Here is a 56,982-nt window from a genome sequence, read left to right on the forward strand (position 1 = left end):
AAGTGAGTCGGGCTCCACTGCCCGTGGGTGCACCGCGGCGCTGCGCTAAGGGTCCTGGTAACCCCCCAGCGCTGGAGGCTGATCCTCCGCTATCGCGAGCAGGCTCGCTCCCACAGTGTGCCCGGGCGGGTGGTTTAGCGGTGGGTCGACGGCATGGCCGTGGAGTCAACACGGACCGTACGCGCCTGGCGGGTCGCGTGCTCCCATTCCTTGGCATCGTGACTGCAAAAAATCTCGACATGCCCGTTCTGGCCCGTCGCCAGTTCCCGCAGGCGATCCTGATTGCGCAGCCGTGCCGGGCGATAGGTGTCCATCATGTACTGATAGAACTTCAGCCCCGGCGGGCAACGCCGCTCGGGCTGATGGACTTCATCGTGGAAGAAATACGCATCGCCGGCATGGAGCATCCAGCCATCCGGTGTCCTCAGGGCGATCCCGGCGTGGCCGGCGGTGTGGCCTTGGAGCGGGACCAGGAAAATGTCCTCTTCTTCCGCCCCGATCAACGCGCGCACTGAATCAAAACCGAACCACGTGTCACCGTCCGGGGCATAGCCCTCCCAGTTGTCGACGCCCTGCCACTGGCGCGCCGGGAATCGCCGTCGACTGATCCAGGTGTCGGCGCTGCGCGCCATCGCCATCTCGTCGCGCATCACATGAACCCGAGCCTGGGGAAAGTCCTGGAGCCCACCGGCGTGATCAAAATCGAGGTGCGTCAGCAGGATATGCCGCACATCGCCGGTGTCGAAGCCCAATCGGCGCACTTGCTCCAACGCGGTGAGGCGATGCTCGAACTTGATGTTGTTGAACGCCCGGAAGAATCGGCTAAGCCGTTCGGGCGTCTGGACATCTCGCTGGCCAAAACCGGTGTCCACCAGGACCAGGCCATTGTTGTCGGTTTCGATCAGCAGGCAATGCCACACCAGGCACGCCGTCAGCCCCCGACTGTAGCCATCGAACAACTTCCCGCCCACGGGGCACATGCAACCGCAGTTCAGGTGGTGGATACGCATGGGGGCCTCCTGTCAGGAATGGCGTGCCGCTCTCGGTTTTTTCTTGGGCTCTTTAAAATCGACAGGGAGGGGACAGGCGCAATTCCGCAAAGGCGACAGGCGGTGGGTATACCCGGGCGAACACCCACACTGTGGGAGCGAGCCTGCTCGCGAAAGCGGTGTGTCAGTCAACAATCATGTTGGATGTTCCTTTGCTTTCGCGAGCAGGCTCGCTCCCACAGGGGGTCAGTGCGTAGTCCAGAGAATCAATCCAGAATCAAGTGCGGCAAAAACCGGCTGGAATCCTTGGTGATCAGGCTGTTGTCTTCCCGCACGCCAATGCCGGCGGCCTGGTCGCCGATGACCCACGAGCCGATCAGGGTGTAGCTGTCGTCGAATTTCGGCAGTGGCGCGAATTCCTGGAGGATGAACGGCGCGTCGGTGTAGGGGCCGTCTTCCTTGACGATCAAGCCGTCAGCGGTCTGCAGCTCGATGTTGGCGCCTTCCCGGGAAAAGAACGGCTTGCGCACCCAGCCTTTCGGCACCGCTTTGCGGGTGTCGGTGTCCAGGTGGGCGGCGAGCAGGTTCGGGTGGCCTTTGTGGAATTCCCACAGCAGCGGCAGGATGCCTTTGTTGGAGATGATCGACTTCCAGGCCGGCTCGAAAAACTGCGTATCGCATTGAGCGATCGCTTCACCAAAGGGCTCGTGGAAGATGAATTCCCACGCATGCAACTTGAACAGGTGCGGAATCCAGCGCTCTTCCAGGTCGACGAAACGTCCGTCGCTGTAGAGGCCGATGTCTTCGATATCAATGTGCCGCGATTCAATGCCGACTTTTTCCGCGATCAGGCGCAAGTAATCCGTGGTGCCTTTGTCTTCCACCGAGCCTTTCATCGAGGCGAAATAGAACGGCTCCTTGAGCTGCAACTGGGCGAAGGCCTGGTGCAGCTTGGTGTCGATGCTGTTGAACTGGTCGGCATGGGCCGGCAACATGCCGCGCTCGATGCATTGCTCCAGCCACCCCCACTGGAACGCCGCCGCCTCGTAGAGGCTGGTCGGCGTGTCGTAGTTGAGTTCCAACAACTTGGCCGGGCCCGTGCCGTTGTAGGAGAAATCCATGCGCCCGTACAGGTGCGGATGGCCTTCCAGCCATGACGTGCGCACCAGGTCGAAGAACGGCGCGGGAATGCTCAGGCGTTCCAGCAATTCTTCGCTCTGGACCACCCGGGCCACCAGGTCCATGCACATGTCATGGAGCTCGGTGGTCGGGTCTTCCAGGTCGTCCTCGATCTGCTTGAGGGTGAACTGGTAGTACGCGCTTTCGTCCCAATAGGGTTCGTCGTCGATGGTGTGGAACAGAAAGCCGAGTTGCTCGGCGGTCTGTTTCCAGTCGGGACGTTCTGCGCAATGGATCTTCTTCATGGCCCTCGTTCCTTAGCCGCCGGAGCTGCTCGAGCCGCCCCACCCGCTGCGGGCGCTGGACTTGCTGCCGAAGCCACCGCGCGAGGTGGACGACGCGACGGCCATCGCCTTGCTGGTCTTGACGGAGTCGGTGTAGCTGCCATACCGCGCCTGGTTGGACTTGGTAAAGGTCGAGCCGCTGGAAACCCGCTGGCTCAGCGTCGAGGACCCGAAGTTGCCGCGGTCATCGCGGTAGCGGTAGACCGGCTCGGAGTAATAACTGCTGCGGTTGCCGCTCAACATGTTGCCGATCAGCAGGCCGGTCAACAGGTTGCCAAAGCCTGAACCACCGACGTTCGCTTCCGAAGCCGGCAACTGGGCCCGGGCGGCATCGACCTCGGACTGCGTGACTTCGCCATCGGCGTTCAGCTCGAAACCACCCAGCTTGGGCAGGAACTTGCCGGCCGAGTCCTGCTGGCACCAATCGGGCACGAAGTCGGCATCGCAATCGGCCTTGCTATCGTAGACCGGCGCGATGCGACGATGCTCACCCATGGCGGTCATGTAGGCGGTGGAGCAAATGTCCACCGGCAGCTTTTCATCGACACATTCCTGGACGGACTGGAAGTTGTACTTCTTCTGCAACTTGTAGGTTTTTTCCGCGGGCCCGCAACCGGATATCGCCAGGGCGACCGACGCGGCCAGCGAGAGCTGGACGTACTTGCTTCGTTTCATCGGGATCTCCGTGGCGCAATCAGTTCGTGGAAGGCGTCATGCACGCGGCGTTCAACATGCCGACGCTGATGGCCACGGCGGCGATGTAGATACCCGCGGCGATTTCACCGTTCTTGATGCGCGCGGAAGCGCCCTTGAGCACCAGGCTGGTGACCAGAAACGCCAGCAACTGGACGACCGCGGCGATCACTGCCCAGACGACGAAGTCCAGCATGCTGATCGAGTAGGCGATCACGTTGCTGGCCGGAATGGCGAAACCGATCACGGCGCCGCCCAAGGCAATGGCCGCGGCCACGTTGCCCGAACGGATCAGTTCGAATTCCTTGTGCGGCGTGACGCGGGTGTAGATGAACTGGAACAGCGCGAACAGCACGGCGGCGCCGAGGATGTACATGACAAAGCCAAGCACGGCGGCTTTGTTCAGGGAAATGGAGAGCGCTTCAAGCATGGATTTCTTCCTTATTCAAAGAGTGTTCAGGTCAGTGGTGTACAGCGAAATACCCAGCGAAGTGCTCAGGCTGACAGTGCCTTCGGCGTCCTCTTCGACGGAAAACAACAGGAACTCCCGGCGATCCGTCAGGCCGGTGTCGCGGGCATACAGCATCGAACGGTGCTCGACGCTGTAGGACTCTTCGGGATTGCTTACGCGTTCGCTCAATCCCACCAGTTCGGTCTGGCCCGCCTCGGTGCCCCATTCGCGGGTGTACTCGACGCCGTCGTGGGTGTAGGTCGGCAGGCCGATCAGGCTTTCCGGGCCGGCCAGGCGACGCAATTCCGCTTCGCTGTTGATCGTGACGTAGCTGAGGTAGTTGAACAGGATCACCGACTCGACCTGCCCGGCGACGTCGCCGCTGGTGTGCACTTGCAACCAGTAGTCCTCGTCGTTCATGTAGCAGCGCGACAACCAGTTCGACTGCCCGAGGTCGACGATGCCCAGGCTCCAGATCTGTTGGTTGCCTGGGATGACTACGGCGGTGTTGCCGTCGAGCAGCAATTTGAGCGTGGCATCGAACATGACCTGCTTGCCGGAGGCCAGGCCCAGCGGCCCAACGACAGGCGCGCTATTGCTGGCTGCTGTGTTCGAATTCGGGGCCTCGAGCCCCATCAACTGTTTAAACCACCCCATGGGAAATTTCCTTGAGACGCGCCGAGGCGATATAGAAGAGTTCGCCGCCCACCACACGGGTGGCGCCGGGCGGGTTGATCGACGGCTGGCGGGCACCTTGGGCGCGGTAACCGATCAGCGTAGCGTTGTGCTGCTCTTTCATCCGGATATAAAGGTCGCCAAACGTCGCTTCAAACGCTTCGGGCAGCTTCATCAGGTATTGCGTGGCGCCTTCGCCTACGCAGAGCAATTCATTGATGACCACCGACGAGCCCGGGTCCTGGGAGGCACGCACCAGCATTTCGATGGCCATGCTGGAGGTGCATTCCAGGCTCGGCGCATAGGCGCTGGCGAGGGCGGCCACTTCGCTGTCGTTGAAATGGGCGACCACATGCCCGACAGGCCCCAGTCGATTGACCGCCAGCACGGTGGCCAGGGTCAGGTCGTCGGAATGGGTGCGCACCAGCACGCGTTCGGCACCTGGCACGCCGGCACGCTGCAACAGCGCGACGGAGGACAGGCTGTCGCCTCTGATGTAGGTGGCCTTGCCGGGCATGGGGTTTTCTTCGAGATCGCAATCGCAGATGACGATCAGGTTGTCATTGGACGTTTCGTCCTGCAGCAGCAGTTCGATGACCCGCTCGCTGGTGGCGCCCTCCCAACCGATGAGCACCGTGTGGCCGACCTTGCCGGTGAAATCGCCTTTGCCCTTCATGCCTTTTCTCCATACATCGATGACGCTGCGGGTGGTTTTGCCGATGACCGTCGTCAACAGGGCAATGCCCCCGAGCATGATCCAGGTCGCCACGAAACTCCGTCCGGCGGAGGTCTGTGGCAACAGATCGCCATAACCGACGGTGAGCGTGGTGGTGAGATAGAAGTAGATAAACGTGGCGGCGGCGATGAGGTGTTGCTCGCCCAACAGCACCAGGCCGATCCAGGCCGTGGACAGGTGCACGCCCAGCGCAATGGCCAGCCCCGCCCAACCGAAGCGATGGAAGAAGGACGATGCGTACGTGCGCAACAAAAGGAAAATCGACATTGCGTCCCTGACTCCGTGGGGCTTGGTTCCTGGCGGGATCATCGCTCCGGCGCCTGGGCGCGCGAGCGTAGTGGCCGGACAGCATTAAACCTGTTGCGCGGCTTGGATAGAAGTACCTGCAGCACAATTAAATCCGTGGTCTGCCGCACACCCTTGTGGCGAGGGAGCTTGCTCCCGCTGGACTGCGAAGCAGGCCCCGTTTTTGGAGCCGCTTCGCGCCTCAGCGGGAGCAAGCTCCCTCGCCACGGGTTCACCCAGGACAGCGTGTAACGATTACTCAGCCGATTTTTTCTTCAGGCGTTCCAGGATCGCATTGGCGCTGCCTTCGTTTGGCGTGATGCCGGCATCGCGCAGCTTGCGCTCCAGGTCGGAGCCGGGGGAAGCCTCGGCCAGTGCGTCCTGGGCTTGCAGTTCAGCGGCACGTTGCTGTTGCTTGGCTTGCAGGCGGTTGAGCGTACCGACGGCGGTTTCCAGCTTGCCATTGGCGCCGCCACTGGCGATCGAGGCGCTGACCTGGGCCTTCTGCACGCTTTCACGGGCCTTGGCCATGTCCACTTGCTGGCGCAGGCTCTTGATGCGGGCTTCGGCCTTGGTGATGTCCTTGCGCATGTTGTCCGCGTAACCGCCGAATTCGGTCGCGTGCTTTTGCTCGGCGTCCAGTTCGTTGGTCAGGGTCGAAATGGCTTCGGCCACTTCCAGCGCCAGGTCTTCGCGGTTGGCCTGGATCGCGGCCAGGGCCTTGGCTTCCAGGTCCTTGATCTTGGCGTTGTATTCGCCGACGCGATCGGTCGCCAGCTTGTGCTTGGCCATGATGGTGACCAGCTCACGCTTGGCATTGGCCAGCGCGCTGTCGGCATCGCGGATTTCCTGGTCGAGGATGCGCAGGGCCTGTTGGTCGACGATCGATTCGCCGACTTCGTTGGCACCGCCACGCAGTGCGGTGAACAACTTGCTCCAGATGGACTGAGTCATTGGATGATTCCTATTCGGCGAATTAGATGAAGAAGCGTTCGAAGGCTTCGCTGGCGCGCTGGACATTGTCGACGAGGGTTTTGACCTCGGTGACGACGTTGGTCAGGCTGGAGTCGGCGCTCAACGCACCGAACATGTTGTAGACCACCTGTCCGTTGGGCATGGTCTCGATGCCGATGGACGACAGCGGGAACATTTCCCGACTGCGCAACACCGCGTCGTTGAAGGCCGCCACATCGCTGATCGACTCGACGTCCACCAGCACGGTATCGACGATGATCTGGTCGCCGACCACGGCGATGTAGATCGGCAAGCCACCGAAGTCATTCATTTCCAGCTTGATGCTGGATTCGGAGCCTTGGACGAGGGAGAGGGTGATGTCGTTCGCGACCACTTCGTCCAGGGCCTGAAGGGCGCTGTAGAGGCGATCGATGTTCCAGTTATTACCTGCGCTCATGTAATCCTCCGACATGAATGAGCCAGCCAGAATCGGTTGGCGTAGCTGTTTCTCCATTTGCTTGAGCAGGCTTCTGTTTTCGGGAAGCACCCAAGTCTCGTGTTTCACATACCCGGCGGCACTCAGGCCCGCGCGCATCTGCTTCATGTAGAAGCTCGACGGTTTTTTCGCCGAGGGTTTGGCGCGCTCTCCCGTGCGGCTCGATGAATCGGTCACAGGCCCGTCAGGCGGATCTGATGGAGAGCTGGTTGGCATGGTACTGACCCCACTGTGAAAAACTCACGCGTGAGAAACACTACAGGCACTTTCCAAACCCCACAATAGCTCACGCGTGAGATTTTTCTGAATCACAAACACCGACGAACCCTGTGGGTTGACCGCTTTTGTGGCGAGGGAGCTTGCTCCCGCTGGGCTGCGCAGCAGCCCCCAAGCGGCCAATACGATCAGCCTGACACTCCGCGGTGTTTGTTTTTGGGGCTGCTGCGCAGCCCAGCGGGAGCAAGCTCCCTCGCCACGGGGGTCATCACATGCAGTCTTAGGGATAGCTGAAGCTTTTGACCAACGTCAGCTCCCCCACCGCCCGCATCGGCACGACGAAGGTTTCCATTTTCTCGTTCGGCGTGCCCTCTTCGGTGATCACGGTGACCTGGGCGGTGGTCAAGGCCTGTTGCGCCTGCGCCACGGACTCGCCCTCTTCACCGTCCTCCTCACTGCGATAACCGCCGCCGTAGTAATTCACATACACCAGGTACTGGCCCTTGATCGGCGCGGGCATGGCGAAGATTTCCGGGCCGTAGCCGGTGGTGACGTCGACGTCGAGGGCCGCGCCGTTGGCGACGGCGCGGTCGCCGTACCAGATGTGCGCGCCATCGGGGGTGACCAGGTGCAGGTCCAGGTCGGTGCCGTCGCTGTCCCACGTCAGCAGCACCCGCAGCTTGGCCGGGGTGGCGCCGCCGCTGGTGTTGAGAAACTGCGTGCGGTGACGCTGCTGGCCATCGGCGCTGCGCACTTCAACGCTGTTGCTGCCGTTGGGGAACGAGAACGGCCGGTCGAAGCGACCTTCTTCATCCAGTTTCAGCGGCAGGCTGACGCCGTTGACAATCAACTGGCCCGGCGCGTTGCTGTCCTTGGGTGCACCTTTGATCTGCCCGGAAATGCGCGCGGTGTCGGCTTGGCCCGGAGGCGTGTTGACCGACGAGGCCGGGTAGTTGACGGTCTGGCTGAAGCTTTCGCCTTCACCGTCCGGCGCACCGCTGCGCCAGCCGCCAATGGGGGTGTCGAGCTTGATGGAGTCGGCGGCCATGGCCGGTGGCAACGCGGTCAGGGCGCAGAGCAACAGCAAGACCTGTGGATAACGGAGTGTCATGGTCTATTCCAGCAAGAGGTGACGGGCGAGCCCTTCGATATAGGTTTCGTCCTGGCCGTTGGGGTGAGCTTCGAAGGCCAGGTGCAAATATTCATGTGTCAGGTCGAGACGATCTTGCAGCGACAGCACGCCGCGCACGTAGATGCGCTGGCGTTCGCGGTCGACATACGGCCGGCCGAAGGCGACGCGGCAGACGGCGAAAGCGCTGATTTCGTTGTAGCCGACTTCACTTTCCAGCCGCTCACGCCAGCCCCGGCGCTGCTTCAGCAGCCAGTCCTGGGCGGCGGGCAGCGCCTCGCAGGACGCCACCGGGTTGTCCCAACGGCTGAGGCTGGCGCGCGGATAGGCGTGCAGCAGGATGGCGTCGTAGCGTTGGCCAGCGTTGGCCTGCTCCACGGCTTGCGCCCAGGACAGTTTGTCCGGGCCCGGCTGGTCGGAGTGGTAGGTGACGTCGGTGCCGGCCAGGACCAGGTCGCTGGTCCAGGCGGCAATGGCCCGGGTTCCAGGCGCCGCCGGACGTGGTGCGACACGCTGGCGATGGCTGCTGTCGTCGATGCTCAGGCAATCACCGTTGCGTTGGGCGTTTTGCAGCAGATACGTACGGATCGCCACCGCCAGGGCCTTGGCGGCTTCGGCGGGTTCTGCCTTGGCTTCGCGCTGCAAGACCCGGGCGACGTACTCCTCGCGGTCCAGGCGCGCCACCAGCTTGCCGGGCAGCAGGAACAGCTCGCCATCGCTGTGGATGTCCAATTGGTTGCCGTTGGTGAATTCGACGCGGTAGTCACCGCGCAGCTGACCCGGTGTGGCCGGCCGCTCGCCGGCCATCACCCGTTGCAACGGATAACGGGCAAACAGATCGACTTCCACGCAGCGCCCGGTGTCCGCCGGCCAGCGGGACGGCAACGCCGCCGCCAGACCTTCGCCGTAGACCTTGAGGACCTGCTGGCTGGTGCCACGACCCCCGGCCCACACCGGGGTGCCATCGGCCAGCCAACCGGCAAAACCGCCCTGTCGCGAGGAAGGCCCCTGGTCACCCAACCAGCTCCAGGTCTTGACCCGCAGGCGACTGCCCAACTCACCGACCAGCCGCCCGTCGGCCGCGCTGAGTGCCACGTCCAACAGCACCCGACGGGCCTGGTCCTGGGCCGGCAGCATGGCCAGGGCCTTGAGCAATTGCGCGACCGGTACTTGCGTCTGGGGTTGCAGCGTTGGCAGGTCCAACAACCAGGCCGGCGCCTGGCGCGCCTGCCAGTAATCCCGCCAGCCAGGCGCTGAAAGGCCAAGCCGCTGTGGTTCGAAATACAAGCCACAGGATTTCACCAGCGCCTGGTCACGACCGATGCTCTGCCCGGGATTGCAGCAATAGACTTCTTCCTTCGACTCGCCGCGGCACTCATACACCGGTTCGCGAGCGTTGGTGTCCACCAGCCAGGCGTAGACAAACAGCTTCCACAGGCTGCCCAACGGGGCCTGCAACGTGTCGGGCAATGGCTGGCGATCCAGCACCTGGGTTTGATTCACCCGCAGCAATTGACCGTCGAAGGCCAGGCGCAACGGCTCGTCCTGCGCTGTCGCCAGCGCAGGAATCAAGCACAACCACCACCAACCCCAAGGCCTGCGCATGTCAGTTGACCGTCACCTGACCGAGCGCCGGTTTCTGTTCGCGAGCCTGATTTTGTGGTGCATAGACTTGGGTGAAGCGCACCGGCGGCAAGGTGAACTGGCCTTTCTGGGAGAAGCGCACCAAGTGCCGCAGGCGCAGCTCGCCACTGAGGGCGTCCAGCGGTATCGCATAGGCCATCTGGCCCGGCTCGAAGCGCGCCTTTTCCAGGGACGTCGGCTCGCTGTCGGCCTTGCCCATCAACTGGATGCCCCAGGTGGTGCGCTCCACATCGGCGCCCGGCGGCAACGGCACTTCGAGCATGCCGTAGCGCAGTGGCGTCGGTGCCTTGCTGTTGATGATCACTTCATCCAGATAGAGGCTGTCGCTGGACAACGGTTTGTTGCCCACGGCTTCGAGCTTGAAGGTGAAGGCCTCGTCGCCCGGCACCAGGCGCGACAGGCGCCGGGTGATCGACACGGCCATCGGCGCCACCGGCGCTTGCTGGCTCTGGAAGCTCAATGCCGCTTGCAGTGGACGCTCCTCGGCACCGGTCAGGGTCAGCATCGTTGGAAGCTGCGCGCCCTGCCATTGCCAGTAGGTTTCACCGGTCGCGCCTTGCTTGGCAACCCAGCCTTCGCCCGGCGCCAGGGCCACGGCCGGCGCGGCCTGTTCGATGCTGCGTTGCAACCAGGTCAGGGCCAGCGCCCGTTCCAGGGTGGACTGCTGCGGCAGCACGCGTTCCAGCAGTGCCGTGGCGCGGGCTTGATCGAAGCTCTGCAGCGACAGCAGCAAAGCCTCGACGAAAGGCTGCGAGCTCAGCTCCAGTTGCTGTTGCGCGGCGTCGGCCTGACGGCTGAAGGCTGCGGGCAACGGCACCTTCGCCTGCTTGGCGAGGGACGCGGTCAGCACTCGGGCGCTGGCCAGGCCAAGGGCCGAGTCCGGCGCGTACATGACCAGGCTGTCTTCGCCGCTGTCCAGCACGCTCTCGGTGCTGTCTTCGCTGGCCTTCGCCAGGTCGTCCATCAAGCCACTGAGCAAGGTATTCACCGGCAGTTGCATCTGCTTGGCGAACGACAGGATCAACGCACGTTGCAGCAGCGGTGTATCAGCGGCCTCCTTGGCGTAGACCTCCAGCACCCGCTGCCAGTGTTCCGGCGGCAGGCTCAGGTCCAGGGCCTGGCTGGCGTGCCAGTCGGCGTAATAGGCATAGGCAGTGAGGAAGGCATCTGGCTCACCGTCCTGGCCCCACCAGGTGAAGCTCGCCGACGGCCCGGCCATCTGCACCAGGCGCAAGCGGCTGTTTTGCATGATCAAGCGCAAGCGGTCGCGGATCTGCGGATTCGACGCCAGGGTCGGATAGGCGATGCTCAACGGCAACAGGCGGCTGGCGGTCTGCTCGACGCCACCGTAGGGGTAGCTCAGCAGGTCATCCAGGGCCGAACGGAACAACGCTTGCGGGCTGTCATCCAGGCGCAGGCGAATATCTGTGGCGTCGGTCGGCAGGGTCAGCGGTGTGTCGCCACTGGCCACATCAAGGCGCTGGCTCTGGGTCACTTGCCAGCCGTTGCCGCTGGCGTTCAGGTGCATGGCCAGGGCGTCCTGGGTTTCGCCGTTCAGTTGCAACTGCACGGTCAAGTCGCCGCTGCTCAATTCCAGGGCCGGCAGGGCCACGTAGTTGATGCCGTTTTTCAGCTCCGCCCCCACGCGCTGTTCAGCACCGGCGTAACGGATCAGCAGCTCGGCCTTCAGGGGTTTTTCCGATTGGCTGAAGGCGAACAGGCCCAGTTGCGGCTTGTCGCCCGTGCGGAAGCGGGTCGGGCCGCTCCACTTCAGGTACAGCGGTTTTTCCGACGCAATGAACTGCTTCTTCTGGCCGACTTGGCCGTCGTCAGCGATCGCCTTGGCCGTGATGCGCCAGCGGGTCAGCGAGTCCGGCATCTTGAAGGTGAAGCGGGCCTTGCCGTTGGCGTCGGTGACCAGCTCCGGCTGCCAGGCAGCGGTGTCGACGTCTTCACGCCGTGGCCGCTCCAGCACCTTGACCCCACGCTCGCTACGGTTGGCCTTGCCCGGCGCGCCGGGGCTGCCTGGCAGCGCCACGTCATAGCTAATAAACGACAGGCTGGCACTGGTGCGCACGTTGTTGCGACGCGGGTGATAGAAGAACTGGTCGATGGTCGGCGCCACTTCCGGTTGCAGGGCGTAGACCATCTCATCGACCACGCTGACCGTCAGGTGCGCCGGGATCGCCTTGCCGGCGAACTGGGTGCTCAGGTCCACGGTCACCGTGTCGCCCGGACGATAGGTGGCTTTGTCGGTGACGACAGCCACATCGATCTGCGGCGTGATCACCTTGATGCCGGCGTTCTGGAAGCTGTACTGGCCGCCCTTGGTGTACAGCACCGAGAAGGTCAGGTTAGGCGCAAAGCTATCCTTCACGGCAATGCGCGCGCGGTATTGGGTGTCGCTGAGCTTTTCCATCTTCAGCCAGTCGCCGCCCTTGGAGAGCAGCGCCGTGGCCTCGACCTTGTCCCGCTCAAGCGACAGCAGCGCATCGCTGACCGGCTCCGGGAAGGTGATCAGCGCCAGCGCTTCGTCACCGGTCTTGTATTCAGGCTTGTCGAAGACAATCTCGACCGTGCCCGGCACGGCCTTGATGCCTTCACCGGTCACCGCATGGGCGGCGGCACCGATGACCCGGCCGTGGTCGTCCTTGAGCGTCAGGTTGTAGGTGCCGGGGCGCTCGAAGGTCAGGCTGAAGCCCTTGTCCTTGGCCGCCAGCTTGCCTTCGCCGGTGCTCTGGTCTTCCAGGCGCACCCAGGCGTAGCTGCCGGGTGTCACAGCCTTGGCCTGTTGGTTGCCGCCTTCGTTGGCGTAGCTGAACGACACCTTCTGGCCCGCGGCGCTGAACCGCTGGGGAGCGCTCAGGCGGAAATTCGCCGCGCCACGGTCGATGAGGATTTCCTTGGTGGTCTTGACCCGATACGCCGCGCCATCGCTGGCGAATACGGTGAGCGGGTAGCGGCTCGGCTTGTCGGCAGCCGGCAGGGCGAGGGTCGCGTTGCCCTTGGCATCGGTGGTCACTTCACTGCTGGTCAGTTCCACCGGGAATTGCCCCAGGTATTGCAGCTCGTTGTCGACCATCGACAATTGCTGGGCCCGCAGGCTCAGGCTCACCGTGGCATTCACCACCGGCTTGCCGTCCGGGTACAGCAGCACGAGGTTGCCCTTGACCGGCTCGCCAGTGCGGTAATCCTGCTTGGCCAGGTTCAGGGCGATCTCAAAGTGCGGCTTGATGTATTCGGCCACGCGAAAGGCGCTGCTGTAGAGCTGGTCCTTGTAACTGAAGCGCAGCTCATAACCACCGGCCACGGCGTTTTCCGGCAGTTGGAAACGGCCTTGGGTACCGGCCTTGGAGTCGAGCTTCAGGGCCAGGGTTTGCAGCGCGGTGCGGGTGGCATCGAGGACGCTGACATTGACGTCGGCGGCGGTCGGTTGCACCGAGTCACGGGCGTTCTTGAACTCGCGACCAACGATTTTCAGCGACACCCAATCCCCCGGCCGGTACAGCGGCCGGTCGGTGAAGGCATAGAGCTTGGTGTCGTAGATTTCGCTGTCGTAGTAGAAGTTTTCCGAAACGAATACGCCGCCCTCCTCGTCTTCACCAATGACGAACGAACGCTCCGGGCTGACGTGCTTGAGGCGCAGCAGGCCGTCTTCATCGGTGGCACCGCTGCTCATCACGCCCAGGCCGTCGGTCCACAGCACGTTGACCTTGGGCACCGAACGCCCTTCATGCTTGCGTGCGGCCCAGACCAGCAATTCATCGCCGGCAATCTTGCTCACGGCCACGGTATTGGAGACGAAGACCATGGTGGTCGCGCGGTATTTGCCGATCAGCGCTTCCACCAGGTACAGGCCTGGCTTCAACTGGCCCAGCGGCACATAGACGTTGCCCGGGGCGACGCTGACGAACTCACTGGACGAACCCGCCAGGTTGACCCCGGCTGGCGGCTGGATTGGCTTGGCCTGCCACAGCGGATAACGGAACTGGCTGACCACCGGCAAGCCCGGGATCAAGGCGAATTGCGCCGGTGCCTCGTACGGGGTCGGCGCGACCAGGGCGTCGCCGATCCTAAGTTCCGGCACTTCTTCGGTGACGTGCTGGCGCGATTCGTAGGAGAACGCCCGTTGCATCACTCGACGGGACTTGCGGTACCAGTTGTCCCACAGGTACGCGAGGGTGTTCGACAGGCCTTCGCCCTTGAACTGGCCGTCGCTGACCACGCGGTGCAGGTTTTTCTGGCGCTTGAGGAACTCCAGCGGTTTCTCGATGCGATAGACGCGGATATCGGCGCCGCCGTAGGGCTCCATGCGGTACCGACGGTAGTCGCGGCCCGGCGCTTCGAGGCGAACCATCGCCTGTTCGTCGCTGGCAAAACTGCTGTCGGCCAGCAGGAAAAAGCTTTCGCCGGACACCGGCGTGTAGCCGCTGGGCTCCACCGTGTCTTCGGCATTAACCATGGGTGCCAGCAACAGGGCGAACAGCAGGGGCAGTTTTGAACACAAGCGCAGCATGCGGGCACCGGTCATTGGGAGAGAAAGTTGAGTCGATAGACGCCGATGAAGTTGGGGTTGGCTGCGTCGGGTATCCATCGGGTGTCCTTCCAGTTCATGAGTTGTTGCAGGCTTGCGGAGCGCATGCCGTTGTCGGTAGGGGTTGTGGTGCCGGTGTGATAGGCGATGTAGCGGCCCATCCAGATCATCAAGTGCTGGTCATCGCCCTGATCGAAGAACATCAGGTCGCCGGGGCGGGCCTGGGCGACATCGCGGCCCACCAGGCGACTGTTGAACTGGATCAGCTTGATGGCGTTGACGTAGGGCCCGACCTTGCCGCCGCCCTGCTGCCACTGCTGGGCGAGGCGCCGTTGCGCATCGCTGAGGGGCAGTTCCGGGGGCAGGTAGCGATTGGACAGGCCATTGCTGCGCAGCCATTTTTCATCGTGGACCTTGAGTGCTTCGTTGGCGGCGAAACGCACCAGCCCGGCGCAATCCTGCTGGTACCAGCGCGGGCTCGGGCCTTTGGTCAGCTGTTCCTGGGCAATGCGCACGAACCAGGCGCGAAAAACCTGGGACTGCTGCACGTCCAACGCCGGCGCCTCGACGGCACGCGCCGGCCCGCCGAGCAGCAGTGCCAGCAGCAGCGTCAACGCAGGGTTGCGGATCAGTGCGGTCACAGCGCTTTCCATTCCAGCGGCAGCCACTGCCAATGGCCGTCCGGCTCGCTGCCCGCGGGCAAGGTCAGGGCGTATTTGCCGTAGCCGCCGAGGGTGCGCAGTTTCGGGATCAGATAGGTTTGCGCGGCGTTATAAAACACCGGCTCCATGTCCTGGGGCAGGCTGTCGAGGGTTTCGCGCTGCATCAGTTGCGCCATGGAATCCGGGCCGAAGTAGACCGGCATCAGCAGGTCTTGGGGCACCACCTCGGCCATGGGCGGGAAGCGCTTGTCGAGGGTGCCGAGGGCCTTGTCCACCAATTTGTCATCAAGGGAGAACAGCAAAGTCGAACCGTGGCGCGCCAGGCTGACCCGCAGGAACGCCTTGCCGGTAATCGCTTCGGGTTGCTCGGCTTCCTTGGCCGAATACGGCCCGAAGTTGGAGCTGACTTGGCGCTGCCATTGGTGCGTCGAACCTGCTTGCTTTTCCACTACCGGGAACGCGTGTTCGGCGACGTTGTTTTCATAGGCGCCGACCATCGAACCGAACAGGTTGCCCAGGTCGGCGTCGAGCTTGCCGTCGTCGTCATTCAGGCTTGCCACCAACAGCGGCGTGTACAGCCGCGAATCGGCGTACCAGCACAGGCCGGCGGCACCGGTCACATGATCGACCATGGCCTGGGCGGCTTTTTCCTCGGCACCCAGTTTCACCAGTAATGGTTTCTGCTGCTCGGCGGCCAGGGGCAAGGCCACGCAGGCGCTGGCACCCATGGGCATGGCTTGCCAGAGTGGCTTGAAATCGAAGTCCGGCTGGTTTTCCAGTTCGTCCATGGCCAGGAAGCTGTGCCAGCCCTTGTCGTCCATGTCGAAGCGCAAGCCGGCGAAGTTCGGGATGAACCGCTGGTAGCCCATGGCGAGCACGCTGGCGTTGACCGAGATGCGTTGCTTGACCTCTGGTGCCTTGGCCGGCAGGCCGAAGGCTTCGGGGAAGAGTTTGTCGCCGTTGAGCAAGGCGGCCAGGGCGGTCGTCGAAACGCTGCCCGGCTCCGCCGCCGACCCGCTGGCTGGGTCGTACAGCTTGGTCGGGTTGGACAGCACGACCAGTTTGTCGCCGTGGGAGGCGAAGGCCAGGGATTTGCTGGCGTTGTAGCTGAGCTGGTAAAGCGCGACGTCGTCACCGCCGACCTTGAGGTCGCTGAGCTTGCTCAATTGAGTGTCATCCAAGGCGACCTTCGCCAACGGCTCCAGCACCTTGGCCAGGCCGCCGCGATCCATCACCAACAGGAAATCCTTGAGGCGACCGTCCACACCGCGCCACAACGCGACGTCGGCCGGCTGGTCGAAAAGCGCTTCGATCAGGCTGTCCTGCAGCTTGAGGTCATGCTCGTAGATGATCCGGCGCAGGCTGCCGATCAGCCCGAGGCGATCGGCGTGGGCTTCGTAATAGAAGACGAAGTCCTCGGTGAGCGTGGCCTTGAGGAACGGCACCGCCAACAGGTCCTTGGGCAACTGGCTCAGGGAATGGGTCTCGAGCAAGCCGTCGGGACGACTCAGGCCGAGTTTTTCCAATGCCAACGCCATGGGCGGCGCCTTGGGCTTGTTGATGAACCAGCCCAGCCCGGCGGCCACACCGGCGACCAGGCACAGCCCGATCAGTATCGCCGGCCAGCGGCGCACAGGTTTGGCGACAGGTGTCGGCGTGGTCGGGGAAGCAGTGTTGTCGCTCATATTCACAAGGGCCTGTTCATCCGTGGAGCGGATTTAGTAGTTGAAAGTCTTGACCAGCAACAGATCGCCAATGGCGCGCAGGGGCACGACAAAGGTCTCGCGTTTTTCATCGACGGTGTTTTCGTTGAGCACCAGGTTGATCTGCGAGGTGATCACCTCGTTCTGGTTGCTGGTCTCATCGAAGTTGTAGCCGCCGCTGCCGTAGTTGCCCCAATAGTTCACGTAGACCAGGTAGGTGCCGTGCATCGGCGCGGTCATGGTGAACATTTCCGGGCCGGGCCCGTCGACGCCATCCGGGTCGAGGCCGCCGCCGTTGGTCAGCGCCGGGCGACCGAAGAAGGCATGTTGGCCGTCGGGTGTGACGATATGCAGGTCGAGCTCGGCCTTGGGGTCGTCCCAGCCCAGCACCACGCGGATCTGCGCCGGGGTGCGCAGGTTGTTGGCTTCATAGAATTGCACGCGTTTGAGGGACTGACCTTCGGAACTGCGCACCTCGACGCTGTTGGAGCCGGCGCCGAACGCATACGGCCGGGCGAACCGTCCTTCTTCGTCGGTATAGAGATTCAGTGGATTGCCGTTGACCGCCAGGCTGTGGGGCTGGCGCGCCGTGCCCATCGCCTTGATCTGGCCTTCGATCATCGTGCGGTTGCGCTGGATGCCGCGATCGATGGGTGGCGTGGGATACGCGACTTGCGGGTTTTCCGTACGATCGAGCAAGCCGCTGTAGCGCCAGCCGCCGACCGGCTCCGACATTTCAGCCGAAGGCGCGGCCCACGCCAACGGCGCACCGAGCAACACGATCAATAAAGAAAGAAAACGCACGTATGCCTCCTGCCATGCACGACGCAACCCGGCGCCCTTCCAGGGCGCTGCTTGTGATTATTCGGGTTTCGTCTGAAGGCCCCGTTACAAGGCAATGCTGTTCACTTAAGGCAATCGATAAACCCGTGGCGAGGGAGCTTGCTCCCGCTGGGCCGCGAAGCGGCCCCAAAACCTGCCAATTGCGGCGTATCAGACACACCGCACCCGCCGGTTTACGACTGCTTCGCAGCCGAGCGGGAGCAAGCTCCCTCGCCACAGGGTCATCATTTTTCTTAAGTGAACGGCATTGCCGTTACAAGGGGCTGTAGATGGCGCGAAGAGTAGCCATTTGACGGATTTTTCACAATCGGGGAACACGCGATTCTGTGTGGGAAATCACGTACTGAGAGGGGCGTGAGCCGAATAGGGGATTTATTCGGCTCACGAAATGAGCCGAATACGGAACCCGACGTCACTTCTGACGAAATCCCGTGGCGAGGGAGCTTGCTCCCGCTGGGCTGCGCAGCAGCCCCAAACCCGCCGGGTTGATCCAGTTTGCGACCGCTGCGCGCTCGAGCGAGAGCAAGCTCCCTCGCCACAAAAGCACTGGATCACAGCCCGCGTTACCCCGCCCTGATTTGCCCGAACACCCCATGTCTGCTAGTGTCGCGCCGGTTTAACAGTCAACCGGAATAGCCGCCATGGCCCGCAAAAAAGCTGCATTGGATTTCGAACAATCTCTGGCCGACCTGCAAACGCTGGTCGAACGCCTGGAGAACGGCGAATTGTCGCTGGAAGACTCGCTGACCGCCTTCGAGCAGGGTATCGGCTTGACTCGCGACTGCCAGGCGGCGCTGGCCCAGGCCGAGCAGAAGGTGCAATTGCTGCTCGAACGCGACGGTGAACTGACCGAAGAGCCTTTCGACGCGGAACAACCTGAATGATCGGCGCGTATCAGGCCAGCAGCCAGGCCCGGGTCAATGCTGCACTGGATACCTTGTTCAGCGCCCCGAGCCCGGAACTGGCGCGCCTGTACGAAGCCATGCGCTACAGCGTGATGAACGGCGGCAAACGTGTACGGCCGCTGCTGGCCTATGCCGCGTGCGAAGCCTTGGGCGGCCAGGCCGAACAGGCCAACGGCGCCGCCTGTGCGGTGGAGTTGATTCACGCCTATTCGCTGGTGCACGACGATCTGCCGGCCATGGACGATGACGACCTGCGCCGCGGCCAGCCGACCACCCACAAGCAATTCGACGAAGCCTGCGCGATCCTGGCCGGCGACGGCTTGCAGAGCCTGGCCTTCAGCGCACTGCTGGACCCGGCCCTGAGCGATTGTCCGGCGCAGGTTCGCCTGGACATGGTCAGCGCCCTGGCGTTGGCCGCAGGCCCTGCCGGAATGGTCGGCGGCCAGGCCATCGACCTGGGCGCGGTGGGCCTGAAGCTGGGCCAGAGCGCGCTGGAATACATGCACCGGCACAAGACCGGCGCCTTGATCGAAGCCAGCGTCAAGCTCGGCGCCCTGGCCAGCGGTCGGGCCACCCCCGCACAACTGCAAGCCTTGCAGACCTACGCCCGGGCCATCGGCCTGGCGTTCCAGGTGCAGGACGACATCCTCGACGTCGAAAGCGATACCCAGACCCTGGGCAAACGCCAAGGCGCCGACATCGCGCGCGACAAACCGACCTACCCGGCCCTGCTTGGCCTCGATGCGGCCAAGGCCTATGCCCTGGAGTTGCGCGACCAGGCCCTGGCCGCGCTGCGACCCTTTGACGCGGCGGCCGAGCCGTTGCGCGACTTGGCGCGTTATATCGTCGAACGACGCAGCTGATACAAGGTCAACCCTAAAGATTGCGTATCGGCCAAGTTCCGGCCTACGCGTGGGCAGCTTGCGATGCATAAGGTAAACTGCCGCCTCTTTCTATACCTATAACGATTCGCCTGATGCCCACGACGTTTCAAGAGATCCCCCGCAAGCGCCCGACCACGCCCCTGCTGGACCGCGCCAACACGCCGGACGGCCTGCGTCGCCTGGGTGAAGCCGAGCTGGAAACCCTGGCCGATGAGTTGCGCCTGGAATTGCTCTACACGGTCGGCCAGACCGGTGGGCACTTCGGTGCAGGCCTGGGCGTCATCGAGCTGACGATCGCGCTGCATTATGTGTTCGACACCCCGGACGACCGGTTGGTGTGGGACGTCGGACACCAGGCCTACCCGCACAAGATCCTCACCGATCGTCGCGAGCGCATGGGCACGCTGCGCCAGAAGGATGGCATCGCCGCCTTCCCGCGTCGCTCCGAGAGCGAATACGACACCTTTGGCGTCGGCCACTCCAGTACGTCCATCAGCGCCGCCCTGGGCATGGCGATTGCCGCCCGCCTGCAAAACAGCGAGCGCAAGGCGATTGCCGTGATCGGCGACGGCGCACTGACCGCGGGCATGGCTTTCGAGGCGCTGAACCACGCGCCGGAAGTCGACGCCAACATGCTGGTGATCCTCAACGACAACGACATGTCGATCTCGCGCAATGTCGGTGGGTTGTCCAACTACCTGGCGAAGATCCTTTCCAGCCGTACCTACGCAAGCATGCGCGAAGGCAGCAAGAAGGTCTTGTCGCGCCTGCCCGGCGCCTGGGAAATCGCCCGCCGCACCGAAGAATACGCCAAGGGCATGCTGGTCCCCGGCACGCTGTTCGAAGAACTGGGCTGGAACTACATCGGCCCCATTGACGGCCATGACCTGCCCACGCTGATCGCCACCCTGCGCAACATGCGTGACCTCAAGGGCCCGCAGTTCCTGCACGTGGTCACCAAGAAAGGCAAAGGCTTCGCCCCGGCGGAAGTCGATCCGATCGGCTACCACGCCATCACCAAGCTCGAACCCGTGGACGCCCCGGCGGCCGCGCCGAAAAAAGCCGGCGGACCGAAATACTCCGGCGTCTTTGGCCAATGGCTGTGCGACATGGCCGCTGCCGACCCGCGCCTGGTGGGCATCACCCCGGCGATGAAGGAAGGCACGGACCTGGTGGCCTTCAGCGAACGCTACCCGCAGCGCTATTTCGACGTGGCGATTGCCGAGCAGCACGCCGTGACCCTCGCCGCCGGCATGGCCTGCGAAGGCGCCAAGCCGGTGGTGGCGATCTACTCGACGTTCCTGCAGCGGGCCTACGACCAATTGATCCATGACGTGGCGGTGCAGAACCGCGACGTGTTGTGCGCCATCGACCGCGCCGGCCTGGTGGGCGAAGACGGCCCGACTCATGCTGGCAGCTTCGACCTGTCGTTCCTGCGCTGCATCCCCGGCATGCTGGTGATGACCCCGAGCGATGAAAACGAGCTGCGCAAGATGCTCACCACCGGCCACCTGTTCAATGGTCCGGCGGCGGTGCGCTACCCGCGTGGCACCGGCCCGAACGCGACGATCTCGGCCGACCTCGAGCCCATCGAGATCGGCAAGGGCGTGATTCGCCGCCAGGGCAAGCAAACCGCCCTGCTGGTGTTCGGCGTGCAACTGGCCGAGGCCCTGAAAGTCGCCGAAAAACTCGATGCCACTGTGGTGGACATGCGTTTCGTCACACCCTTGGACGAAGCCCTGGTGCGCGAGATGGCCGGCAGCCATGAACTGCTGGTGACCGTCGAGGAGAACGCCATCATGGGCGGCGCTGGCGCGGCGGTCAGTGAGTTCCTGGCGCGGGAAAACGTCCTCAAGTCGGTGCTGCACCTGGGCCTGCCAGATGCCTACGTCGAACACGCCAAGCCGGCGCAAATGCTGGCCGAATGCGGCTTGGACGAGGTTGGGATCGAAGCGGCGGTGCGTCAACGGTTGCAGTTGTTGGGCTTGTAAGTACAGCCAACACAAGCCCCCTGTGGGAGCGAGCGTGCTCGCGATAGGGGTGTGTCAGCCAATCATTAATTGACTGATCTCCCGCTATCGCGAGCAAGCTCGCTCCCACACTGGCTTGGTGGGAATCAGCATGATCGGAACATCAATGAAACGCCGCCTCACCCTAGCCCTCGCCCTGCTCCCCATCCCCAACCTGCTCGCCGACACCTTCGAACGCGACCAGGCCCTGAAGCTGCCCGATATCGTCCTCCGCGCCAACCGCCAGGTCGAGGCCCGTAACGACAGCAGCGCCGCCAACACGATCTTCACCCGCGACGACATCGACCGCCTGCAACCGGCCAGCGTCACCGACCTGCTCAGCCGTGTGCCTGGTGTGCAAGTGGCGCCCCTGGGTGGGCGCGGCAGCCTGCCGGGGATTTACATTCGCGGCACCAAATCAGCCCAGAGCCTGGTAGTGGTGGACGGCCAGCGCATCGGCAACGCCACCTCCGGCGACAGCAACCTGCAGCGCCTGTACATCAACCAGATCGAGCGCGTGGAAGTGCTGCGCGGTTCGCGCTCGGTGATCTACGGTGCCGATGCCGTGGGCGGGGTGATCCAGATTTTCACCCGGCGCGGCAGCGAGCAAGGCCTGCAACCGCGCCTGCATGTGGGGGTCGGCAGCCACCAGACCTGGGAGCGCAGTGTAGGTCTGTCCGGCGGCGATGAGCAGACCCGCTTCAACCTCGGCGCCAGCCTCGACGACAGCGCCGGCAGCAATCGGACCCACGACTCCTACGCCAGCGACCGCGACAACGATGCCAATCGCAACCAGTCCTTCAGCCTGAGCCTGAGCCATGCCGCCAGCGATGACTTGGAAGTTGGCCTGAACCTGCTGGATAACCGCGGCAAGAGCGAATACGACAACCCGGCCGCCATCGAATCCCTGCCCCAGCAACCCTATAGCGAGTTCGCGGTGAGCAGCTTCAGCACCTATATGGACGGCCGAATCAGCGACAGCTGGAAGTCGCGCCTGGAACTGGGCCACAGCGAAAACCGCGAAAAAACCTTCGACAAGCTCAGCGACGTCCGCGAAGTCTTCAACACCTACCGCGATTCCGTGACCTGGCAGAACGATGTGACCCTGAACGCGCGCAACAGCCTGATCGTGGGTGGCGATTGGTATCAGGACCGGGTCAACAGCAGCACGCCGTTCGACGAAGACAGCCGTTGGAACCGCGCAGCGGTTATCCAGCACCGCTTCCAGGCCGAAACCTTTTCGACAGAGCTGGGCCTGCGCCGCGACCAGAACCAGCAATTTGGTGGACAGAACAGTTGGAGCGGCACGCTGACCCTGCCGGTCAACCCGGACAACGACGTGCTGCTGACCTACAGCGAGAGCTTCCGCGCGCCAACCTTCAACGACCTGTACTACCCGGAGTACAGCAACCCGGATTTAAAACCCGAGACAGCCAAGAGCTACGAACTGCAATGGCGCAGCCAACTGAGCGACAGCGCCCGCCTGGAAACCTCGCTGTACCGCACCGACCTGGAGGACGCGATCATCTTTGGCCGCGACTCCCGCCCTCAGAACGTCGCCTCGGCGCGGATCAACGGTTTCGAGATGGCCTACCTGCAGGACGTATTCGGCTGGCAGGGCAATCTGGCCCTGGCCATCATCGACCCACAGGACCGCGACAGCGGCCACACCCTCGCCCGCCGCGCCCGGCGGACGTTGAGCCTGGACCTGGATCGGCAATTCGACCGGCTGGGCCTGGGCGCCACCTGGCAAGCGGTGAGCAGCAGTTACGACGACGAAGACAACCGCAACGCCCTGGGCGGCTATGCCCTGCTCGGGTTGCGCGCCACTTGGGCGTTGACCCGGGAGGTGAAGCTGGAGATGAAGGTGGATAACCTGTTGGACAAAGGGTACAGCCGGGCGCTGTATAGCCATGATGGAGGGCAGTATGGGTATCGGGAGGAAGATCGGAGTTGGTTGTTTGGGGTGACTTGGACCCCGGCACTCTGATCTGGGATTTGTAGTGCCTGGGCCGGCCTCTTCGCGAGCAAGCTCGCTCCCACAATTTGATCTGCTGTGGATACAAAATCAGCAGTCACCACATCCCCTGTGGGAGCGAGCTTGCTCGCGATTGCAGGCGCCGCGGTCTACCGATCTGGCGCAATCAACTCACACAACCGCGCCGTCGCCTCGATCATCTGCCCACTGGGCCGCTCCAGCCCCTTGTCATTGACCAGCAGCAATCGCCCCTGCGCCACCGGCCAGGTTTTCCAGGCATCGAGCTGCGCCTGTTCGGTGGCGAGGATGACCTGTGGATTGCGCTGCAGCACCGCTTCCACACTCACCTGCGGAGCCGGCACGCTCAGGTCGGCGAAGACGTTGCGCGCCCCGCACACCGCCAGCGCATCACTGATGATCTGCCCGCCACCGACGGTGTATAGCGGCCGGTCCCAGACTTGGTAGAACACCGGCAACGGCGGGTCCCGTCGATAGCGCTGGCGTAACCCCTCAAGACGCACGCGCAACTGCGCCGCCCGCTGCACGCCGCGCTCCGGACGACCGAGTTGCAAGGCGATGGTTTCGACTTGCGTGATGAGGTGGTCGAGGCTGCGAGGCTCGGCGGTATGGATGGGAATACCCAGCGTTTTAAGCTGCTCGCGCTGGGCCGGGCCGACACTGCCGGGCCAGAGCAGGAGAAGATCGGGCTTGAGGCTGAGCAAGCGCTCCATCTCCAGTTGCCCGTAGCGGCCCACCGAGGGCACTGCCTTGAGCACCGGCGGACGATCACCGCCATCCAGCACGCCCACCAACAGGTCGGCGGAATCCAGCTCAACGACAATTTCCGACAGCGACGGCGCGAGACTGACGACCCGCGAGGCCGCCATCGTCGAGGCGCTGACGGCCAGCAGCAAGACCGCCAGCCAGCGGCTCATCAGCCGAGTTGACGCGGGATGCGGTACAGGTAGAACAACACGGCGGTCGACAAGGCCAGCAGCATCAACGGCACCGCTTCCAGCCCAACGAACACCGCCAGGGCGCCAACCCAGGCCGGCAACCCGGCCACCAGCAAAGCGGCGCGGCGACGGGCCGCCAAATCAATCCAGGCCAGGGGTTCTTCGGGCGTGTCGAGGGCTTTCTGGGTGGTGATCAAGGCCTGTTTATACGGCCCGAAGAAGCGCAGGCTGACAAACATCGACGCCACGCCGGCAATGAACAGCGGCATCGCCAGCACTGGCAGAATCGCTTCGCCCTGGCCGAACACCGCGTTGATCACAAACAAGGGCAGCAAGGCCAGGGCCAGGTATTGCCACCAACTGACCGACAGCCGCCGCCGAACCTGACCGCGCGTCACGCCCGATCAACCTCGCCCTGGTGCTCGTTGCCCATCATGTGGTCGAGCTTGCTGGCCTTGGTCGCCAGGTAGAGTTTGTTGTGGGGGTTGTGACCGGTGTGCAGCGGCACACGCTCGGCCACCACGATGCCCATGTCGGTCAACGCCTTGACCTTGCGCGGGTTGTTGGTCATCAAGCGCAGCGACTTGACGCCCAGGTGCTCCAGCATCGGCAGGCATATGCTGTAGTCACGCAGGTCGGCGGCAAAGCCCAGGCGTTCGTTGGCTTCCACGGTATCGGCGCCGCCGTCTTGCAGCTCATAGGCGCGGATCTTGTTCAACAGGCCAATGCCACGGCCTTCCTGGCGCAGGTACAGCAACACGCCACGGCCTTCCCGGGCGATGGCCTGCAGCGCGGCCTCGAGTTGCGAACCGCAATCGCAGCGCTGGCTGAACAATGCATCGCCCGTCAGGCATTCGGAATGCAAGCGGCCCAGCACCGCAGAACCGTCGGCGACATCACCCAGGCTCAGCACGACGTGCTCACGGCCGGTGGCCTCATCGAGAAAACCATGCATGGTGAATTGCGCAAAGGGCGTTGGCAGCTTGGAAGCGGCAACAAAAACGACAGGCACCGGTGTGCTCCTGATCTAGTACTGGAGATTCGCAGAGGCGGGCATTGTAACAGCACGATCTGACAGACGCTTAGGCTGAATTATCGGCCAGTGGCCTGTGTGGTTAGTTCGTTAGTTCAAATTCGGATGCCAGAAGTCCATAACCAAGGCGCTGTGACGAGTCATAGCCCGCTATGGCGAGGAGCAGCAACGCGGGATATGGGCTTCTGGCGCCGAAGTTGACTAACAGAACTGACCACACAGGCCACTAGTATCGAAAAGTTTGATCAAGGCTTCGGTGGCTTGCCGTGCTCGTCAAAAGGATAGGGTTGCTTCCACTGTTCGAAAATCGGCTTCAACTGGCCGCTCTTCACCAACACTTCCATGCGCTGGTCAAACAGCGCACGCAGCACACGACCGTTTTCAGTGTTGGCGAAGCCCAGGTACAGCGGCAAATTAATCAACGGTGAGAGTTTGAATTGCTTGGGATCATCGGCCTTGGCGAGCACTTCTTCGATTTCCATCGACGCATCGATGTAGAAATCCGCTCGCTCATGAATCAGCATCGGCAAGATACCCACCGCCCGGTGGATCTCATTGAAACGCCGGATGTTGGGCAGGTAATTGTTGTATTCGTACCCGCGCATCCATACCAGCCGATAGTTGCCAATCGTCGCCAGGGTGGGCGTCGGCTTGGAGGCCAACCCCAGGGCATAGATGTGATCGACGTCGTAGTGCCACTTCGGGTAGAGCACGCCTTCGGACTCATCCCGATAGGCGCCGACCTGCACGTCAACTTCGCCACGCTGTACCAACCCGATCGAGCGGGTGTAGGGCACGCTGCGGATTTCCAGCTTGACGCCTTCGGGCTCGAACACCGCCCGCAAGATATCCCAGCCCATGCCCTGGCCATCGGCCTGGGTGTAGTCGGCCCACTCCTCGCTGGCCGCGCGGACCTTGGCGGGCAATGGCGCCGACTGGGCCGCCCCCGCTGCCACACAGGCTCCCAAACACAGCAACAGCAGTAGTGCGCGGCTTACGCCCATGCCTGGCTCCTTCAGGTGAAACACCACACCAATCCCTGCATTGCCAGCCAGGCGAACACCCCGGCCAGTACATCGTCGAGCATGATCCCGACACCTCCGTGCACATGCCGATCGATCCAGCGGATCGGCCACGGCTTGAGGATATCGAAGAAACGGAACACCAGAAATCCCGTCAGCAACCAGTACCAGCCTTCCGGTACCAACCACAAGGTGATCCACATGCCGACCATTTCGTCCCAGACGATACCTTCATGATCGTGCACCCTCAGGTCGTCCGCCACTTTGCCACACAGCCAGAAGCCAAATAGCATGGTGATGCCCAGCATCAACCAGTAGCCCCAGTCCGGCAACATCTGCCACAACGGTATGAAGGGTAGCGCAACCAGCGAGCCCCAGGTGCCCGGCGCTTTGGGTAAAGTGCCCGAACCGAAGCCAAACGCCAGGAAATGCCAGGGATTGCGCCAGACCGAAGGCGGAACGAACTCTGCCGGGACCTGGTTGGGATGATCTGTCACGGTGTCTCCCGAAAATGTTGATAGCCCCGTGTTTGCGGGGTAATGTCGTGCCCGACGTCGTCGACCAGCGTGACGCCCTGTCCGGCCAGTACGCTGCCGATCACATGGATCGGCCCGCCTTCGGCCTGCAACGCCGGCCATCGGCTTGGTGGCACGGCGAACAACAGCACGTAATCGTCACCACCGCTCAGGGCGGCCTGCTCAGCATCCGCCCGGCCAAAAAACGCTAGCAGAGCGTTGGACAGCGGCAGTCGGTCCCGTTCCACCTGCAAGGCCACCCCGGATGCCTGGGCGATATGCCCGCAATCGGCCAGCAAGCCATCGGAAATATCCATCGCCGCGCTGGCCTTGCCCCGCAACGCCAGGCCCAAGGCGATCTGGGGTCGCGGTGACCAATAATGAGCCAGCAGCGGCTCGGCGATGGCGGGCTCGGCGTGACGCTGGCCAAGCACCAACGGCAATGCGCCGGCGGCATTGCCCAACTCGCCGCCGACGCACAGCAGGTCGCCGGGCTGCGCGCCGCCGCGGGTCAAGGCCTGGCTGCCAGGCACATGGCCGAATACCGTCAGGGTCAGGCTCAACGGCCCGCGCGTGGTGTCGCCTCCCACCAGCGCCACGCCACAGGCCTGGGCCATCTGGTTCAGTCCGCGGGCATAGGCTTGCAGCCAATCGGTGGTCACCGTCGGCAAGGTCAAGGCAAGGGTAAAGGCGAAGGGCTTGGCGCCCATCGCGGCCAGGTCGCTGACCGCCACGGCCAGCGAGCGCTGGCCGAGCAGGAACGGATCGCAAGGGTCTGGAAAGTGTACGCCGGCCACGAGCGTGTCGGTGGACACCGCCAGCTGTTCCCCGGGAGGAACGGCCAGCAGGGCGCAGTCGTCGCCGATCCCCAGCGCAACGCCCTCGCCGCCCTGCGCACAAGGCGCGGCGGCGAAGTAGTTACGGATCAGCTCGAACTCACCCATTAAGTGTCGCTCAAGCGCCAATCAGCGCTTGAACGCCTTCACTTCGGCTTCACGCAGGCGTGGGGCGAGCTTGTCGAGCACACCGTTGACGAACTTGTGGCCATCGGTGGAACCGAAGACTTTCGCCAGCTCGATCCCTTCGTTGATCACCACGCGGTACGGCACGTCGACGCGCTGCATCAGTTCCCAGGTGGACAGGCGCAACACCGCCAACTCAACCGGGTCCAGCTCGTCGATCGTCAGGTCCAGGCAAGGTGCCAGGGCGATGTCGATCTCGGTCTTGTGAGCCGGCACGCCATGCAGGATCTCGCGGAAATAAGCACCGTCGACATCACTGAAATCGTTATCGACCCGAAATTGCGCTTCGATCTCGTTCAGCGATTGCTTGGCCATGTGCCATTGGTACAGCGCTTGCGTCGCGAGCTGACGGGCTTCGCGGCGCTTGACGCTTTTCGACGGCTTGCCGGCATCCGCAGGCTTTGGATCGCGCGGGTTGAAACGATCGCTTTCGTCGCTAATCACTTGGCCTCCAACTGCGCCAGCAGGCTGACCATTTCCAGGGCGGACAGGGCAGCTTCGGCACCTTTGTTACCGGCCTTGGTGCCGGAACGTTCGATGGCTTGCTCGATGGAATCAACGGTCAGCACGCCGAAAGCGACCGGCACGCCGAATTCCATGGACACCTGGGCCAGGCCCTTGGTGCATTCGCCAGCCACGTATTCGAAGTGCGGAGTACCGCCACGAATGACCGCGCCCAAGGCGATGATCGCCGCATATTCGCCCTTTTGAGCGACTTTCTGCGCAACCAGCGGAATTTCGAAGGCGCCAGGGGCGCGGATGATAGTGATGTCGCTTTCGCTCACGCCATGGCGAACCAGGGCATCGACCGCACCGCCCACCAGGCTCTCGACCACGAAACTGTTGAAACGGCCCACTACCAGAGCGTAGCGGCCTTTGGGGGCGATGAAGGTACCTTCGATGGTCTTCAGGGTCATTCGTCAGATCTCTTAAAGAGCCAGAGCGCGTTCTATACGCGCTCCTTCAGTGATATTAGCCACGAATACTAACTTCAATCGAGGACGAAGGCCCCTGTGGGAGCGAGCTTGCTCGCGATGGCGCCAGATCAGCAACACGGTTGTTACCTGACACATTGCTATCGCGAGCAAGCTCGCTCCCACAGGAGGCCCCTTTCTCAATTGAATGAGGTCATTATTCAGAGGGCACGTATTCTACAACTTCCAGATCGAAACCGGATATCGCATTAAATTTCATCGGTGCGCTCATCAGGCGCATTTTACGCACGCCCAGGTCCCGAAGGATCTGCGAACCGGCACCGACAATGCTGTAGGTGGTCGGTTTTTTCGGCGCCGCCTGGTCGGCGGTTTCGCGGATGTGCGCCAGCAGCACGTCGCCATCAAGCGGGTGCCCGAGCAGCAACACTACGCCGCTGCCGGCCTCGGCCACGGCGGCCATGGCGGCCCGCAGGCTCCAGCGGCCGGGTTGCTTGACCATCAGCAGGTCGCGCAGCGGGTCCATGTTGTGCACCCGCACCAGGGTCGGCTCTTCGGCGCATACGGTGCCCAAGGTCAGCGCCATGTGCACGTCACCTTCCACCGAGTCGCGGTAGGTCACCAGGTTGCACTGCCCCAGTTCGCTGTCCAGTGGCTGCTCGGCAATCCGCTGAACGGTACGTTCATGGATCATCCGGTAGTGGATCAGGTCGGCGATGGTGCCGATCTTGATGTTGTGTTCGGCGGCGAAGGTTTCCAGTTCCGCGCGACGGGACATGGTGCCGTCGTCGTTCATCACTTCGCAGATCACGCCGCTGGGTTCGAAACCGGCCATGCGCGCCAGGTCGCACGCCGCTTCGGTGTGGCCGGCGCGGGCCAGGGTGCCGCCGGCCTGGGCCATCAGGGGGAAGATGTGGCCGGGGCTGACGATGTCTTCGGCCTTGGCGTCCCGGGCGGCAGCGGCCTGTACGGTGCGTGCGCGGTCAGCGGCGGAGATCCCGGTGGTCACGCCCTCGGCGGCCTCGATGGACACGGTGAACTTGGTGCCGAAGCCCGAGCCGTTGCGCGGCGCCATCAGCGGCAGCTTCAACAGCTCGCAGCGCTCGCGGGTCATCGGCATGCAGATCAGCCCGCGGGCATGCTTGGCCATGAAGTTGATGTGCTCGGCCTTGCAGCATTCGGCGGCCATGATCAGGTCGCCTTCGTTCTCGCGGTCTTCGTCATCCATGAGGATGACCATCTTGCCTTGGCGGATGTCTTCAACCAGTTCTTCGATGCTATTGAGCGCCACGCGGCACCCCCTTGGGTCAGGATTTGAGGTAGCCGTTGGCGGCCAGAAAACTTTCAGTGATGTTACCGGCTGCAGGCTCTGCGGCCTTGTCGCCCAACAGCAGGCGCTCGAGGTAACGGGCCAGCAAGTCGACTTCCAGGTTGACCCGGCGACCTGGCCGGTACGAAGCCATGATGGTTTCGCTCAACGTGTGGGGAATGATCGTCAGCAGGAATTCGGCGCCGTCCACCGCGTTGACCGTCAGGCTGGTGCCGTCGACGGTGATCGAGCCTTTATGGGCGATGTACTTGGCCAGTTCCTTCGGGGCGCGGATGCGAAATTCCACGGCCCGGGCGTTATCCGTGCGCGAGACCACTTCGCCGACGCCGTCCACGTGGCCGCTGACCAGGTGCCCGCCCAGGCGAGTGGTGGGGGTCAGGGCTTTTTCCAGGTTGACCGGGCTGCCGCTCTTGAGGTCGTTCATGGCCGTGCAGTCGAGGGTTTCGCGGCTGACGTCCGCCAGGAAACCGTTGCCCGGCAATTCGACGGCGGTCAGGCACACGCCGTTTACCGCGATGCTGTCGCCCAGCTTGACGTCGCTCAGGTCGAGCTTGCCGGTTTCGACATGGACCCGCACATCGCCGCCCTTGGGGGTGAGTGCACGGATGCTGCCGATGGATTCGATGATGCCGGTAAACATGGAGTCCTCCTCGAGAACGGGCCGCCGCTTGAGCGAAAGCCGGGAATTATACGCTGGCCGGTGGAACGGGAACGGCGATGACTCGCCAGTCATCGCCCACGGCGCGGATTTCGGTGATTTTCAGCGCCGGGGCGTCGTTCATCTGCGCCAGCGGCCAGTCCAGCAGTGGCCGCGCCGAAGAACCGAGGAATTTGCCAGCGATGAAAATCTGGAACTCATCCACCAACCCCAGCCGGGCGAAAGCCCCCGCCAGGCGCGGACCGGCCTCCACCAGCACCTCATTGACGCCACGGCCCGCCAGCTCCACCAGCAGGCGATGCAGATCGACCTGGCCGTCATCGCCGGCCACGATCATGCATTCGGGACCGTTGGCGTATTGTTCTTCCACCGCCATGCAGGTAGCGACCAGCGCCGGGCCGGCCTTGAAAAACGCCGCATCCAGCGGCACCCGCAGGCGCCCGTCCACCAGCACCCGCAGCGGCGGGCGGCTCATGACCAACGCGGTCTGCTCGGCATCGAGCCCCAGTTCATCGGCGCGCACGGTCAACCGGGCGTTGTCCGCCAGCACCGTGTCGGCGCCGGTCAGCACCACGCTGGCCTGGGCGCGCAGGCGTTGCACCGCCGAGCGTGCAGCCGGGCCGGTGATCCACTGGCTTTCGCCGCTTTCCATGGCGGTGCGGCCATCAAGGCTCATGGCCAGCTTGACCCGCACGAACGGCAGGCCCTGTTCCATGCGCTTGAGAAAACCTTCATTGAGCGTGCGCGCTTCGCCTTCCAGCACGCCGCTTTGCGTGGCGATGCCGGCCTGGGCCAGGCGCTGCAGGCCGCGACCGGCGACTTCCGGGTTGGGGTCCTGCATCGCTGCCACCACCCGCGCCACGCCGGCATTGACCAACGCATCGGCACACGGCGGCGTACGCCCGTGATGGCTGCACGGTTCGAGGGTCACGTAGACCGTGGCGCCCCTGGCATTATTGCCGGCGGCACGCAGGGCATGGACTTCGGCATGGGGCTCGCCGGTGCGGATGTGCCAGCCTTCGCCGACAACCTGCCCGTCCCGCACGATCACGCAACCGACCCGGGGATTGGGGTGGGTGGTGTAGTGACCGCGCCGTGCCAACTCCAGGGCACGGGCCATGTAATGGGCGTCGAGGACGGCCTGCTGCGCCGAGGCGGTCATTGTTTCACCGGTTCGCGGGCCAGGCGGTCGATTTCTTCGCGGAACTCGTTCAGGTCCTGGAAGCGTCGGTATACCGAGGCGAAACGGATGTAGGCGACTTCGTCGAGCTTCTGCAGCTCGGCCATCACCAGCTCTCCGACCACCAGGGACTTGACCTCGCGCTCGCCGGTGGCCCGCAGCTTGTGCTTGATGTGCACCAGCGCCGCTTCCAGGCGTTCGACGCTCACCGGGCGTTTTTCCAGGGCGCGCTGCATGCCGGCGCGCAGTTTTTCTTCGTCGAACGGCTGGCGGCTGCCGTCGGTTTTGATCAGGCGCGGCAACACCAGTTCAGCGGTCTCGAACGTCGTGAAACGTTCGCCGCAAGCCAGGCATTCGCGGCGGCGGCGGACTTGTTCGCCCTCGGCGACCAGTCGCGAGTCGATGACCTTGGTGTCGTTGGCACCGCAGAAGGGACAGTGCATGGTGGCAGGCAACAAAAAAAGGGAGGGCCATGGTAGCGCATCCCACTGGCAAGACAAGCCATAGGGTTTACGGTATACAGACGGGCTTACCGTCAGATCCATGGAATTCACCTTGCTGGAGCCACACATGCCGCTACGATCGCTCGTTTTGCTCAGTTTTTTCAGCCTGCTGATGGCGTGCAGCAGCGATGCCCCAAAGCCCGCCGCTCCTGCTCCGGCCCCCGCGCCGAAACAGGCTCAGGAAAAGGCCCGGCAGGCCACCGAGCTGGGGCCGCTGCCGGCGCATCAGCGTGAGTTGAGCGGCACCTTGCAAGGCGTGCCGGCCGGTGCCGAGGTCGAATTGGCGTTGCTGGTGATCGACGAGAAAGACCGTCCGCAGCAATTGCTCGCCAGTTCCAGCCTGATCGGCACCAATCAGGCCCTGCCCTTCCGCCTGCGCTTCAACCCGCAAGCCTTCCCGGTCGGCGCCCGCGTGGAACTGCGTGGCCGCGCCAGCCAGTCCGGCCAGTTGATCCTGCACTTGCCGGAGCAACGCATCAGTCAACCGACCACCCAGGCGTTGGGCACCCTGCAATTCGTCAAAGCCCCATGAATGCACCGCAAGACTTGCAACGGGCGTTGAGTGAATTGCTGGGCGACGCGCGCCTGGTGGCTTGTCCGCTACCCGGCACTGACTTGAAGTTGTGGCTGATCGACGGCGACAACATGGATCGCGCCTTCAGCCCGGAAGAAACCCGGCGCATCCTCCACGAGCCGCCCTATTGGAGTTTCTGCTGGGCCAGCGGCCTGGCGATGGCCCGCTACCTGGCCGAACAGCCGCGGTGGGTCGAGGGCAAGCGGGGGTTGGATTTTGGCGCCGGCTCCGGCGGGGCAGGCATCGCGGCGGTCAAGGCCGGGGCGCTGGAAGTGGTGGCCTGCGACCTGGACCCATTGGCGATTGCCGCCTGCCAGGCCAATGCCGCGCTCAACGGCGTGGCGCTGGGTTATTCGACGAATTTTTTCGCCGAGGCTGATCGCTTCGACCTGATTCTGGTCGCCGACGTGCTCTACGACCGGGCCAACCTGCCGCTGCTCGATCAATTCCTCAGCCGTGGCCGCGAGGCATTGGTGGCCGATTCCCGGGTGCGGGATTTCCAGCATCCGCTGTACCGGCGCATCGAAATGCTCCAGGCCATGACCCTGCCGGACCTGGCCGAGCCGGAGGAGTTTCGGCATGTGAGCCTGTACCACGCTCGGCGCTGACTCATAGAAGCATCGCGAGCAAGCTCGCTCCCACAGGGCCCGCATGAACACTTGAGATTCCTGTGGGAGCGAGCTTGCTCGCGATAAGGCCCTGCCAATCAATACACCTCTCACTGCCACCCCGCTTTCAGCCACCCCCCACCAAGCCGTATAGTTGCCCCATTCAAGCGCTCTACGAGATTGCCCATGACTCAGGAAACGCCCTACATCTTCGACGCCACCACGGCCGATTTCGATCAGTCGGTGATCGCCAACTCTTTCCACAACCCGGTGCTGGTGGACTTCTGGGCCGAGTGGTGCGCGCCGTGCAAGGCGCTGATGCCGATGCTGCAAAGCATTGCCGAGAGCTACCAGGGCGAACTGCTGCTGGCCAAGGTCAACTGCGACATCGAGCAGGACATTGTCGCCCGTTTCGGCATTCGCAGCCTGCCGACCGTGGTGTTGTTCAAGGACGGCCAGCCCGTGGATGGCTTTGCCGGTGCCCAGCCGGAATCGGCGGTGCGGACGATGCTCGAACCCCATGTGCAAATGCCGCCGCCGGCCGCGGCCGATCCGTTCGAACAGGCCCAGGCGCTATTCGACGACGGTCGTTTCGCCGATGCCGAAGCCGTGCTCACGGTATTGCTGGGTGAAGACAACACCAACGCCAAGGCCCTGATCCTGTACGCCCGCTGCCTGACCGAGCGCGGCGAGCTGGACGAAGCGCAGACGGTACTCGACGCGGTGAAAAGCGACGAGCACAAGGCCGCCCTCGCCGGTGCCAAGGCGCAGATCCAGTTCCTCGGCTTGGCCAAGCACCTACCGGACGCCGCCGACCTCAAGGCCCGCCTGGCGAAAGACCCGCAGGACGATGAAGCGGTGTACCAACTGGCGATCCAGCAACTGGCGCGCCAGCAGTACGAAGCGGCCCTCGATGCGCTGCTCAAGCTGTTCGTGCGTAACCGCGGCTACAGCGAAGGCCTGCCCCACAAGACCTTGTTGCAGGTGTTCGAACTGCTGGGCAACGACCATCCGCTGGTGACGAGCTATCGCCGCAAGCTGTTCGCCGCGCTTTACTGACCGACCCAACTGTAGAGCGGTGTATCGGCGCCGCTCAGCACCTTGACCTCGGCGCTATGGCGCAAGCGCACCAACACGCGCTTGCCCGCCGAGGCGCTGCCGGTCAGGCCTTCGAGCTGTTCCAGCAGGTCCGGGCCGCTCAGTTGGCCGGCCTTGCGCAGCAGCTCCTTGGCGATCTGCCACTGGGCATCATCTTGATTCGCCGGTTTGGCCGCAGGCGCCACTACGTTCTCGGACTTGGCCACTTGCAACTGCGCGCCGAGCTGCGCCCAGTCGCCCTCATCCATCTCAATCGTCAAGTCCACCGGCCATTCGCCAACGGTTCCGCGTATCCGCAACATCACCGTGCTCCTGAATATTTCATGTACGCATGCTCCCATGGCCCTTGCGCGACGCCAAGCAGCCGGTCAAACTCTGCACACTTTCGTTATAAGATTACATAACCTTTTCGGAGACTCGTCATGCGTCGTCTGCTTCTCGCTTTGCCGTTCGCCTTGCTGCCATTGGCTGTCGCTCACGCGGCGGTGGAGCATGACCACGATCATGATCACGAACATGGCAGCCTCGGCGCCCATGAACACGGTGTCGCTCGATTGAACGCTGCCCTGGATGGCCAGACCCTTGAACTGGAGCTGGAAAGCCCGGCAATGAACCTGGTGGGCTTCGAACACGCCGCCACCAGCGATGCCGACAAGGCCAAGGTCGCCGCCGTACGCGCACAGCTGGACAAGCCGCTGGCGCTGTTCAACCTGCCGGCCGCCGCCACGTGCACCGTGGCCCAGCAGGAACTGGAAAGCCCGTTGTTTGGCGATGAACCGGACCACGATCACGACCATGACGAGGACGCTGATGGCGACGAGCACCACGGCGAGCACAGCGAGATCCATGCCCCCTACCAGTTCACCTGTGCTGCCCCTGGCGCCTTGAAGAACCTGGACCTGGCCACACTGTTCAAAACCTTCCCGGCCACCCAGAAAATTCAGGTACAACTGATCAGCCCGAGCGGCCAGCAAGGTGTGGAAGTGACGGCCAAGGCGCCAGCCCTGAAATTCTGATTCATCGCAAAACCCAAATGTGGGAGCAAGCCTGGTGGGAGCAAAGCTTGCTCGCGATAGCAGTCCAACCGTCAGCTACCCAGTTGAATGTGATGGCCTCATCGCGAGCAAGCTCGGCTCCCACAGGTCTTCCACAGGTTCCACTTTGAAGCGACAAACATGACCCAAGCACTCATCGAACTGTCCGACCTGGGCTTCAGTTGGCCCGGGCATCCGCCCTTGCTGGATATCCCGGCGTTTCGCCTGGAAGCCGGCGAAACCTTGTTCCTCAAGGGCCCGAGCGGCAGCGGCAAGCCCCCGTTGCTGGGGCTTCTGGGCGGGGTGCAGACGCCGGATCGCGGCAGCATCCGCCTGCTGGGCCAGGAACTCAGCGAACTGGGCGCCGGCCGCCGCGACCGCTTTCGCGTGGACCACACCGGCTACATTTTCCAGCAATTCAACCTGCTGCCGTTTCTCTCGGTGCGCGAGAACGTCGAACTGCCCTGCCATTTCTCCAAGCTGCGTGCGCAACGGGCCATCCAGCGCCATGGCAGTGTCGATCAAGCCGCCGCCACGCTGCTGGCCCACCTGGGCTTGACCGATGCGAAGCTGTTGGAGCGCCGCGCCGACTCGCTGTCCATCGGCCAGCAACCACGGGTCGCCGCGGCTCGGGCGCTGATTGGCCAACCGGAACTGGTGATCGCCGACGAACCCACTTCGGCCTTGGACTACGACGCTCGGGAAAACTTCCTGCGGCTGTTGTTCGCTGAATGCCGCGAGGCCGGCTCGAGCCTGTTGTTCGTCAGCCATGACCAGAGCCTGCCACCGCTGTTCGACCGCCACCTCTCGCTGGCCGATCTCAATCGTGCCGCCACGCCACTCGAGGTTTGAGATGTATTTGTTCCGTCTAGCCATGGCCAGCCTGGCGAACCGCCGCTTCACCGCGATCCTCACCGCATTCGCCATCGCCCTGTCGGTGTGCCTGCTGCTGGCGGTGGAACGGGTGCGCACCGAGGCGCGGGCCAGTTTCGCCAGCACCATCAGCGGCACCGACCTGATCGTCGGCGCCCGCTCCGGCTCCGTGAACCTGTTGCTGTACTCGGTGTTTCGCATCGGCAACGCCACCAACAACATTCGCTGGGACAGCTTCGAGCAGTTCGCCAACAACCCGAAAGTGAAGTGGGCGATCCCCATGTCCCTCGGCGATTCCCATCGTGGTTATCGGGTGATGGGCACCACCGAGGCCTACTTCGAGCACTACCAGTACGGCCGCCGGCAACACCTGGAGCTGGCCGATGGCCGGGCGTTCGCCACCGATCCGTTCGAAGTGGTGCTCGGCGCCGAAGTCGCCGAAGCGCTGCATTACAAGCTCGGTGACAAACTGGTGCTGGCCCACGGCGTGGCGGCGATCAGCCTGGTCAAGCATGACGACAAGCCCTTCACTGTGGTCGGGATTCTCAAGCGCACCGGCACCCCGGTGGACCGCACGCTGCACATCAGCCTCGGCGGCATGGAAGCGATCCATGTTGATTGGAAGAACGGTGTGCCGGCCCAGGGCAACGGACGCATCAGCGCCGACCAGGCCCGCAACATGGACCTCACGCCCCAGGCGATCACCGCGTTCATGCTTGGCCTCAACAGCAAGATTTCGACCTTTGCCTTGCAACGCGAGATCAACGAGTTCCGTGGCGAACCGCTGCTGGCGATCCTGCCCGGCGTAGCCCTACAGGAATTGTGGAGCCTGATGGGCACGGCGGAGAAAGCCCTGTTCGTGATTTCGCTGTTCGTGGTGCTGACCGGGTTGATCGGCATGCTCACGGCAATCCTCACCAGCCTCAACGAACGTCGCCGGGAAATGGCGATCCTGCGTTCGGTGGGCGCGCGGCCGTGGCACATCGCGACGCTGCTTGTGCTCGAAGCCTTTGCCCTGGCATTGGCCGGGGTCACCGCCGGGCTGGCACTGCTGTACATCGGCATCGCCGCCGCCCAGGGTTACGTGCAGTCGGCCTACGGTTTGTACTTGCCGCTGGGCTGGCCGAACGAATATGAATGGACGCTGCTGGCTGGCATCCTGGTCGCCGCCCTGCTGATGGGCAGCGTGCCGGCCTGGCGCGCCTATCGCCAATCGTTGGCCGACGGCCTGTCGATCCGTCTATGAGGACCTTGAAAATGCCCCGCGCCCTGCTAGCGCTGTTGATGATGGTCACCCTGCCGTTGTGGGCGGCCGAGCCGAGGGACCTGGCCTGGTCGGAAATGATCCCGCCGGACGCACCGCCGGAAGTGCCGAACATGACGCCGCTGCATGACCTGTCGAAGATGAGTGATGCGTTGGCCGCCGAAGCCGCGCCCGCGGCCAAGCAGGACCTGCCCAACGCCCCGGTGGTCAAGGCCCTCGACGGCCAGCAGATTCGCTTGCCGGGCTACATCGTGCCGCTGGAAGTCAGCGAGGAAGGCCGCACCACGGATTTCCTGCTGGTGCCATATTTCGGCGCCTGCATCCATGTGCCGCCACCGCCGTCGAACCAGATCGTGCATGTGAAAAGCGAAGTCGGGGTCAAGCTCGATGAGCTGTACCAACCGTACTGGGTCGAGGGGCCGATGCAGGTCAAGCCGTCCACCAGTGAACTGGCCGATGCCGGGTATCAGATGGAGGCTGAGAAGATTTATGTGTATGAGCTGCCGGAGTGAATCTGGCTATTAGTTGTTGCCTGTTAGATAGCTTTCGCGAGCAAGCCCGCTCCCACAGTTTTGATCGCATTCTTCCTGAAGAAACTCGGTCTATTGTGGGAGCGGGCTTGCTCGCGAAGGGGGCCTCGAAATTGACTCATCATCATTTCATTGAGCTGAGTCAATTAAACACCCCCTGACTCATTGAGCTGTGTCAAAAGACCGGGCCAGACGGCTTCGTACCATGGGACATCAAATTTCGATGCCCTTTGGAGCCCCCATGAACAAGTCCTTGCTCAGCGCGTCCCTCGTTGCCCTCGCCCTCGCGGCCCCGCTCGCCCAGGCCCATACCGCCGGCGACATCATCGTTCGCGCCGGTGCGATCACCGTCAACCCGGACGCCGACAGCTCCAGCGTCAAGGTCGACCGTGGCCCCCTGGCCGGCGCCGACCTGGGTGGCAAGGCGACCATGAGCAGCGACACGCAACTGGGCCTGAACTTCGCCTACATGATCACCAACAACCTGGGCATCGAACTGCTGGCGGCCTCGCCGTTCGAGCACGACGTAAAGCTCAAAGGCACCGCCCTGGGCGCGGCCAATGGCAAGCTCGGCACCCTCAAGCACATGCCGCCGACCCTGAGCCTGGTCTACTACCCTCTCGACGCCAAGTCGGCGTTCCAGCCTTACGTCGGCGCGGGCATCAACTACACCTGGATCTATGACGAACACGTCGGCAGCGACGCCAGCGCCAACGGTTTCAGCAACTTTCGCGCAAGCAACAGCTGGGGCATGGCGTGGCAAGTCGGTGCTGACTACATGTTGACCGACAACATCATGATCAACGGCCAGATCCGCTACATCGACATCGACACCACCGCCTATGTGGACAACAACGCCGTGGCCGGCGGCACCCGGGCCAAGGTGGACGTCGATGTGGATCCGTTCGTCTACATGGTGGGGTTGGGCTACAAGTTCTAAGCCCCTACGCAATGGTGAGATGACTACACACCCTGTGGCGAGGGAGCTTGCTCCCGCTGGGCTGCGAAGCAGACCCCAAGAATGTGCGACCGCTTCGCGCTCGAGCGGGAGCAAGCTCCCTCGCCACAGGTTTCACTTGCCGAAAGTCACTGTGGGAGCGAGCTTGCTCGCGATGACGGTGGATCAGCCAACAAAGATGTTGACTGACCTACCGCTATCGCGAGCAAGCTCGCTCCCACAGTTTTTTTGGGGCGGTGAGAGTCTCAGCGCCCCAACAACCGCGCCAGGCCCACGCTCATCGGTGTCTGCTGAGGGAAGCTGAAGCGTTGCAACAGCCGATGGTTGTCCGCCCGGGAATGGCGGATGTCGCCGGAGCGCGCCGGGCCGTAGCTGATCGGCGGCAGGTCCCCCACTACGGCGGCCAGGGCCTGGAGCATCTGCTTGAGGGTCGTGGCCTGGTTCCAGCCGACGTTCACCGCACCCACTTCCACCTCGGGCTTCTCGATGGCCTGCACCAGCAAGTCCACCAGATCTTCCACATAGACAAAGTCCCGCGTCTGCTCGCCGTCGCCAAACACGGTGATCGGCAGGCCTTTCTGCGCCCGTTCGCTGAAGATGCTGATGACGCCCGAATACGGCGAGGACGGATCCTGGCGCGGGCCGTAGATGTTGAAGAAGCGGAACACCACCGGTTCCAGGTCGTGCTGGCGGCGATAGAAATCGAAGTAGAACTCGCTGGCCAGTTTGTCCGAGGCATAGGGTGTGAGCGGGGCCTTGGGGGTGTCTTCGTCGATGGGCTCGCCTTCGCCGTTGTTGCCATAGACCGCCGCGCTGGAGGCGAACAGCACGCGTTTCACCCCGCTCTGGCGCATGGCTTCGCAGACATTCAGGGTGCCGATGAAATTGCTCTGGTGGGTGCGCACCGGGTCATCCACCGAGGCTTGCACCGAAGCCACCGCCGCCAGGTGCGCCACGGCGCTGCAACCGGCCATGGCCCGGGCCACCAGCGCGGCATCGGCGACGTCGCCTTCGATCAGCTCGACCGCCGGGTTGTCCAGCGGCAGGTTGCTGCGCTTGCCGGTGGACAGATCATCGAGGATCCGCACCGCATGCCCCTTGGCGAGCAAGGCGTCGGTCAGGTGCGAACCAATGAAACCCGCACCGCCGGTGATTAAAACAGGGCCTTTAGCCATGGCGATAAAACCTATCCAGTAAGCCCGGGAGTGCCGCGCGCCAGGCGCGGGGCTTGATCCCGAAAGTGTGCAGAATTTTCTTGCAGGCCAGCACCGCGTGCTGCGGTTCTTCCGCGGCGTCCGGCCGTGCGGCATGAGCCTGGGGGGTGGGCGACTCGATGGCCAGCGGATGCAGGGCGCGGGCTTCGGTGAGGATCGCCTGGCCCAGCGCCAGCGGCGTGGTCGCCTCGTGCCCGGCGTAATGATAGGTGCCCCACAGCGGCGCCGCGCAATCGAGCTGCTTGAGCACCGAAATGATCACCCGCGCCGCATCGTCCACGGGCGTCGGGTTGCCGCGACGGTCGTCCGCCAGCAACAGCTCTTCGGGCTGTTCGGCCCGGGCCAGGAAACGGCCGAGGATACCGTCGGCGCTGTCATCCAGCAGCCAGCCGAAGCGCAGCAGTACGTGTTGCGGGCAGGTGGCGCGCACGCTTTGCTCGATCCGCCAGAGCGCCTGGCCACGCACGCCCAAGGGCACCGGCTCGTCCTTTTCGCTGTAGGCCGTGGCGCGGGAGCCATCGAACACGCGATAGCTGGACGGTTGCAACAAGACGATGTTGTGGTGCTGGCACAGCTCGGCCAGGCGCTCGACAGCGCGCTCCTGGCTGGCCAGGCGCTGCTCGCTGACAGCCTCGGCCTGGAACCAGTCGAAGTAGTACGCCAGGTTGATCAAGGCGTCCGGACGGGTATCGTCGAGCAGTTGCGTCAGGCTCGCGGCATCCCAGCCGTCTTCGGGCGGGCGGGGGGCAAGAAAACCGATGTCTTCTTCTGCACCGAGGCGAATCAGCGCCTGCCCAAGGGCATTTCCGCCGCCCAGTAACATAAGGCGCATTCGCATAAAGTCAGCAGGCCCAGTCTATTGGCACAAGAATTTGGTCGATAACGCCCGCAGGCGTTGTCGGAATCGTTGCATTTTGCGGGTTTAGTGCGCAACCGTCATCCGCAATGTGCAGATCACCGGGTTTGTACAGGTCTTGGGGCCCTCATCGCGAGCAAGCTCGCTCCCACAGGGGATCTCCAATGTGCATGCGATCCCTGTGGGAGCGAGCTTGCTCGCGATGAGGCCGGAACAGCCAATGGAGATCCCGGACGGTACTTGCATCTTCCCCACCCCACCCGCCTAAACTGCCCACATGAATCTGCCCCTTGCAGCCAACCACGCCATGGCAGGCTTTCACCCCGCCGTTCGTGCCTGGTTCAGCCAGACCTTCCCGGCGGTCACGGCCGCCCAGGCCCAGGCGTGGCCGTTGATCGGCCAGCGTCGCTCGGTGCTGGTCGCAGCGCCCACCGGCTCGGGCAAGACCCTGACGGCCTTTCTCGCCGTGCTCGATGACCTGGTGCACCGTGGCCTGGAACAAGGCGGCCTGCCGGACCAGACCCTGGTGGTCTATGTCTCGCCGCTCAAGGCCCTGAGCAACGACATCCAGATCAACCTGCAGAATCCCCTGGCCGGCATCACTGAACAGCTGCAGAAAATGGGCTTGCCGCCCTTGCCGATCACCACCGCCGTGCGCACCGGCGACACGCCGCAAAAAGACCGCTCGGCGATGCGCAAGACCGCACCGCACATCCTGGTGACCACGCCTGAATCCCTCTACGTGCTGCTCGGCTCCGATTCCGGCAGACAGATGCTCGCCAGCACCCGCACGGTCATCGTCGACGAAATCCACGCCATCGCCGCCAGCAAGCGCGGCAGCCACCTGGCCTTGAGCCTGGAGCGCCTGCAAGCCCTGTGCGCCGAACCGCTGATGCGCATCGGTTTATCGGCCACGCAAAAACCCATCGAGGCGGTGTCACGGTTTCTCGTCGGCGAAGGACGCGCCTGTGAAATCGTCGACATCGGCCATGCCCGCCCCCGGGACCTGGACATCGAGGTGCCACCGGTGCCGCTGTCGGCGGTGATGGCCAATGACGTGTGGGAGCTGGTCTACAATCGCCTCGCCGAACTGGCCCGGGAACATCGCACCACCCTGGTGTTCGTCAACACCCGGCGCCTGGCCGAACGCCTCAGCCGACACCTGAGCGAACGCCTGGGCAAGGACGCCGTGGCCGCTCACCACGGCAGCCTGGCCAAGGAGTTTCGCCTCGACGCCGAACAACGCCTGAAACGCGGTGAACTGCAGGTACTGATCGCCACGGCGTCCCTGGAGTTGGGCATCGATATCGGCGACGTCGACCTGGTCTGCCAGATCGCCTCGCCCCGCTCGATCTCGGCGTTCCTGCAAAGGGTTGGACGCTCCGGCCATCAGGTCGGCGGCACGCCCAAGGGGCGTCTGATCGCCACCACCCGCGACGACTTGATTGAATGCGCCGCCCTGCTCGACTGCGTGCGCCGAGGCGAACTGGACATCCTGCACATCCCCAAGGCACCGCTGGACGTGCTGGCCCAGCAGATCGTCGCCGAAGTCAGTTGCCAGGAATGGTCGGAACAGGCGCTGCTGGACACCTTCCGCCGCGCCTCGCCTTACGCCGAGTTGGACGACGGGCATTACCAGGCGCTGCTGCAAATGCTCGCCGAAGGCCTCAATGGCCGCCAAGGCGGGCGCAGCGCCTACCTGCACCGCGACGCCGTGACCCGGACCTTGCGCGGGCGCCGGGGCAGCAAGCTGACGGCGGTGACCAGCGGCGGCACCATTCCCGACAATGCCGACTACAGCGTGCTGCTCGAACCCCAGGGCTTGAACATCGGCAGCGTCAACGAAGACTTCGCGGTGGAGAGCATTGCTGGCGACGTATTCCAGCTGGGCCATACCTCCTACCGCATCATTCGCGTCGAGACCGGCCGCGTGCGGGTCGAGGACGCCCAGGGCCAACCGCCGACCATCCCGTTCTGGCGCGGCGAAGCCCCGGGGCGCAGCGCCGAATTGTCTTTCGCCGTGGCGCGCCTGCAAGCCCAGCTCGACCACCTGCTGGCCGCCACGCCGGGCCACCTGCAACCAGCCCTCGACTGGTTGACCGGCACCTTGCGCCTGAACCTCGCCAGCGCCGAACAATTGGTCGATTACCTCGCCCCGGCACGCCTGGCCTTCGGCGCCCTACCGTCCCAGGACACGCTGCTGATGGAGCGGTTTTTCGACGAGTCCGGCGGCACGCAACTGATCCTCCACACCCCCTTTGGCAGCCGCATCAACCGCGCCTGGGGCCTGGCCTTGCGCAAGCGCTTCTGCCGCACCTTCAACTTCGAATTGCAGGCCGCCGCCAGCGAAGACGCCATCGTGCTCTCACTGTCCACCAGCCACAGCTTCGAACTGGACGAGGTCTGGCGCTACCTCAACAGCCACAGCGCCGAGCAGATCCTGGTCCAGGCGGTGCTGGATGCACCGCTGTTCGGCGTGCGCTGGCGCTGGAACGCGGGCGTGGCCCTGGCGTTGCCGCGCTACACCGGCGGGCGCAAGGTCGCCCCGCAAATTCAACGCATGAAGAGCGAAGACCTGATCGCCAGCGTGTTTCCGGACCAGATCGCCTGCCTGGAAAACCTCGCCGGCGAGCGGGAAATCCCCGACCACCCGCTGGTGGAACAGACCCTCGACGATTGCCTGCACGAAGCCATGGACAGCGAAGGCTGGCTGGCATTGTTACGGCGCATGGAAGCGGGCGAGGTGCGCCTGATCAGCCGCGACCTGCCGGCGCCCTCGCCGCTGGCGGCGGAAATCCTCAGCGCCCGCCCCTACACGTTTCTCGACGCCGCGCCACTGGAAGAACGGCGGACCCAGGCGGTGATCAACCGGCGCTGGAGCGATCCACAGGCCACCGACGACCTGGGCGCGCTGGACGCCGAGGCCATTCAATCGGTCCGGGATGAGGCCTGGCCGACGCCGGCCAATCTCGATGAGATGCACGAAGCCTTGATGAGTCTGGCCTGCATCGCCGACAGCGAAGTCGACGCCCACGTGCCGTGGCTGGATTGGTTGCAGGCATTGGCGGCCAGTGGGCGCGCCAGCCACCTGCAGATCAGCGCCGAGCGTGGTTTGTGGGTGCCGCTGGAACGCCTGACCTGCTTGCAAGCCATTTATCCACAGGCCCGGTGGCAACCGGCACTCACACCGTTGGCGGGTTTCGATGAAGCCTGGGACAGTGACGAAGCCCTGGTGGAGGTGCTTCGCGCCCGCCTCAGCGCCTTTGGCCCGCTGCCGTTGAAGGCCATCGCCTACCCGCTGGGGTTGTCGACCCCGCAGGCCACCCAAGCCCTGGCGCAGCTAGAGCAGCAAGGCTACGTGCTGCGCGGGCGGTTCACCCCGGGCACCGCGCAGGAGGAATGGTGCGAGCGGCATTTGCTGGCGCGGATCCATCGCTACACGGTCAAGCGCCTGCGCCGGGAAATCGAGCCGGTGATGTTGCAGGACTTCATGCGGTTCCTGTTCGATTGGCAGCACCTGTCCTCGTCCACCCAGGGCCGGGGCAATGCCGTGCTGCCGTCGATCCTGAGCCAGTTCGAAGGCTACCCGGCCGCCGCGTCAGCCTGGGACAGCGACCTGTTGCCCGGCCGGATCAAGGATTATTCGCCCACTTGGCTCGATGAGTTGTGCCGCAGTGGCAAATGGGTATGGACGCGCCTGAGCGCACGTCAAAAACCGTCTGCCAGTGCCCTGCGCAGCACGCCGGTGGTGTTGCTGCCCCGCAGTCAGGTGGCGTTGTGGAGCAGCCTGGCCGGGCAAACGCCCCTGGATGAACTGTCGCCCAAGACGCAAAAAGTCCATCAGGCCCTCAGTGAACACGGCGCGCTGTTTTTCGATGAGCTGGTCCACGAAGCCCACCTGCTGCGCAGCGAACTGGAAATCGCCTTGCAGGAGCTGGTGGGCGCCGGGTAGGTGAATGCCGACAGCTTTGCCGGCTTGCGCGCCCTGATTACGCCGGCCAGCAAACGCCAGGCCCGTAGCAGCCGGCGCGGGCGCGGCGCGTTTGTCGGCGGCATGGACGACGCCGGACGCTGGGCCTTGTTGCGCCGCAGCCCACCCGCCCCCGTGGAGGGCAACCGCCCCATGCCCACCGCGCCAGAGACGTTAGAGCACATCGCCATGACCTTGCTGCGCCGTTACGGCGTGGTGTTCTGGCGCCTGCTGGAGCGCGAGGCCGCCTGGCTGCCGAGCTGGCGCGAGCTGCTGCGCACCTTCCATCGCCTGGCGGCGCGCGGCGAGATTCGCGGCGGGCGTGTTGTCAGCGGCCTGGCGGGCGAACAATTCGCCCTGCCCGAAGCCATCCCGCTGCTACGCGAAACCCGCCGCCGCCCCACCGACGGCAGCCTGGTGGCGGTGTGCGGGGTCGACCCGCTGAACCTGGCCGGCACCTTGCTGCCGGGGGCGAAAGTGCCGGCGCTGGCGAGTAATCGGCTGGTTTACCGGGATGGGTTGCCGGTGGCGGCGCTGATTGCCGGCAAGCAGCAGCTTTGGGTGGAGTTGGATGCTCAAGGGATGGCTGAGGTCAGGAACAAGCTCATTCAGAAAGTTTGAGGGTGTCTGGGCGGGCCGCATCGCGCGCACGCTCGCTCCCACAGGGTTTTTCCATTCACCACAACCCTACTGTGGGAGCGAGCTTGCTCGCGATGAGGCCATAAGCCCCACCACAAAACTCAACTATTGAGATTGATCAGGCACCTCTTCCCCCGCCTTCGGCTCCTCGGCCAACCGCTTCGGCATCACCACCTGCTGTGGATAAGTCTGCGCAAAATGCACCGCCGGGTGGTTATCCACAAGCTTTTTCAGCCGCTGGTTGAACGCCCGGCTCACCGCATACTGCCCACCCGACACGGTGCGGAACTGCGCCGTGAGTACCACGCCGTTGAGGTCCATCTTGTCCACGCCGAACACATCCAGCGGCCCTTGCAGGTTGAACTTGAGGAACGGGTCCTCGCTAATCGAACGCCCGGCTTCGCGAATCAACTCGATGGCCTCGTCCACGTCGGTGTCGTAGGTGAATTGCACGGAGAAGAACGCAAAGGCGAATTGCCGGGACTGGTTGGTCACGGCCTTGATCTGGCCGAACGGCACCGAATGCACGAAGCCCTTGCCGTCGCGCAGGCGCAGGGTGCGGATGGTCAGGCCTTCGACGGTGCCGGCGTGGCCGGAACTGAGCACCACCCAGTCGCCGATGGACAGCGTGTCTTCGATGATGATGAACAACCCGGTGATCACGTCCTGTACCAGTTGCTGGGACCCGAAACCGATCGCCAGCCCCACCACCCCGGCCCCCGCCAGCAACGGTGCGACGTTGATGCCCAGGTTGGCCATGGTGGTGATAGCGCAAATCACCACCAGGATGATTTTCGCGGCGTTGCGCAACAGCGGCAGGATGGTCTTGACCCGGGTGCTGGGCTGGCGTGCGCCGCGCTTGTTCAGCGGCGGCTTCAAGGCTTCCTGGATCGCCGTGTCGAGCACCACCCAGGTGAGCCAGGTCATCAGGACGATCAGGCCGATGCGGCTCAACGAATCACTGATCGCCCGACCGATGGCATTGCGCGAGGCGAATTCGAACAGGGATATCCCCCAGATTCGTCCGAGGATTTCAATGAATGCCACCGCCATGACGATGCGTAGCAAGGCGTGCAGCAGACTTAGCAAACGACCCTTGTAGGCGCTGTTGCGCTGGATGGCTTCGGCCTTGGGCGACTTGAAGACATGTTGGGACACGGTGCTGAGAAACACCGTGGCGATCAGCAGGATGGTGGTGAACAAGGCACAACGCAGGGCTTTCTGGTTGTCCTCGCCGACGCCGATCAGGCTCACCGCCGACACCAGCACCATCAGCAGGATCGGCCAGTACCAGAGCCCGGAGAAAATCCGCAGCGACTCCTGCAAGGCCGGCTGCTTCAAGCGCTGGGCCAGCGGGCGGTTGCGAATCAAGTGTGCCACTGGCCGGCGCATGTGAATCACCAGCCAGCCAAAGATCATTGAAGCCGACAACCCGGTGAACACCGCGACGCTGCTGGTGATGTTACCGCCCAGTTGCCGGGCGATCTGCGGGCTGGTCAGGGCATCGCTGAGGGCGGCGAGAAAGCCAATCAGAAACAACGGCCGCGGGCTGAAGCGCCGAATGATCGCCACCGCGCGACGTTTGTGCCCGGCGTTGAACATGACGATCACGCAGAGCAACACCGAGGTGGAGAAAATACCGCTGCTGGTGGCGTAGGCGAAGCACAGCGCCAGGGCACGACCGACCGAGACTTGCAGAAAGTGGCTGATATAGAGGGTCAGTGGCAGGCAGGCCACCGCCGGCAAGGTATAGGGCAGCAGGTAACCGAGCAGGTCGTGCACGCGCTGACGGGTACGCAACCAACGGCGCCGACCGAGACGCCGTACCAGCACTCGCGCGCCGGCCCACAGCAGCGCACACGTCCCCAGCCCCACGCCGGAGAGCAAGAGGAAATCCCCCGCCACGCGCCAGGACGAGCGGGACGTCTGGTCCACCAGCCGGTCCACCTCGTCCGCCGCCCGGTCCGCCCGCAGGCGCCAGGCATCCACCAGGCTCTGGTTGAGGTCGAGTTTGTCCTGGACGTCGTCGATGCTCGAACTGATGGCCCCCAACAGACCGCCCTGCACCAGCGGCGCGGGCTCGGCGGGCGGTTCGTCGGGCTTGGCGGTGCCAGGGACAGCGACGGTCCCGTAGGCGCTGGTGCCGGTCATCGCCAGCAATAACAGCAGCAATACAGTGCTCAATCGAGACAAAACGCGAGGCTCCTTCACACGGGATGGGTAAGGAACTGATCAATATTGGGCCGGCAAGTTCGCCCGGAAGATCAATACAACCCCTGTGGCGAGGGAGCTTGCTCCCGCTGGGCTGCGCAGCAGCCCCCAAAAAACAGGGCCGCTACGCGCCCCCAGCGGGAGCAAGCTCCCTCGCCACAGAATCCGCGTCTCCCCTCTTCCGTCGGTAAGACCATCGAAACTTTCCAGCTCGCGCGGCGGTCATCAAAAGACACAGGCGGTACGAGGTCATTGGCACGGGGAGGGATACATGACGGCGATCCACATTGGTATTTCCGGCTGGCGCTACACGCCTTGGCGGGGGGATTTCTACCCCAAGGGGCTGACCCAGAAACGGGAATTGCAATTCGCCTCGCGAGCGGTCAACAGTATCGAAATCAATGGATCGTTCTACGCCCTGCAACGCCCCGAACGGTATGCCCAATGGTATGCCGAGACCCCACCCGGCTTCGTGTTCAGCGTCAAGGCCCCGCGTTTCATCACCCATATCAAACGCCTTCGAGACATCCACAAGCCTTTGGCCAACTTTTTCGCCTCCGGGGTGCTGGAGCTCAAGGAGAAACTGGGGGCGATCCTCTGGCAGTTCCCGCCCAGCTTCAAATTCGACCCTGGGCTGTTCGAGGACTTTCTCAAGCAACTGCCCCACGACACCGAAGGCGCCGCCGCCCTGGCCCGAGAGCACGAGCCGCGCCTGGACGGCCACGCCAGCACCGAGACGGATAAGAAACGCCCACTGCGCCACGCCGTGGAGATCCGCCACGAAAGCTTCATCGACCCGCACTTCGTCACGTTGCTCAAGCGCTACGACGTGGCCCTGGTGGTCGCCGACACCGCCGGTAAATGGCCCTATCGCGAAGACGTCACCAGCGATTTCGTCTACCTGCGCCTGCACGGCGCCGAGGAGCTGTACGCCAGCGGCTACACCGACGAGGCGTTGAAGCGCTGGGGTGACCGGATCGAGGCCTGGAGCCACGGCAAGCAGCCGAGCGATGCGCACCTGATCGACCCGGACAAGAAACCCCGGGCGCGCAAGAGCCGGGAAGTGTTCTGCTATTTCGACAACGACATCAAAGTCCGCGCGCCCTACGACGCACGTCATCTGCTGGAACGCTTCCATCTGGACAAGGACCTCGCCACCGCGCCCGGCGAGCGCCCGGCCGAAGGGGTGCTGCCATGAACCGTCCAGAACACAGCGAAGCGACCCACGAGCCGACTCAACAACGGCCCCACGATCTCGACCGGGTCAGCCGTTTCACCGTGCTGACGGTCAATACCCACAAGGGTTTCACCGCCCTGAACCGACGCTTCATCCTGCCGGAGCTGCGCGAAGCGGTGCGCAGTGTCTCCGCCGACGTGGTGTTCCTGCAGGAAGTCCACGGCACCCACGAGCACCATCCCCAGCGCTATAGCAACTGGCCGAGCATGCCGCAATACGAATTCCTCGCCGACACCCTCTGGCCGCAGTTCGCTTACGGACGCAATGCGGTATACCCGGCGGGCGATCACGGCAATGCGCTGCTGTCGAAATTCCAGATCATTCGCCACGAGAATCTCGACGTGTCCATCAGCGGCCACGAAAGCCGCGGCATGCTCCACAGCGTGCTGCGCCTGCCGGGCGGCGAAGGGCAGGAGGTGCATGCCATTTGCGTGCACCTGGGGTTGCGCGAAGGCCATCGCGTCGAGCAATTGAAACTGCTTTGCCAGCGCCTGAGCGAATTGCCGTCCGACGCCCCGGTGATTGTCGCCGGGGACTTCAACGACTGGCGCGGCAAGGCCAACGACCTGCTCGAACCCTGTGGCCTGCGGGAGGTGTTCGCCGAACAGTGGGGCAAACCGGCCCGCAGTTTCCCGGCACGCCTGCCGATCCTGCGCCTGGACCGCATCTACGTGCGCAACCTCAAGGCCCATCACGCCAAGGTATTGAATGTACGCCCCTGGTCGCACCTTTCCGACCACGCACCGCTGTCGGTGGAGATCGAATTATGAGCGCGACGATGAACAAGGCGACGGTGGAAAAGATCGAGGTGCCGCCGACCGAACGCAACCCGGCGCTGGCCGACATCGAATACGGCTGGCACGGCAACAACCGGGTCATCCTGCTGGAAAATGGTGAGGAATATTTCCCACGGGTGTTCGAGGCGATTCGCCGTGCCCAGGAAGAAATCCTCCTTGAGACCTTCATTCTCTTCGAGGACAAGGTCGGCTGTGAACTGCGGGACCTGCTGGTGGATGCGGCCCGACGCGGCGTGCGGATCACCGTCAACCTCGACGGCTTCGGCTGCGGAGAGCTGACCACCGAGTTCCTGGCATCGTTGAGCGACGCCGGGGTGCGCTTGCAGATGTTCGCCCCGGCGCCCCGGCACGTGGGCATCCGCACCAACTGGTTCCGTCGCCTGCACCGCAAGATCGTGGTGGTGGACGGAGTGATTGCGTTCATCGGCGGGAGCAATTTTTCCGCCGACCACCTGGGGGATTTCGGCCCCGAGGCCAAGCAGGATTATTCCGTGGAGGTCAAAGGCCCGGCGGTGGTGGATATCCATCACTTCGCGCTGCTGCAGAGCGGCCGGCCCGCCCGGGCCAAGTATTGGTGGCAACGCCGCCGCAGCCGGCGCAACGAGCTGGCGTTCAGCGACCATGACGGCCAGGTGCGCCTGGTCTACCGGGACAACCACGAGCACCAGACCGACATCGAAGAGGTCTACCAACAAGTGCTGCGCAGCGCCAAACGGCGGGTGGTGATCGCCAATGCCTATTTTTTCCCCGGCTACCGGTTGCTTCGCGAGATCCGCAATGCCGCCCGGCGCGGGGTGGAGGTGCGGCTGATCCTGCAAGGGCAGCCGGACATGATGATCGCCAAGCTCGCGGCGCGGATGCTTTACGACTATCTGCTCAAGGCCGGCGTGACGATCTATGAATATTGCGAGCGGCCGCTGCACGGCAAGGTCGCCCTGGTGGATGAGGATTGGAGCACCGTCGGCTCGAGCAACCTCGACCCGTTGAGCCTGTCGCTGAACCTGGAAGCCAACGTGCTGATCCGCGACCGGGCGTTCAACCGCGAGCTGTTCGAGCGCCTCGATCACCTGCGCCGCGAACACTGCACCGCCATGCCCGAAAACCATGCCCCCCGGGGCCTGCTGTGGCGCATGACCAGCGGTTTCATGGTGTTCCACTTTCTGCGTCATTTCCCGGCCTGGGCCGGCTGGTTGCCGGCTCACAAACCGCGTCTGAAACCTTTTTCGCCGCCAACGGCGGTCCGGAGCGAACCCCATGAACCACTCTGAAGCGCACACCGCGCCGAGGGATGCCCATGCGCCGGAACAGGCCAAGCCCAAATCCCGCTGGAGTCGCTGGAAACGCCCGCTGCCCCTGGCGTTCTTCCTGCTGCTGATCGTGCTGTTCACGGCCTTGGCCCGGCGCATCGACTGGTCCGAAGTGTGTGCCACCCTGGCCGATTTCAAGGTACGCACCTTGATCATCGCCGCCGCGCTGACCATCACCAGTTTCATCACCTATGCCTGCTTCGACCTGAGCGGCCGCACCTACATCCGCCAGAAACTCGGTTGGCGGCAGATCCTGCCGGTGGGAGTGATCAGCTACGCCTTCAACCTCAACCTCAGCGCCTGGGTCGGCGGCATCGCCATGCGTTACCGGCTGTATTCGCGACTGGGGGTCAGTAGCGGGAACATCGCCAAGATCCTCGGCCTGAGCCTGGCCACCAACTGGTTCGGCTACATGACCCTGGCCGGGGTGGTGTTCAGCAGCGGCCTGGTGACAATGCCGCCGGGCTGGAAACTCAGCAGCACTGCACTGCAAGGCGTGGGCGTGCTGTTATTGCTGGCAAGTGCCGGGTACCTGGCGGCCTGTCGGTTTTCCAAGCGTCGGGCCTGGACCGTGCGCGGCATGGAAATCAATCTGCCGTCGCCACGCATGGCGGTGCTGCAATTGGCCTTGGGCGCGCTGAACTGGTCGCTGATGGCAGCGGTGATCTTCACGTTGCTGCCCAGCAAACTGGATTACCCGGTGGTACTCGGGGTGTTACTGATCAGCAGCATTGCCGGGGTCATCACTCATATTCCGGCGGGGCTCGGGGTGTTGGAGGCGGTGTTCGTCGCCCTGCTGCAACACGAGGTGTCGCGGGGCAGCCTGCTGGCGGGGTTGATTGCCTACCGGGCGATCTACTTCATCCTGCCGTTGCTGATTACCGTGGTGATGTATTTGGTGATCGAAGCGAAGGCCAAGGCGTTGCGGGTAAAGCCGGGGCTCAAGCCCAAGTGATGGGTTGCCTGGCCTGGCCCCATCGCGAGCAAGCTCGCTCCCACAGGGGATTTGTAGCGTTCGAAAAATTGGGTTCGCACAGATCCATTGTGGGAGCGAGCTTGCTCGCGATGAGGCCCGCCCAGACACCAGATGTCTACCGCGCCTGAATAATGCTCAACCGCTCTCCCACCACCATTTCCGTGATCCAGTCCACCAGGATCGAGGTGTAAGCCTGTTGTGACACGGGGTCGCTCAAGGCATGGTCGGCGCCGTCGATGATCCGGTGCGTCAATGAATGGGTCTGCTGGCACGCCGCCCGATAACTCATGATCGTGGCATGGGGCACGTAGGTATCGGTCTCGGATTCCACCAGCAACACATCACCGGTGAACTGCGAACACGCCTGCAAGGCGCGATTGGTGCTGGCGTGCACCAAGGTGCTGCGGTAATCCAGCAGGTCGGTCTTGTCCAGGTCGCGCTTGGGGGTGTGCCACTGCTCGTCGCGGTACAGCGCTGGCACCCGCAGGGCCAGCCAGCGCACCGGACGCAGCGACGTCAGGATCGAGGCCAGGTAACCGCCATAACTGGTGCCCACCACGGCAATCGCCGAAGTGTCCAAGGCCGGATGGGCGAGCAAGCGGTCGTATGCCGCCAACAGATCCCGCAGGTTGTCCTCGCGAGTGACCCGGGACAAGGGAATCCCCGCCCCGCCGGTGTGCCCGCGCAAGTCGAAGGTCAGGCACACGCAACCGAGGCCGGCGATGCCTTTGGCCCGTTCCAGGTCCCGTTCCTGGCTGCCGCCCCAACCGTGTACAAACAACACGCCAGGGACCTTCGACTTGGGGCTGAGGAAGGTCCCGTTCATATGCTCGTCATCAATTGCAATCTGGATCGTTTCGCTTCTAGCCGTCATAGGATTGAACCGTTACGTATTTGAGTAGGAAATCACCATTTTCCGCCGCGCCGCGATAGACCTCCCTGGCACCGGTCGGCAGCGGTTGGTCGCGGTAGGTTTCCACCGAGGACACCCGCACCGCGCTGGTTTCAGGCGCTTCGACGAACACCTGCAAGGCCGCCAGCTCGGCACTGCTGGCCCCGCCCATGCGCCAGGATTGTTCCAGCACACCGCCACGGGGCTGGCCGCCGGCATCCAGGCCTTGGGCGATGTCGTAGTTGCGCCGCGACGCAAAAAAGCTCGGGTAGGCCTGGTTGGCGGCGTCATCGAACACTTGTGCCAGGCGCACCGCCTCGCGCACATCGTCGGGCAGTTCGAGCCTGAGCAACTCTATATAGCCGCCTTGCACCACCAGCAGGTCCGACCCGCCATAAACCTCCAGCCCTTGGCTGTCGTGGGTCAGGTGCTGCACGCCGCAATAGCTCATGACCTTGCCGTTGATGAAGCTCTGGCCGACGCTCTGGGTCTTGACCTCGTTGAGGTGCTGTTCCAGCACCACCCCTTCGCGAAACAGCGCCTGGGCGTCAGGATCGGCAACGATTTCATCGAACTGCGCCAGGCTCTTGATCAGCCGTTGGCCACGCCCGGCACAGGCGTGGATCGGCTTGAGGCGGATCGGCCCGGTGTAGAGCAGATGTTCGGCGGCCGGACGCGCATCCTTGAGGGAAAAGACGGTCACACCGTCAAGCACCGCGCCACGGGTGAGCTTGGCAAACAGCGGCGACCAGCCTTTGGGCGCCACGGCGTCCTTATTCAACAGACCGTGGGTAATCGCCTTGGTGCAGATAAAATCGTGCTCGACGTACCCTCCCCACACATCATCCGGCCCCTTGATCCCCAGGCGCATCAAGGCTTCAGTACCGATCAGGGTTTGTGTGGGCAACAGATAAAGATCATGACCGGCCTGGGAATCCTGACGGTCGCCGCATTCCCATCCCAATATCTGTGCCAGCCACTGGGCCAGTGCACGGTTGGTCTCGACTTCATGACGCGGTGCTTGTGGATTGACCGAATAGGCCACGACCCGTTTGTTGCGATTGACTGATGTCATGCGGTGCCCTTTTTCCTGCGCTCGATGGCTTGAGAAAAGGGAAGGTGCAGAGATCAGGCCAACGAGGTGATGGGCGATGAGGGTCAGCCAAGCGGGCGCATCGGGAGCAATTGATAGCACCGGGCCTGTTTCATTCTGCACGACCCATGACAGGCATCCCGCAAATTGCACGATGCCAGCCTGCAGTCACAGCCTCCAACCTGTGGCGAGGGAGCTTGCTCCCGCTGGGCTGCGCAGCAGCCCCAATATATTAACTGACACACCGCGCTGAGTTCCTTTGGGGGCGCTTCGCACCCCAGCGGGAGCAAGCTCCCTCGCCACAAAAAAAGGTTCAGCGTCAGGCTTTGGGAGTGCTCGATGGGCTCACTCCGAATCTCGCCCGGTAATCGCTCGGCGCCAACCCGGTGATTTTCCTGAACGTCGCACGAAAGGCGCTCGGGTCCTGGTAACCGACGGTCCAAGCGATGTGGTCGATAGTGCCGTTGGTGAACTCCAGCATTTCACGGGCCTTGCCAACCCGCAGGTGCTGGCAGTATTCGGTGGGCTTGAGGCCGGTGGCGGCACGGAAGCGGCGCAGGAAGGTGCGCTCTTCCAGTCCGGCCCGTTCGGCCATCGTCCCGAGGGAAACCTCTACCGCGCCGTTGCCTTGCAACCAATGCTGGACCTTGAGAATCGCCCCGTCGCCATGGCCGAGGATGGGCGCGAAGTTACTGCCGCACTGGCTTGCGCTGTCGCTGTGTTCGATCACCAGGAACTGCGCCGTGCGTGTAGCAATGCTGGGCCCGAGCAGGCGGTCCACCAGGCGCAGCCCCAGTTCCGACCAGGCCATCAGCCCGGCGGTGGTGATCAGGTCGCCGTCGTCGACGATGGGTTTGTCGGCGTTGAGCTTGATCTTCGGGTAACGGGCAGCGAAATTCTTGGCCGAGGTCCAATGAGTGGTGGCGCTGCGCCCGTCGAGCAAGCCGCTCTCGGCCAACAGGATCGAGCCGACACACACACCGCCAAGCACGGTGCCGCCCGCATGTTGTGCACGCAGCCAATCCATCAGCGCTGGCGTCGCCAGGCCTTCATCGAAACCGGCGATGGATGGCGGGATCAGCAACGCAACCACTGGGCCCACCGGGCCGGTTTCGCTGTCGAAGACCCGCCGCGGCGCCTCGCCATTGTCGGTCTGCCAGTGACTGACCCGCAGCCGTGGCAATTGTGCACTGGCCTGCTCGGCCGCGATCCGCTGGGTCACGGCGAACAGATCGGTCAAGCCATGCACCGCCGCCATTTGCGCGCCGGGGTAGATGAGCACCCCAAGCTCGGCAACTGCCCTTTGCTGCGTCATTGTCAGTTTTCCCTCGCTTATTGTCGTTGCGGCCAATCCTCGACCCGGTGGTAAACGCCAATACTGGCGCCCTACCCAACCTGATCGAGGAAGCCCTCATGTCCAAGCAAGCGCTCATCGTAGTCGATATCCAGAACGACTACTTCCCCCAGGGAAAATGGCCACTGGTCGGTGCCGACGCCGCCGCCGATAACGCCGCGCGGCTGATCGAAGCCTTTCGCCAGGCCGGAAACAGCGTGGTGCACATCCGCCACGAATTCACCTCCGACGACGCGCCTTTCTTCACCCCAGGCTCCGAAGGCGCCCAGTTGCACCCCAAGGTGCTCAACCGCGCCGACGAACCGGTGGTCCTCAAGCACTTCGTCAATTCGTTTCGCGAAACCGAACTGCAAGCCCTCCTCGAACAGCATGGCGTCGAGCAACTGGTGGTGGTCGGCAGCATGAGCCACATGTGCGTCGATGGCGTCGTGCGGGCGGCGGCGGACCTGGGTTACGGCGTCACGGTGATCCATGATGCCTGCGCGACCCTTGATCTGGAATTCAACGGCACTGTGGTCCCGGCCGCCCACGTGCACGCGGCGTTCATGTCGGCGCTGGGGTTTGCTTATGCGAGTGTGGTGAGTACCGAGCAATTCCTGAGCGACAGCCAGGCGTAGGCGCAGCCATAAACAGCAAGCGAAAATGACTAGGCGTGTGCGAGTCGTTACGACGAGAATGGCCGGGTATTTTCCCAAGAGCCAGCCGCATGAAACGCAGACGCCCGCCGCGCCTGGTCGAATCGCCCTTCCCGATCGCTACCTCAGCGCCACGGCACCCGCCCATGTGGGATTGCTCAAGCGACGTGTCCAGGCCGGGATTCCTGGGGACCATGATTTACGCTGCGGGGATGTTGCTGGCCCTGCCCGTCTATTGGCTGGCAGTGTTTACCCTGATGCTGTTCAAGGTCGAAGGCCTGTCGCCGATTCACAAGCAGGTCATTATGGAACCGCTGGTTATCGCGCTCATGTTCATCAGTGCGTTCGCGGCCGTCTGCGTGATCAAATGGCTGGCATCCGGACCCGAAGTCCTTGGGTTCTGCTTCGACGAACGCCAGCAACGCCTCACCTTCACCCAGCGTCGCCCTGCCCGGCAAACCA

At 63.6% G+C, this 56,982-nt stretch carries 51 protein-coding genes and 1 pseudogene (1 of these 52 only partly in view); 19 read left to right on the forward strand and 33 right to left on the reverse strand.

The window, feature by feature from the left end; translation table 11 throughout:
• Positions 1-134: 134 nt before the first annotated feature.
• The 14 genes from HGO40_RS08110 to HGO40_RS08175 all read right to left on the reverse strand — a co-directional run bounded on the left by HGO40_RS08110 (position 135) and on the right by HGO40_RS08175 (position 17,434).
• The gene (locus HGO40_RS08110) at positions 135-1,010 is read right to left on the reverse strand and encodes an MBL fold metallo-hydrolase (protein WP_250962597.1); all 876 of its coding nucleotides are present in this window, start codon (positions 1,008-1,010) and stop codon (positions 135-137) included.
• 245 nt (positions 1,011-1,255) lie between these two features.
• Positions 1,256-2,413 (reverse strand): glutathionylspermidine synthase family protein, encoded by a 1,158-nt coding sequence (locus tag HGO40_RS08115; protein ID WP_250962598.1) that lies wholly within the window; start codon positions 2,411-2,413, stop codon positions 1,256-1,258.
• Between the two features lie 12 nt (positions 2,414-2,425).
• The gene (locus HGO40_RS08120; RefSeq protein ID WP_186729654.1) at positions 2,426-3,127 is read right to left on the reverse strand and encodes a DUF1190 domain-containing protein; all 702 of its coding nucleotides are present in this window, start codon (positions 3,125-3,127) and stop codon (positions 2,426-2,428) included.
• A gap of 19 nt (positions 3,128-3,146) precedes the next feature.
• A complete protein-coding gene (locus tag HGO40_RS08125; protein WP_014340424.1) occupies positions 3,147-3,575 on the reverse strand; it encodes a DUF350 domain-containing protein in 429 nt (142 codons plus the stop codon).
• A gap of 15 nt (positions 3,576-3,590) precedes the next feature.
• Positions 3,591-4,253: a DUF2491 family protein gene (locus tag HGO40_RS08130; protein WP_250962599.1), complete on the reverse strand. Its 663-nt coding sequence runs from the start codon at positions 4,251-4,253 to the stop codon at positions 3,591-3,593.
• Entirely contained in the window at positions 4,240-5,274 is a 1,035-nt protein-coding gene (locus tag HGO40_RS08135; RefSeq protein ID WP_250962600.1) for an ion channel, read from the reverse strand. The genes HGO40_RS08130 and HGO40_RS08135 overlap by 14 nt, the downstream gene beginning before the upstream one ends.
• A 273-nt stretch (positions 5,275-5,547) precedes the next feature.
• Complete coding sequence (locus HGO40_RS08140) at positions 5,548-6,246, reverse strand: PspA/IM30 family protein (protein WP_250962601.1); 699 nt, start codon at positions 6,244-6,246, stop codon at positions 5,548-5,550.
• A gap of 22 nt (positions 6,247-6,268) precedes the next feature.
• A complete protein-coding gene (locus tag HGO40_RS08145) occupies positions 6,269-6,850 on the reverse strand; it encodes a YjfI family protein (RefSeq protein ID WP_250962602.1) in 582 nt (193 codons plus the stop codon).
• A 388-nt stretch (positions 6,851-7,238) separates the two neighbouring features.
• The gene (locus HGO40_RS08150) at positions 7,239-8,069 is read right to left on the reverse strand and encodes a YfaP family protein (RefSeq protein ID WP_250962603.1); all 831 of its coding nucleotides are present in this window, start codon (positions 8,067-8,069) and stop codon (positions 7,239-7,241) included.
• A 3-nt stretch (positions 8,070-8,072) separates the two neighbouring features.
• The gene (locus tag HGO40_RS08155) at positions 8,073-9,692 is read right to left on the reverse strand and encodes a DUF2300 domain-containing protein (protein ID WP_250962604.1); all 1,620 of its coding nucleotides are present in this window, start codon (positions 9,690-9,692) and stop codon (positions 8,073-8,075) included.
• Between the two features lies 1 nt (position 9,693).
• Complete coding sequence (locus HGO40_RS08160; protein WP_250962650.1) at positions 9,694-14,262, reverse strand: alpha-2-macroglobulin family protein; 4,569 nt, start codon at positions 14,260-14,262, stop codon at positions 9,694-9,696.
• A complete protein-coding gene (locus HGO40_RS08165) occupies positions 14,259-14,918 on the reverse strand; it encodes a DUF1175 domain-containing protein (RefSeq protein ID WP_186710539.1) in 660 nt (219 codons plus the stop codon). Before HGO40_RS08165 ends, HGO40_RS08160 begins: the two co-directional genes overlap by 4 nt.
• Positions 14,903-16,612, reverse strand: coding sequence for a DUF2138 domain-containing protein (locus tag HGO40_RS08170; RefSeq protein ID WP_250962605.1), 1,710 nt, complete (start codon positions 16,610-16,612; stop codon positions 14,903-14,905). Before HGO40_RS08170 ends, HGO40_RS08165 begins: the two co-directional genes overlap by 16 nt.
• 33 nt (positions 16,613-16,645) lie before the next feature.
• Complete coding sequence (locus HGO40_RS08175) at positions 16,646-17,434, reverse strand: YfaP family protein (protein ID WP_250962606.1); 789 nt, start codon at positions 17,432-17,434, stop codon at positions 16,646-16,648.
• 680 nt (positions 17,435-18,114) lie between these two features.
• Between HGO40_RS08175 and HGO40_RS08180 the strand changes: the two genes are divergently transcribed.
• The 4 genes from HGO40_RS08180 to HGO40_RS08195 all read left to right on the forward strand — a co-directional run bounded on the left by HGO40_RS08180 (position 18,115) and on the right by HGO40_RS08195 (position 23,261).
• Positions 18,115-18,357, forward strand: a complete 243-nt coding sequence (locus HGO40_RS08180) for an exodeoxyribonuclease VII small subunit (protein ID WP_003185917.1) — start codon at positions 18,115-18,117, stop codon at positions 18,355-18,357.
• Positions 18,354-19,241: a (2E,6E)-farnesyl diphosphate synthase gene (ispA, locus tag HGO40_RS08185; protein ID WP_250962607.1), complete on the forward strand. Its 888-nt coding sequence runs from the start codon at positions 18,354-18,356 to the stop codon at positions 19,239-19,241. The genes HGO40_RS08180 and ispA overlap by 4 nt, the downstream gene beginning before the upstream one ends.
• Before the next feature lie 113 nt (positions 19,242-19,354).
• Positions 19,355-21,253, forward strand: coding sequence for a 1-deoxy-D-xylulose-5-phosphate synthase (gene dxs, locus HGO40_RS08190; protein WP_250962608.1), 1,899 nt, complete (start codon positions 19,355-19,357; stop codon positions 21,251-21,253).
• A gap of 145 nt (positions 21,254-21,398) precedes the next feature.
• Positions 21,399-23,261 carry a TonB-dependent receptor domain-containing protein gene (locus HGO40_RS08195; protein ID WP_250962609.1) on the forward strand — a complete coding sequence of 621 codons (1,863 nt, stop codon included), beginning with the start codon at positions 21,399-21,401 and terminating at the stop codon, positions 23,259-23,261.
• A 137-nt stretch (positions 23,262-23,398) separates the two neighbouring features.
• On the opposite strand, the gene HGO40_RS08200 is transcribed toward HGO40_RS08195, so the two are convergent.
• The 12 genes from HGO40_RS08200 to nrdR all read right to left on the reverse strand — a co-directional run bounded on the left by HGO40_RS08200 (position 23,399) and on the right by nrdR (position 32,340).
• Positions 23,399-24,184 carry a cobalamin-binding protein gene (locus HGO40_RS08200; protein WP_250962610.1) on the reverse strand — a complete coding sequence of 262 codons (786 nt, stop codon included), beginning with the start codon at positions 24,182-24,184 and terminating at the stop codon, positions 23,399-23,401.
• Positions 24,184-24,603 carry an MFS transporter gene (locus HGO40_RS08205; RefSeq protein ID WP_250962611.1) on the reverse strand — a complete coding sequence of 140 codons (420 nt, stop codon included), beginning with the start codon at positions 24,601-24,603 and terminating at the stop codon, positions 24,184-24,186. The genes HGO40_RS08200 and HGO40_RS08205 overlap by 1 nt, the downstream gene beginning before the upstream one ends.
• Positions 24,600-25,217 carry a GTP cyclohydrolase II gene (gene ribA / locus HGO40_RS08210; protein ID WP_250962612.1) on the reverse strand — a complete coding sequence of 206 codons (618 nt, stop codon included), beginning with the start codon at positions 25,215-25,217 and terminating at the stop codon, positions 24,600-24,602. The genes HGO40_RS08205 and ribA overlap by 4 nt, the downstream gene beginning before the upstream one ends.
• 266 nt (positions 25,218-25,483) lie before the next feature.
• Positions 25,484-26,242, reverse strand: coding sequence for a substrate-binding periplasmic protein (locus HGO40_RS08215; protein ID WP_250962613.1), 759 nt, complete (start codon positions 26,240-26,242; stop codon positions 25,484-25,486).
• An 11-nt stretch (positions 26,243-26,253) separates the two neighbouring features.
• Positions 26,254-26,757, reverse strand: a complete 504-nt coding sequence (locus tag HGO40_RS08220) for a phosphatidylglycerophosphatase A family protein (protein ID WP_053125805.1) — start codon at positions 26,755-26,757, stop codon at positions 26,254-26,256.
• Complete coding sequence (gene thiL, locus HGO40_RS08225; protein WP_250962614.1) at positions 26,754-27,719, reverse strand: thiamine-phosphate kinase; 966 nt, start codon at positions 27,717-27,719, stop codon at positions 26,754-26,756. Before thiL ends, HGO40_RS08220 begins: the two co-directional genes overlap by 4 nt.
• 21 nt (positions 27,720-27,740) lie before the next feature.
• Positions 27,741-28,241: a transcription antitermination factor NusB gene (nusB, locus tag HGO40_RS08230; protein ID WP_186707683.1), complete on the reverse strand. Its 501-nt coding sequence runs from the start codon at positions 28,239-28,241 to the stop codon at positions 27,741-27,743.
• Positions 28,238-28,714: a 6,7-dimethyl-8-ribityllumazine synthase gene (ribH, locus tag HGO40_RS08235; RefSeq protein ID WP_003206025.1), complete on the reverse strand. Its 477-nt coding sequence runs from the start codon at positions 28,712-28,714 to the stop codon at positions 28,238-28,240. Before ribH ends, nusB begins: the two co-directional genes overlap by 4 nt.
• Before the next feature lie 214 nt (positions 28,715-28,928).
• Entirely contained in the window at positions 28,929-30,020 is a 1,092-nt protein-coding gene (gene ribBA, locus HGO40_RS08240) for a bifunctional 3,4-dihydroxy-2-butanone-4-phosphate synthase/GTP cyclohydrolase II (RefSeq protein WP_250962615.1), read from the reverse strand.
• A 16-nt stretch (positions 30,021-30,036) separates the two neighbouring features.
• Positions 30,037-30,699, reverse strand: coding sequence for a riboflavin synthase (locus HGO40_RS08245; protein WP_092204487.1), 663 nt, complete (start codon positions 30,697-30,699; stop codon positions 30,037-30,039).
• Positions 30,700-30,745: 46 nt separating this feature from the next.
• On the reverse strand, positions 30,746-31,879 hold the full coding sequence (ribD, locus tag HGO40_RS08250) for a bifunctional diaminohydroxyphosphoribosylaminopyrimidine deaminase/5-amino-6-(5-phosphoribosylamino)uracil reductase RibD (RefSeq protein WP_250962616.1): 1,134 nt from the start codon (positions 31,877-31,879) through the stop codon (positions 30,746-30,748).
• Positions 31,876-32,340, reverse strand: a complete 465-nt coding sequence (nrdR, locus tag HGO40_RS08255) for a transcriptional regulator NrdR (protein ID WP_163006734.1) — start codon at positions 32,338-32,340, stop codon at positions 31,876-31,878. Before nrdR ends, ribD begins: the two co-directional genes overlap by 4 nt.
• A 127-nt stretch (positions 32,341-32,467) precedes the next feature.
• Between nrdR and HGO40_RS08260 the strand changes: the two genes are divergently transcribed.
• The 3 genes from HGO40_RS08260 to trxA all read left to right on the forward strand — a co-directional run bounded on the left by HGO40_RS08260 (position 32,468) and on the right by trxA (position 34,641).
• Positions 32,468-32,932 (forward strand): YbaY family lipoprotein, encoded by a 465-nt coding sequence (locus HGO40_RS08260; RefSeq protein ID WP_186707686.1) that lies wholly within the window; start codon positions 32,468-32,470, stop codon positions 32,930-32,932.
• Positions 32,929-33,582, forward strand: coding sequence for a class I SAM-dependent methyltransferase (locus HGO40_RS08265; RefSeq protein WP_250962617.1), 654 nt, complete (start codon positions 32,929-32,931; stop codon positions 33,580-33,582). The genes HGO40_RS08260 and HGO40_RS08265 overlap by 4 nt, the downstream gene beginning before the upstream one ends.
• A 186-nt stretch (positions 33,583-33,768) precedes the next feature.
• Positions 33,769-34,641: a thioredoxin gene (gene trxA, locus HGO40_RS08270; RefSeq protein ID WP_250962618.1), complete on the forward strand. Its 873-nt coding sequence runs from the start codon at positions 33,769-33,771 to the stop codon at positions 34,639-34,641.
• On the opposite strand, the gene HGO40_RS08275 is transcribed toward trxA, so the two are convergent.
• Complete coding sequence (locus tag HGO40_RS08275) at positions 34,635-34,982, reverse strand: hypothetical protein (protein WP_250962619.1); 348 nt, start codon at positions 34,980-34,982, stop codon at positions 34,635-34,637. The two genes, trxA and HGO40_RS08275, sit on opposite strands and share 7 nt — an antisense overlap.
• A 120-nt stretch (positions 34,983-35,102) precedes the next feature.
• Here HGO40_RS08275 and HGO40_RS08280 point away from each other — a divergent pair, with 120 nt between their 5' ends.
• The 5 genes from HGO40_RS08280 to HGO40_RS08300 all read left to right on the forward strand — a co-directional run bounded on the left by HGO40_RS08280 (position 35,103) and on the right by HGO40_RS08300 (position 39,321).
• Entirely contained in the window at positions 35,103-35,696 is a 594-nt protein-coding gene (locus HGO40_RS08280; protein WP_250962620.1) for a DUF2796 domain-containing protein, read from the forward strand.
• A gap of 159 nt (positions 35,697-35,855) precedes the next feature.
• A complete protein-coding gene (locus tag HGO40_RS08285; protein ID WP_250962621.1) occupies positions 35,856-36,566 on the forward strand; it encodes an ABC transporter ATP-binding protein in 711 nt (236 codons plus the stop codon).
• Between the two features lies 1 nt (position 36,567).
• Positions 36,568-37,833, forward strand: coding sequence for an ABC transporter permease (locus HGO40_RS08290; RefSeq protein ID WP_250962622.1), 1,266 nt, complete (start codon positions 36,568-36,570; stop codon positions 37,831-37,833).
• Positions 37,834-37,844: 11 nt separating this feature from the next.
• The gene (locus HGO40_RS08295; RefSeq protein ID WP_186707693.1) at positions 37,845-38,363 is read left to right on the forward strand and encodes a DUF3299 domain-containing protein; all 519 of its coding nucleotides are present in this window, start codon (positions 37,845-37,847) and stop codon (positions 38,361-38,363) included.
• Between the two features lie 259 nt (positions 38,364-38,622).
• A complete protein-coding gene (locus tag HGO40_RS08300) occupies positions 38,623-39,321 on the forward strand; it encodes an OmpW/AlkL family protein (RefSeq protein ID WP_250962623.1) in 699 nt (232 codons plus the stop codon).
• A 263-nt stretch (positions 39,322-39,584) separates the two neighbouring features.
• On the opposite strand, the gene pgnE is transcribed toward HGO40_RS08300, so the two are convergent.
• Both pgnE and HGO40_RS08310 read right to left on the reverse strand, forming a co-directional pair.
• Positions 39,585-40,514, reverse strand: coding sequence for a UDP-N-acetylglucosamine epimerase PgnE (pgnE, locus tag HGO40_RS08305; RefSeq protein WP_250962624.1), 930 nt, complete (start codon positions 40,512-40,514; stop codon positions 39,585-39,587).
• A complete protein-coding gene (locus HGO40_RS08310) occupies positions 40,507-41,391 on the reverse strand; it encodes a sugar nucleotide-binding protein (RefSeq protein ID WP_053188636.1) in 885 nt (294 codons plus the stop codon). Before HGO40_RS08310 ends, pgnE begins: the two co-directional genes overlap by 8 nt.
• A 295-nt stretch (positions 41,392-41,686) precedes the next feature.
• Here HGO40_RS08310 and HGO40_RS08315 point away from each other — a divergent pair.
• Positions 41,687-46,000, forward strand: a pseudogene (locus tag HGO40_RS08315) (DEAD/DEAH box helicase).
• Positions 46,001-46,123: 123 nt separating this feature from the next.
• On the opposite strand, the gene HGO40_RS08320 reads toward HGO40_RS08315, so the two are convergent.
• Positions 46,124-48,211 (reverse strand): mechanosensitive ion channel family protein, encoded by a 2,088-nt coding sequence (locus HGO40_RS08320; RefSeq protein ID WP_250962625.1) that lies wholly within the window; start codon positions 48,209-48,211, stop codon positions 46,124-46,126.
• Between the two features lie 289 nt (positions 48,212-48,500).
• Between HGO40_RS08320 and HGO40_RS08325 the strand changes: the two genes are divergently transcribed.
• From HGO40_RS08325 to HGO40_RS08340, 4 genes are read left to right on the forward strand one after another with little or no spacing between them, the layout of a single operon-like run.
• Positions 48,501-49,427 (forward strand): DUF72 domain-containing protein, encoded by a 927-nt coding sequence (locus HGO40_RS08325; protein WP_250962626.1) that lies wholly within the window; start codon positions 48,501-48,503, stop codon positions 49,425-49,427.
• On the forward strand, positions 49,424-50,236 hold the full coding sequence (locus HGO40_RS08330; RefSeq protein ID WP_250962627.1) for an endonuclease/exonuclease/phosphatase family protein: 813 nt from the start codon (positions 49,424-49,426) through the stop codon (positions 50,234-50,236). The genes HGO40_RS08325 and HGO40_RS08330 overlap by 4 nt, the downstream gene beginning before the upstream one ends.
• Complete coding sequence (gene clsB, locus HGO40_RS08335) at positions 50,233-51,531, forward strand: cardiolipin synthase ClsB (protein WP_250962628.1); 1,299 nt, start codon at positions 50,233-50,235, stop codon at positions 51,529-51,531. Before HGO40_RS08330 ends, clsB begins: the two co-directional genes overlap by 4 nt.
• Entirely contained in the window at positions 51,518-52,525 is a 1,008-nt protein-coding gene (locus HGO40_RS08340) for a lysylphosphatidylglycerol synthase domain-containing protein (RefSeq protein WP_250962629.1), read from the forward strand. Before clsB ends, HGO40_RS08340 begins: the two co-directional genes overlap by 14 nt.
• 136 nt (positions 52,526-52,661) lie before the next feature.
• Here the strand turns inward: HGO40_RS08340 and HGO40_RS08345 are convergent, their stop codons facing one another.
• From HGO40_RS08345 to HGO40_RS08355, 3 genes are all read right to left on the reverse strand, one after another.
• Positions 52,662-53,420: an alpha/beta hydrolase family protein gene (locus HGO40_RS08345; RefSeq protein WP_250962630.1), complete on the reverse strand. Its 759-nt coding sequence runs from the start codon at positions 53,418-53,420 to the stop codon at positions 52,662-52,664.
• A complete protein-coding gene (locus HGO40_RS08350; protein ID WP_250962631.1) occupies positions 53,410-54,513 on the reverse strand; it encodes a DUF3182 family protein in 1,104 nt (367 codons plus the stop codon). The genes HGO40_RS08345 and HGO40_RS08350 overlap by 11 nt, the downstream gene beginning before the upstream one ends.
• Before the next feature lie 337 nt (positions 54,514-54,850).
• Positions 54,851-55,846: a GlxA family transcriptional regulator gene (locus tag HGO40_RS08355; protein WP_250962632.1), complete on the reverse strand. Its 996-nt coding sequence runs from the start codon at positions 55,844-55,846 to the stop codon at positions 54,851-54,853.
• A 98-nt stretch (positions 55,847-55,944) separates the two neighbouring features.
• On the opposite strand from HGO40_RS08355, the gene HGO40_RS08360 reads away from it, so the two are divergent.
• Complete coding sequence (locus HGO40_RS08360; protein WP_250962633.1) at positions 55,945-56,502, forward strand: cysteine hydrolase family protein; 558 nt, start codon at positions 55,945-55,947, stop codon at positions 56,500-56,502.
• 89 nt (positions 56,503-56,591) lie between these two features.
• Positions 56,592-56,982: the 5' portion of a hypothetical protein gene (locus HGO40_RS08365; RefSeq protein WP_250962634.1), read on the forward strand. It continues 227 nt past the right edge of the window; only the first 391 of its 618 coding nucleotides appear in the window; the start codon lies at positions 56,592-56,594; its stop codon lies off the right edge, out of view.

Origin of the sequence: Pseudomonas sp. CG7, from assembly GCF_023701885.1 — a bacterium.
Taxonomy (GTDB): domain Bacteria; phylum Pseudomonadota; class Gammaproteobacteria; order Pseudomonadales; family Pseudomonadaceae; genus Aquipseudomonas; species Aquipseudomonas zanjanensis.

What these genes read in the sequence shown, in the direction of transcription:
- HGO40_RS08340 (WP_250962629.1), top strand. Translation starts at nt 51,518, where the DNA reads ATGAACCACTCTGAAGCGCACACCGCGCCGAGGGATGCCCATGCGCCG.
- ispA (WP_250962607.1), top strand. Translation starts at nt 18,354, where the DNA reads ATGATCGGCGCGTATCAGGCCAGCAGCCAGGCCCGGGTCAATGCTGCA.
- HGO40_RS08330 (WP_250962627.1), top strand. Translation starts at nt 49,424, where the DNA reads ATGAACCGTCCAGAACACAGCGAAGCGACCCACGAGCCGACTCAACAA.
- HGO40_RS08145 (WP_250962602.1), bottom strand. Translation starts at nt 6,850, where the DNA reads ATGAAGCAGATGCGCGCGGGCCTGAGTGCCGCCGGGTATGTGAAACAC.
- HGO40_RS08345 (WP_250962630.1), bottom strand. Translation starts at nt 53,420, where the DNA reads ATGACGGCTAGAAGCGAAACGATCCAGATTGCAATTGATGACGAGCAT.
- clsB (WP_250962628.1), top strand. Translation starts at nt 50,233, where the DNA reads ATGAGCGCGACGATGAACAAGGCGACGGTGGAAAAGATCGAGGTGCCG.
- HGO40_RS08300 (WP_250962623.1), top strand. Translation starts at nt 38,623, where the DNA reads ATGAACAAGTCCTTGCTCAGCGCGTCCCTCGTTGCCCTCGCCCTCGCG.
- HGO40_RS08140 (WP_250962601.1), bottom strand. Translation starts at nt 6,246, where the DNA reads ATGACTCAGTCCATCTGGAGCAAGTTGTTCACCGCACTGCGTGGCGGT.
- HGO40_RS08290 (WP_250962622.1), top strand. Translation starts at nt 36,568, where the DNA reads ATGTATTTGTTCCGTCTAGCCATGGCCAGCCTGGCGAACCGCCGCTTC.
- ribD (WP_250962616.1), bottom strand. Translation starts at nt 31,879, where the DNA reads ATGACCGCCTCGGCGCAGCAGGCCGTCCTCGACGCCCATTACATGGCC.
- HGO40_RS08115 (WP_250962598.1), bottom strand. Translation starts at nt 2,413, where the DNA reads ATGAAGAAGATCCATTGCGCAGAACGTCCCGACTGGAAACAGACCGCC.
- HGO40_RS08350 (WP_250962631.1), bottom strand. Translation starts at nt 54,513, where the DNA reads ATGACATCAGTCAATCGCAACAAACGGGTCGTGGCCTATTCGGTCAAT.
- HGO40_RS08180 (WP_003185917.1), top strand. Translation starts at nt 18,115, where the DNA reads ATGGCCCGCAAAAAAGCTGCATTGGATTTCGAACAATCTCTGGCCGAC.
- HGO40_RS08215 (WP_250962613.1), bottom strand. Translation starts at nt 26,242, where the DNA reads ATGGGCGTAAGCCGCGCACTACTGCTGTTGCTGTGTTTGGGAGCCTGT.
- HGO40_RS08195 (WP_250962609.1), top strand. Translation starts at nt 21,399, where the DNA reads ATGAAACGCCGCCTCACCCTAGCCCTCGCCCTGCTCCCCATCCCCAAC.
- HGO40_RS08160 (WP_250962650.1), bottom strand. Translation starts at nt 14,262, where the DNA reads ATGACCGGTGCCCGCATGCTGCGCTTGTGTTCAAAACTGCCCCTGCTG.
- pgnE (WP_250962624.1), bottom strand. Translation starts at nt 40,514, where the DNA reads ATGGCTAAAGGCCCTGTTTTAATCACCGGCGGTGCGGGTTTCATTGGT.
- HGO40_RS08355 (WP_250962632.1), bottom strand. Translation starts at nt 55,846, where the DNA reads ATGACGCAGCAAAGGGCAGTTGCCGAGCTTGGGGTGCTCATCTACCCC.
- thiL (WP_250962614.1), bottom strand. Translation starts at nt 27,719, where the DNA reads ATGGGTGAGTTCGAGCTGATCCGTAACTACTTCGCCGCCGCGCCTTGT.
- HGO40_RS08325 (WP_250962626.1), top strand. Translation starts at nt 48,501, where the DNA reads ATGACGGCGATCCACATTGGTATTTCCGGCTGGCGCTACACGCCTTGG.
- HGO40_RS08360 (WP_250962633.1), top strand. Translation starts at nt 55,945, where the DNA reads ATGTCCAAGCAAGCGCTCATCGTAGTCGATATCCAGAACGACTACTTC.
- HGO40_RS08165 (WP_186710539.1), bottom strand. Translation starts at nt 14,918, where the DNA reads ATGGAAAGCGCTGTGACCGCACTGATCCGCAACCCTGCGTTGACGCTG.
- HGO40_RS08155 (WP_250962604.1), bottom strand. Translation starts at nt 9,692, where the DNA reads ATGCGCAGGCCTTGGGGTTGGTGGTGGTTGTGCTTGATTCCTGCGCTG.
- HGO40_RS08265 (WP_250962617.1), top strand. Translation starts at nt 32,929, where the DNA reads ATGAATGCACCGCAAGACTTGCAACGGGCGTTGAGTGAATTGCTGGGC.
- HGO40_RS08310 (WP_053188636.1), bottom strand. Translation starts at nt 41,391, where the DNA reads ATGCGAATGCGCCTTATGTTACTGGGCGGCGGAAATGCCCTTGGGCAG.
- nrdR (WP_163006734.1), bottom strand. Translation starts at nt 32,340, where the DNA reads ATGCACTGTCCCTTCTGCGGTGCCAACGACACCAAGGTCATCGACTCG.
- HGO40_RS08130 (WP_250962599.1), bottom strand. Translation starts at nt 4,253, where the DNA reads ATGGGGTGGTTTAAACAGTTGATGGGGCTCGAGGCCCCGAATTCGAAC.
- HGO40_RS08110 (WP_250962597.1), bottom strand. Translation starts at nt 1,010, where the DNA reads ATGCGTATCCACCACCTGAACTGCGGTTGCATGTGCCCCGTGGGCGGG.
- HGO40_RS08245 (WP_092204487.1), bottom strand. Translation starts at nt 30,699, where the DNA reads ATGTTTACCGGCATCATCGAATCCATCGGCAGCATCCGTGCACTCACC.
- ribH (WP_003206025.1), bottom strand. Translation starts at nt 28,714, where the DNA reads ATGACCCTGAAGACCATCGAAGGTACCTTCATCGCCCCCAAAGGCCGC.
- HGO40_RS08125 (WP_014340424.1), bottom strand. Translation starts at nt 3,575, where the DNA reads ATGCTTGAAGCGCTCTCCATTTCCCTGAACAAAGCCGCCGTGCTTGGC.
- HGO40_RS08295 (WP_186707693.1), top strand. Translation starts at nt 37,845, where the DNA reads ATGCCCCGCGCCCTGCTAGCGCTGTTGATGATGGTCACCCTGCCGTTG.
- HGO40_RS08285 (WP_250962621.1), top strand. Translation starts at nt 35,856, where the DNA reads ATGACCCAAGCACTCATCGAACTGTCCGACCTGGGCTTCAGTTGGCCC.
- HGO40_RS08260 (WP_186707686.1), top strand. Translation starts at nt 32,468, where the DNA reads ATGCCGCTACGATCGCTCGTTTTGCTCAGTTTTTTCAGCCTGCTGATG.
- HGO40_RS08135 (WP_250962600.1), bottom strand. Translation starts at nt 5,274, where the DNA reads ATGTCGATTTTCCTTTTGTTGCGCACGTACGCATCGTCCTTCTTCCAT.
- HGO40_RS08170 (WP_250962605.1), bottom strand. Translation starts at nt 16,612, where the DNA reads ATGAGCGACAACACTGCTTCCCCGACCACGCCGACACCTGTCGCCAAA.
- dxs (WP_250962608.1), top strand. Translation starts at nt 19,355, where the DNA reads ATGCCCACGACGTTTCAAGAGATCCCCCGCAAGCGCCCGACCACGCCC.
- HGO40_RS08150 (WP_250962603.1), bottom strand. Translation starts at nt 8,069, where the DNA reads ATGACACTCCGTTATCCACAGGTCTTGCTGTTGCTCTGCGCCCTGACC.
- HGO40_RS08275 (WP_250962619.1), bottom strand. Translation starts at nt 34,982, where the DNA reads ATGTTGCGGATACGCGGAACCGTTGGCGAATGGCCGGTGGACTTGACG.
- trxA (WP_250962618.1), top strand. Translation starts at nt 33,769, where the DNA reads ATGACTCAGGAAACGCCCTACATCTTCGACGCCACCACGGCCGATTTC.
- HGO40_RS08280 (WP_250962620.1), top strand. Translation starts at nt 35,103, where the DNA reads ATGCGTCGTCTGCTTCTCGCTTTGCCGTTCGCCTTGCTGCCATTGGCT.
- HGO40_RS08120 (WP_186729654.1), bottom strand. Translation starts at nt 3,127, where the DNA reads ATGAAACGAAGCAAGTACGTCCAGCTCTCGCTGGCCGCGTCGGTCGCC.
- HGO40_RS08200 (WP_250962610.1), bottom strand. Translation starts at nt 24,184, where the DNA reads ATGAGCCGCTGGCTGGCGGTCTTGCTGCTGGCCGTCAGCGCCTCGACG.